The following is a 56080-nucleotide window of genomic DNA, read 5'->3' on the forward strand; positions in this document are numbered from 1 at the left end:
CCTCTCTGGTCGACGACGCGGCGCGGCACCAGGCGCTCACCGGCGCGACCCCGGTGCGCCGGGCGGTGGTCGGCGGCGTGCCCCTGACCACCCTGGTGGCCGCCATCCCCGACTATTCCGGCAAGCCCGCGGCGGTGGTCGAGATCCTCATGGACTCCAGCGAGTACGCGGCCCAGTACGCCGACGCCCGGACGCTGGCCCTGGGGATCGGCGGCGGCGTCCTGCTGGTCGGCCTGGCCCTGGCGTGGCTGATGGCCCGGACCATCAGCGGTCCGCTCCACCAGTTGGCGCTGGCCATGCAGGGCCTGGCGAACGGCGAGCTTGCGGTGGCGGTGCCGGCCACCGGCCGGGGCGACGAGGTGGGCGAGATGGCCCGCTCGGTCGCCGTGTTCAAGCGCCACGCCGAGGAGATCCGCGACCTCCAGACCGAACAGGAGGCCATGCGCCGGCGTGCCGAGAGCGAGCGGGCCGAGGTGGTGAAGCGCATCGCCGACGGGCTGGAGCGCAGCCTGGCGGCGGTCACCGAGCGCATCGGCACGGCCGCGACCGGAATGGTGGCGACCGCGGAAACCATGACCCGCACCGTCGACCAGGCCAACAGCGGCGCCACCGCGGTCGCCGCCGCGGCCGAGGAGGCGTCCGCCAACGTGGAGACGGTGTCGGCGGCGACCACCGAGCTCACCTCCTCCATCGGCGAGATCGGCGAGCAGGTGCAGCGCTCGTCCAGCATCGCCGGCGCGGCGGTCGACGTCGCCGGCCGCGCGACCAAGCGGATCGCCGAGCTGGAGCAGTCGGTGCACCGGATCGGCGAGGTCGTGAAGTTCATCACCGACATCGCCGCCCAGACCAACCTGCTGGCGCTCAACGCCACCATCGAGGCGGCGCGGGCCGGCGAGGCCGGCAAGGGCTTCGCCGTGGTCGCCGGGGAGGTCAAGAACCTGGCCAATCAGGCGGCCCAGGCCACCGAGGAGATCGCCACCCAGATCGCCGAGGTCCAGGGCACCACCGGCGCGGCGGTCAAGGCCATCGGCGACGTCGGCGCGACCATCGGCCGGATGAGCGAGGTGACCACCGCCATCGCCGCGGCGATCGAGGAGCAGGGCGCGGCCACCGCCGAGATCGCCCGCAACGTCGAGCAGGCCGCCGCCGGCACGCGGCAGGTGTCGACCAGCATCTCGACGGTCAGCGCCGCCGTGCGCGACACCGGGTCGGCCTCCGGCCGGGTGCTGGACGCCGGCCGCACCCTGTCGCGCGAGACCGAGTCCCTGCGCGGCGCCATCGCCCAGGCGCTGCACGACATCCGCGCCACCGCGGCGCCGGCGGCCTGACCGACGGCCGGTCTTCCCCAGAGGCCGGCCGACGGCCGGCCTAAAACCGAACGCCGAGTTGACAGGAAAGGCGTGCTTCTTACCTTTACGTAAACGTCAACCAAGCCGTCGCGGCGGGCCACCACCGGGGATGGGCGATCGATGCCGGACGCCGACCAGCACCGCAGCCAGCCCCGCCCGCGGCCCGGCGCCATGGGCGGCCCGGCAGCCGCCATCCTGTCATCGACCGACGCCGTGACCGCCCCGCCACCGCCCCCCGCCACTGCCGGGAAGCGGGCTGCGGCGCCCTGTCCGGCGCCCGCCCCACACAGACCGCCGCGCCAAGACCGCCGTACCGGCCCCAGGGAGGATACGAAGAGATGAAATCCGTGGTCATCGCGGGCTATGCCCGCTCTCCGTTCGCCTTCGCCAGCAAAGGTGAGCTGGCCAGGGTGCGGCCCGACGACCTGCTGGCGGCGGTCGTCAAATCCCTGGTCGAACGCAGCGGCGTCGATCCCGCGCGGATCGAGGATTTCGTCGTCGGCTGCGCCTTCCCGGAGGGTGAGCAGGGCCTCAACATCGCGCGCCTCGTGTCCTTCCTGGCCCGCCTGCCGGTGACCATGGGGGCGGTCACGGTCAACCGCTTCTGCGGCTCGTCCATGCAGGCGATCCACCAGGCCGCCGGGGCGATCGCGCTGGGCGCCGGGGACGTGTTCCTGTGCGGCGGCGTGGAGTCCATGAGCCGGGTTCCGATGATGGGCTTCAACCCGATGCTCCATCCCTCGCTCGCCCAGCACTATCCGCAGGCCTATTGCTCGATGGGCGTGACGGCGGAGAACGTGGCGCGGCGCTACGGCATCGGCCGCGAGGAGCAGCAGGCGCTGGCCGTCGCCTCCCACGCCAAGGCCGCCGCGGCCCAGGCCGAGGGCCGCCTGGACGAGGAGATCGTCGCCATCGGCGCGCCCGGCGGAACGGTCGCGCGCGACGGCTGCATCCGCCCCGGCACCACCCAGGAGGCGCTGTCCGGCCTCAAGCCGGCGTTCATGGAGGACGGGACGGTGACCGCCGGCACCGCGTCGCCGCTGACCGACGGCGCCGCCGCCGTGCTGGTCGCCGACGAGGAGTTCGCGCGGGCCAACGGCCTGCCGATCCTCGCCCGGGTGCGCTCCATCGCGGTGGCCGGCTGCGAGCCCGACGTGATGGGGCTGGGGCCGGTGCCGGCGAGCCGCAAGGCGTTGGCCCGCGCCGGCATCACCATGGCCGATGTCGGGGTGGTCGAGCTCAACGAGGCCTTCGCCGCCCAGGCGCTGGCCTGCATCCGCGAGCTGGAGATCGACGAGGCGACGCTGAACATCGACGGCGGGGCCATCGCGCTCGGCCACCCCCTCGGCGCCACGGGAGCGCGCATCACCGGCAAGGCGGCGGCCCTGCTGGCGCGCGAGGGCAAGCGGTTCGCGCTGGCCAGCCAGTGCATCGGCGGCGGCCAGGGCATCGCCACCGTCCTCGAAGCGGTGTGAGGCCGGCCATGGACATCCAACGCGCCGCCGTGATCGGAGCCGGGGTGATGGGCAGCGGGATCGCCGCCCATCTCGCCAACGCCGGCATTCCCGTCCTCCTCCTGGACATCGTGCCCGCCGGGGCCACGGACCGCAGCGCCGTCGCCCGGGGGGCGGTCGACCGCCTCCTCAAGGCCGATCCGGCGCCCTTCATGCACAAGCGCAACGCCCGGCTGGTGACCCCGGGCAACCTGGAGGACGACCTCCACCGCCTGGGCGCGTGCGACTGGATCGTCGAGGCGGTGGTCGAGGACCCGGCGGTCAAGGCCGACCTCTACCGGCGCATCGACCCGCTGCGCAAGGCGGGCTCCGTGGTCTCCTCCAACACCTCGACGATCCCCCTGGCGGCCCTGGTGGCGGACCAGTCCGAAGCGTTCCGCCGCGACTTCCTGATCACCCATTTTTTCAACCCGCCGCGCTACATGCGCCTGCTGGAACTGGTGACCGGCCCCGAGACGCGGGCCGAAGCGGCGGCGGCCATCGCCGACGTCTGCGACCGCCGCCTCGGCAAGGGGGTGGTGCGCTGCAAGGACCGGCCCGGCTTCATCGCCAACCGCATCGGTGCCTTCTGGATCCAGGCCGCCATCAACGCCGCCGTCGACCTCGGCCTGACGGTCGAGGAGGCCGACGCGGTCGCCGGCCGGCCCATGGGCGTTCCCAAGACCGGCGTGTTCGGGCTGATGGACCTGGTCGGCATCGACCTGATGCCGCACATCTCCCGCAGCCTGCTGGCCACCTTGCCGGAGGGCGACGCCTACCGCGCCGTCCACCGCGACCACCCGCTGATCGCGCGGATGATCGCCGAGGGCTACACCGGGCGGAAGGGCAAGGGCGGTTTCTACCGCATCAACCGCGCCGGCGGCGGCAAGGTGAAGGAGGCGATCGACCTCGCCACCGGCGACTACCGCGCGTCGGAGCGGGCCAGGCCCGACAGCGTGTCCGCCGCCGGGCGCGACCTGCGCGCGCTGGCCGAGCACCCCGACCGCACCGGCCGCTTCGCCCGCACCGTGCTGGCGCAGACCCTGGCCTACGCCGCGTCCCTGGTGCCGGAGATCGCCGACGACCCGGTCGCCGTCGACCAGGCGATGCGGCTCGGCTACAACTGGAAGCAGGGTCCGTTCGAGCTGATCGACCGCCTCGGCACGGCGTGGTTCGCCGACCTGTGCACCGCCGAGGGCATCCCCGTCCCGGCGCTCGTCGCGCGCGCCGCCGGCCGCCCCTTCTACCGCGTCGAAGGGGGACGGCTGGAGCAACTGACGGTCGACGGCCACTACGCGGCGGTGGTCCGTCCGGACGGCGTGCTGCTGCTGTCGGACGTGAAGCGGGCCACGGCCCCGGTCTGGAAGAACGGCTCGGCCAGCCTGTGGGACGTCGGCGACGGGGTGATGTGCCTGGAGTTCACCTCCAAGATGAACACCCTCGACGCCGACACCATGGCCGCCTACGCCAAGGCGATGGCGTTGATCGGCGACGGTGGCGGGGCGTGGAAGGCGCTGGTGGTCCACAACGAGGCCGACAACTTCTCGGTCGGCGCCAACCTGGGCCTGGCCCTCTTCGCCCTCAACATCGCGCTGTGGCCGCAGATCGAGGAGCTGGTGGCGGCGGGGCAGCGCACCTACCGGGCGCTCAAGCACGCGCCGTTCCCGGTGGTGGCGGCGCCCTCGGGCATGGCGCTGGGGGGCGGCTGCGAGATCCTGCTGCACGCCGACCACGTCCAGGCGCACGCCGAGACGTACATGGGGCTGGTGGAGGTCGGCGTCGGCGTCATCCCCGCCTGGGGCGGCTGCACCGAGATGATCGCCCGCCACACCGCCGACCCCAAGCGGCCCCAGGGCCCGATGCCGCCGCTGGCGGCCGCCTTCGAGACCATCAGCCTGGCCAAGGTGGCGAAGTCGGCGGACGAGGCCAGGGACCTGAAGTACCTCCGCCCGTCCGACGCCGTCACCATGAACCGCGACCGCCTGCTGGCCGACGCCAAGGCCAAGGCGCTCGAGCTGGCGCAGGCGTACACGCCGCCCGAGCCGGTCACCCTCACCCTGCCCGGGCCGGCCGGGCGGACCGCCCTGGAGCTGGCGGTGGAGGGCTTCCGCCTGCAGGGCAAGGCGACTCCGCACGATGTCGTGGTCTGCCGCGCCCTGGCCGAGGTGCTGACCGGCGGCGACGCCGACCTCACCCGGCCGGTCGGCGAGGACGCGGTCCTGGCGCTGGAGCGCACCGCCTTCATGGCGCTGATCCACGAGCCGGACACCGTCGACCGCATCGAGCACATGCTCACCACCGGCAAGCCGCTGCGCAACTGAGGGGGAGGAGAACACCATGCCGGTCTACAAGGCCCCGCTGCAGGATGTGCGCTTCGTGCTGGAGAGCGTCGTCGGCGTCGAGCGCCTGGCCGCACTGCCAGGCTACGAGGAGGCCACCCCCGACCTGATCTTCCAGGTCCTGGAGGAGGGGGCCCGGCTGTGCGAGGAGGTGCTGTTCCCCCTGAACCAGTCCGGCGACGCCGAAGGCTGCCGGTTCGAGAACGGCGTCGTGCGTACACCCGCCGGCTTCAAGGAGGCGTACGACACCTATGTCGGTGCCGGCTGGCAGGGGCTGTCGTGCGACCCCGCCTATGGCGGGCAGGGGCTGCCGAAGCTGGTCAACACCGTGCTGGAGGAGTTTGTCTGCTCCGCCAACCTCAGCTTCGGCATGTACCCCGGCCTGTCGCTCGGCGCCTACAACGCGCTGGAGCTGCACGGGTCGGACGCCCTGAAGGCGCGCTTCCTGCCCAGGCTGGTGGACGGCACCTGGTCGGGCACGATGTGCCTGACCGAACCCCACGCCGGCACCGACCTCGGCATCATCCGCACCCGGGCGGAGCCCCGGGGCGATGGCTCCTACGCGCTCACCGGCACCAAGATCTTCATCTCCGCCGGCGAGCACGACCTGACGGAGAACATCCTTCACCTGGTGCTGGCGCGCCTGCCCGACGCACCGGCGGGAACCCGCGGCATCAGCCTGTTCCTGGTGCCGAAGCTCATGCCGGACGGGGACGGCGCGCCGGGCCCGCGCAACGGCGTGTCCTGCGGCTCCATCGAGCACAAGATGGGGATCAAGGCCTCCTCGACCTGCGTGATGAACTTCGACGCCGCCACGGGCTGGCTGGTGGGGGAGCCCAACAAGGGCATGCGGGCCATGTTCGTGATGATGAACGCGGCGCGCCTGGCGGTCGGCGTCCAGGGGCTGGGGATCGCCGAGGTCGCCTACCAGAACGCCGCCGCCTACGCCAAGGAGCGGCTGCAGGGGCGCGCCCTGTCGGGGCCCCGCTATCCGGACCGGCCGGCCGACCCCATCGTCGTCCACCCCGACGTTCGGCGCAGCCTGCTGACGGCGCGTGCGTACACCGAGGGGGCGCGGGCCCTGGGCGCCCTGGTCGGCTACCATCTCGACGTGTCGGAACGCCATCCCGACCCGCGGGTGCGCCGGGAGTCCGACGAGTTCGTCCAGCTCCTGACACCGGTCGTCAAGGCGCTGTTCACCGACATCGGGGTCGAGGCCGCCAACATCGCCGTGCAGGTGCACGGCGGCCACGGATTCATCTGGGAGACCGGGGTGGAGCAGTACGTGCGCGACGCCCGCATCACCCAGATCTACGAGGGCACCAACGGCATCCAGGCCCTGGACCTGGTCGGGCGCAAGCTCGGCCAGGACATGGGACGTCTGCTGCGCCGCTTCTTCCACCCCGTGGCCGCCGATCTGCAGGCGGACATGGCCGACGAGAGCCTGGGCGAGTTCGTGCTGCCGTTGGCCAAGGCCTTCGCCAAGCTGCAGCAGGCGACCGGGCTGATCGCCCAGAAGGGCATGAAGGACCCGGACGAGGCGGGGGCGGCGGCCAGCGACTACCTCCGGCTGTTCGGCCTCGTCGCGCTCGGCTGGATGTGGCTGCGCATGGCGAAGGCGGCGCGGGCCGGCCTGGCCGCAGGGTCCGGCGACGCCGCGTTCCTCGAGAACAAGGTTAAGATTGGCCGGTTCTATATGGCGAAGGTGCTGCCGCAGGCCAACGCGCTGTTCATCGCGATCCTCGCCGGGGCAAAACCTGTGATGGATTTCCCGGACGAGGATTTCTAGCGCCGCGCATCCCGCCGCCACCCCGCCGCCACCCCGCCGGCGGGTGCCGGCCCGGCCCCCGCCAGCGGCCGAGACCCCTGGCGGGTGCCTTGTTTTCCAACGGCCCGGCCCCCTTTTCACCCCTTGTACCGAAGGCATAGCGTGTGTGACATTGGGGCAATTCCGGTTGTCCGGACGTCCTGGTCCGTGATACATCTCCTTGCCGGTTAGACTGGTTAAAAGTCTGAGCGGCCCTTCAGCCGCGATGCATATGCGGTTCGAAAGCGCCGGTTGTGCTATGGCACACGGATCGGCCCAAGGCCGTGGAGACGGGAGAGAGCAATGAGGATCCTGATCGGTGACGACCACGTGCTGTTCCGCGAGGGACTGCGCAGGCTCCTCGAGCAGCTCAAGGACGACAGCACCTTCGAGGAGGCCAGCGGCTTCGACGAGATGGTGGATCGCTGCGCCGGCGAGGTCCAGTACGACCTGATCCTGACCGACCTGCGCATGCCCGGGTGGCCCGGCTTTGCCGGTATCCAGTCGCTGCGCGACAGCCAGCCCCAGGCCAAGGTGGTGGTGATCTCCGCGTCGGAGGCGCACCACGATGTCCGCGAGGCGCTGGAGCACGGCGCCTCCGGCTACATCCCGAAATCGTCCAGCGTGAAGATCATGCTGAGCGCCCTGGACCTGATTTTCTCTGGCGGCGTGTACGTGCCGGCCACGGTGCTGCGCGACGGTGGCGACTCCGAGCCGTCGCGGGGGTCGGGCGGCATGGTGCCGCCGGCGGACCCGGCGCTGGAGCAGCTGCTGACGCAGCGCCAGCGCGAGGTGCTGGACCGCCTGCGCGAGGGCAAGTCCAACAAGCAGATCGCCCATGAGCTGGGCCTGTCCGAAGGCACCGTGAAGATCCACATGACGGCGATCTTCAAGTCGCTCGGCGTGCGCAACCGCACCCAGGCGGCGATGGCCTTCCCCCAGACCCAGTCCTGAGCCGCCCGGCGGACCCCCGGGCCGGCCGCGGGGCCGGTACGATGCGTTGTGGCGGTGGCGACCGGAAGCGAGCCCCTTTCCCAGGTCCGGGGGAGGGGCTTCATTGTGTCCGGTGCGGCGGTCCCGGGCCCGGCTCAGCCGATCCCGGCGACGTAGCCGCGCAGGCTTTCCACCTCCAGTTCGGCGCCGTCCAGACGGGCCTTCACAACGTCGCCGATGCTGATGAGGCCGAGCAGGCGGTCCCCCTCCATGACCGGCAGGTGGCGGATGCGCCGCTCCGACATCAGGGCCAGCGCCTCGGCGTCCGACTGGTTCGGGCCGATGGTCACCAGGTCGCGGGTCATGAGATCGCCGACCGGGCGGCCGAGGGCGGCGGCGCCGTCGCTGGCGAGGCGGCGGACGATGTCGCGCTCCGACAGGATTCCGGCCGGCCGGCCGGCGCCGTCGCTCACCAGGACGGCGCCAATGCGACGCTCCGCCAGCAGGGCCGCGGCCGCCGCGACGGTGTCGTCCGAGCGGATCGTGACGATCTCGGAACCCTTTCGCTTCAGCAGGGCGGACACGTGCATGGGTGGGCTTCCTTCTCGTGGGCGGGGCCCCGCCGCGGTCGGGCGGAACCACGAACATGCCTAGCCTCCCATCGCGCCGCCGCAAAGGGAACCCCGGCAAACGGTCCGGCGACTACCACCAAGGGAATAACCCCCGGGTGTCACCCCGGTGCCGGGGCCAGGCAACTCTGAACCACGTAGTAGCATTGGCCGATGCCGCCGGCGCCTTCGGGCGTGCCGTTGTAGACGACCCGGCGCACCACGCCGTCCTGGAGCGTGAAGGTGGCTTCGCAGGCGTAGCTGCGCAGCTCGTCGCCGTAGCCGGGCCAGCCCGCGCCCCACCAGCCGGGATGACCGTATGCCGGCCACCACGGCCCGCCATAGGCCGCCCAGCCCGGGGCGGGGCGGGCGACGATCCGGTCGCTGCGGTAGGTGAAGAACTCCTGGCCGCCCGCCTCGGCCTGCCGTTGCGGCACGCCGGCGCAGGACAGCAGCCGCTCCTTCGGCAAGCCGACCAGCGTGGTGCGGGCGGCGAGCGCCTGCTCGGCGAGCGGGTTGGCGCAGCCCGTCAGAAGGCCTGCGCCCGGCAGCGCCAGCGCCAGCGCCATCGCGATCGATCGTGTCGTGGTCATGGCCGTCCTTCCTCCTCCTCGGTGCCCGGGCGCGCCGCAGGCGCCGTGTGCAGGCGTGCGGCCGCCAGGTCGGCGGCGGCGACACCCAGCGCCGCCACGTCGTCGGGCACGCCCTCGCCGGCGGCGAGCGCCGCCGCGGTGCGGGCCAGGGCCGGGGCGGTCTGGATGCCGTAGCCGCCCTGGGCCGCCAGCCAGAAGAACCCGTCCGCGTCCGCCGCGAAGCCGGCCACCGGCACCTTGTCGGCGACGAAGCTGCGCAGCCCGGCCCAGCGGTGGCGGATGCGCCGGACAGCGAAGCGCGCCGCCCCTTCCACCCGGTCAACAGCCACCGCGACGTCCCATTCCTCCGGCTGCACGTCGCAGGGCTCGACCGGCGTCTCGTCGGCCGGCGAGGCCAGCAGGCGGCCGGCGTCGGGCTTGGCGTAGAAGCCCTCGTCGACATCGATCACCATGGGCCAGGCCGGCAGCCCGTCGGCCAGCGCCGTCTCGTCGGCCGCGAAGACGGGATCGAAGACCACCACCGTGCGCCGCTTCGCCACCAGGCCGATCGGCCGCACTCCGGCCAGCGCCGCCACCTGGTCGGCCCAGGCGCCGGCGGCGTTGATCATCACCGGCGCCGCGACGGCGCCCGCCGGGGTCTCGGCGCACCACAGGCCACCGGTGCGGCGCAGGGCGGTCACACCGGCGTCGGTCAGCAGCCGCCCGCCGCGCGCCAGCAGGCCGCGGAGGAAGCCGGCGTGCAGGGCGTGCACGTCGATGTCCATGGCCTCGGGCTCTTCCACCGCACCGGCGGCGTAGCCGTCGCGCAGCCAGGGGGCGCGGGCCTGCGTCGTGACACCGTCGAGGCGGGCGACGGAGGGCGTGAGGCGGCGCCCCTGGTCGTACGCGGCGTCGAGCGCGGCGCCCTGGTCGGCGCGTCCCACCAGAAGCACGCCGCGCGGCGTCAGCAGCGGGTGCTCGGCGAAGCCGGAGGGAGGGGCGTCGAAGAAGCCGCGACTGGCCACGGTCAAGGCGCGCACGGCCGGCGGCCCGTAGGTCTGGGTGTACAGCGCGGCGGACCGGCCGGTGGCGTGATAGCCGGCCTGGCCTTCGCGCTCCAGCACCACCACGCGGCCGCGTGACGCCAGTTCGTACCCCACCGAGGCGCCGGCGATGCCCGCGCCCACGATCAGGAAATCCGCGCGTTCCACGGCGACGCTCCCTGCGGTTCCAGGACAGAGCATGGGACCGCGGCCGCCTCCTGGGAAGGGGTGGATTGCACGGGCCCATCTCCTGATGCCATAACAGCCATGTCACTGCTGGAGGTGCCCCGTCATGCCGCTGTCGTCACTGGCGCCATCCGCGCTGGCCGGGGCCGGGGCCGGGGCCGGGGCCGGGTCGCCCCAGCCCCAGGCCCTGGTCTATCCGGGATCCGGCGTGCCCACGGTGGACGCCCTGGTCGAGGACCTGGACCTGCGCTGGAACGCCGGCGGGCCCCTGGGAATGCCGGTCACCGTGACCTACAGCTTCATGGACGCGGTGCCCTCCTACTATGCCTCGGGCGAGATCGCCGGGTTCCGCGTGTTCAACGACGCCATGGAGACCGCGGCGCGCAGCGCGCTCGCCCGATACGCGGCGGTGGCGGACATCACCTTCCTGGAGGTGGCGGATGCCGGCGCGGGCGGACAGATCCGCTTCGGATCCGCCCAGATCGACGGGACCACGGCGGCCTACGCCTATTATCCGGCCACGCACGAGGTGGGCGGCGATGTCTGGATCGACTGGGAGTCCGACAACAACACCAGCCCGGAGGAGGGCAGCTACGCCTATCTGACATTCCTGCACGAGGTCGGGCACGCCCTGGGCCTCAAGCACCCCGGCAACTATGGCGGCGAGTCCGACGGCGGACCGTACCTGTCGGCGGCCGACGACACCACCGACCAGACCGTGATGTCCTACGTCACGGGGTCCGTGCACTACCCCAGCGTCCTCGGCCCCCTGGACATCCAGGCGATCGAATACCTCTACGGCCCGAAGACCGCCAAGACCATCGGCAACCTCCAGGCCGGCAGCGACGCCGCGGAATCCCTGACCGGCACCGCGGGCACCGATTCCCTGCTGGGGCGGGGCGGCAACGACGTGCTGGTGGGCGGATCCGGCAACGACGGCATCATGGGCGGCACCGGCAACGACTGGATCCAGGGCGATGGCGGTTCGGACACCCTCTACGGCAACCAGGGGCCGGACACCCTTCTCGGCGGCGACGGTGCCGACACGGTGTTCGGCGGCCAGGGCGACGACTGGGTCGATGGCGGCGGCAGCGGCGACGTGCTCTACGCCAACATGGGCAGCGACCTCGTGGTCGCCGGGGACGGCGCCGACACGGTGTTCGGTGGCCAGGGCGACGACGTGATCTACGGCGGGGCCAGCGCTGATGCCCTGTTCGGCAACCGCGGCAACGACACCCTGGTGGGCGGCACCGGCAACGATTTCTTCTATGCCGGCCATGAGGGTGGCCAGGACGTCATCGCCGATTTCGACCGGCTGGGCGACTGGCTGGTGGTGCCGACGGGCGTCAACGGCACCGACATCGCCACGGTGGCGGACGTGATGGCCCGCGCCCGGGACGTCGACGGCGGCGTCCTCATCGACCTCGGCGCCGGCAACAGCATCACCCTGATCGGTCTCAGCAGCGCGACCTTGAGTCCCTACGACATCTGGATCCAGTGAGTTGCCTCCGCCGTGGCGCCAGCCCGCCGAGGGGGGCGCCGCGGTGCCGGACGTTCCGTGGCGGCCCGGCGCGCGCTACACTGCGCGCCCGTCCGCAGCCCCGGAGAGCCCCTTGGCGAAGCCCCGTCCCATCCCGACCGCCGCGCGGCGGCCCGGCGCGTCCGATCACTGGGACGGCACCCGCTTCTTCAACCCGCACGCCGACACCGACAAGCGCCTGGGGGACGTTCTGCGCTACCTCTGGCGCAGCCGGTGGGACACCTGGCCGGAACGCGTGGCGGCTTCGGTGCCGGCGGACCTGCCGGACCGCGACGCCGCCCTGACCTTCCTCGGCCATGTCACCTTTCGGCTGCGCCTGGGTGGCGCGGTGTACCTCACCGACCCCGTGTTCGCCCGGCGGGCCGGACCGGGCGGCGTGCTGGGTCCCCGCCGCGCCCGCCCCTCCGCCGTCGCTCTCGACGCGCTGACCCGGGTCGACGCGGTGCTGGTCAGCCACTCCCATTACGATCACATGGACCTGGCCTCCCTGCGCGCGCTCGCCCGGCGGCACGCGCCGCGGGTCTATGCCGGGCTGGGCAACGAGCGCATCCTCGCCCGTGCCGGGTTCCGCGACGTGGTGACCCTGGACTGGTGGGAGAGCGCCGCGGCCCCCGGCGGCGGCCGGGTCACCTTCGTGCCGGCCCAGCATTGGTCGGCCCGCACCCCGTTCGACCGGCGCCGCAGCCTGTGGGGCGGCTTCGTGGTGGAGGCCGCGGATGGCACCGTCCACTTCGCCGGCGACAGCGGCTACTGCCCCCATTTCCGCGAGATCGGCGCCCGGTTCCCCGGCATCGACGTGGCCCTGCTGCCGATCGGCGCCTACGAGCCGCGCTGGTTCATGGCCGCCCAGCACATGGACCCGGCCGAGGCGGTGCAGGCGTTCCTCGATCTGGGGGCCGCGCGCGCCGTCGCCATGCATTTCGGCACCTTCCGCCTGACCCCCGAAGCGATCGACGCGCCGGCGCGGGCACTGGCGGAGGCGCTCGACCGGCACGGCGTGGACGCCGCGCGTTTCCGCGTCCCGGACCATGGGGAAACCTTCCGCCTGGGCTGATCCCGGCCATGCGTCGGCTCAGCCGACGCCCCAGCCGCCGGTGTCGGGGAAGGGGACGGGCGGCGGAGGGGCCGCCGTGGCGGCGGCGGACGGCGCCGCGAGGCCGCGGGGCAGGGGCGGAGCCCCGGCCGGCTCGGGGAGCAGTGCGGCGGCCGCGACCCACCACGCGGGGTGGGCCGCGGTGACGGCGGCGGCCGCCACGCTGGCGGCCGCCGCGTCGGCGTAGAGTCCGAAGCACGTGGCGCCGCTGCCGGACATGCGGGCCAGCAGGCAGCCGGCGGTCGCGGCGAGCGCCGCCAGGGCCTCGCCGATCGCCGGGGCGATGGCCGTGGCCGGCGCCGCCAGGTCGTTGCCGCGCCCGCCCAGCACCGCGGCGAGCGCGGCGGCGTCGGCCGGCGCGCCGGTGAAGCGGGCGGGTGCCGAGAAGGCACCCCGGCGCGCCGTGAACACGGCCGGCGTGGCGACCGGCACGCCGGGGTTGACCAGCACCACGTGGCAGGGCGGCAGGGCCGGGGCGGCGTCCAGCCGCTCGCCGGCGCCGCCGACGAAGACCGGCCGTCCGGCCAGGCACACCGGCACGTCCGCGCCCAGGCCCGCGGCCACCTCGTAGAGCACGGGGTCGGCGGCGGGAACCTCCCAGAGGCGGGCCAGCGCCCGCAGCGTCGCCGCGGCGTCGGCCGAACCGCCGCCGATGCCGGCGGCGACCGGCAGGCGCTTGTCCAGGTGGATCATCGCCTCCGGCGCGCGGCCGAGGCGTGCGGCCAGGGCGTGGGCGGCGCGGATCACCAGGTTGCCGGACGGTGCCTCGGCCATCAGCACGGGGGCGAACGGCCCGGACACCGCCAGCCGCGGCCCGGCGGAGGGCAGGTCCGCGCCGCGCAGCGCCAGCCGCGCCGGGGCCGGCCGCACGGTGACGGTGTCGCCGACGTCGGCGAAGGCCACCAGGCTGTCCAGGGCGTGGTAGCCGTCCGGGCGGCGGCCGAGCACGTGGAGGTAGAGGTTGAGCTTGGCCGGCGCGGCTTCGACGATGGCGGTCATGGGCGCCTACCGGGTCTCCGCCTGCGCCGCCTGGCGGGCCGGCAGGCCCTTGTCGAGCTTCCCCTGGATCGCGGCGCGGGCGTCGTCCGTGTCGGCGGTGCGCAGGGCGCGCTGCCACTGGAACCGCGCCTCGGCGCGGCGCCCGACCTGCCAGTAGGCGTCGCCCAGGTGGTCGTTGATGGTGCTGTCGACGGGGCGCATCTCCACGGCGCGCTCCAGGGTCACCACCGCCTCCTCGAACTCGCCCATGCGGTACAGCGCCCAGCCCAGGCTGTCGACGATGTAGCCGTCCTTGGGCCGCAGCTCCACCGCCCGCTCGATCATCGTCCGGGCGCGTTCCAGGTGCTGGCCGCGGTCGACCCAGCTGTAGCCCAGGTAGTTCAGCAGGAACGGCTCGTCCGGGTTGAGGGACAGGGCGGCTTCCAGATCGGCCTCGGCCTCGGTCCAGCGGCCGGTCTGGTCGTAGGTCAGGGCGCGGGAGTAGAGGATCGCCCAATGCCGCGCCTGCAGCGCCCCGGCCCTCTCCAGGGCGCGGCTGTACGCGCCGATCGCCGGGTCGTACTCCTTGGCCGTGCGGTGGATGTCGCCGAGCCGGATCAGGGCGTCGGTGCGGGTCGGCCGCTCCTCGGCCAGGGCCGAGAAGCGCTCCACCGCCTCGTCGTGGCGATCCAGGCTGGCCAGCGACTCCGCCATGCGCAGGCGGACCGGCCAGCCCAGCACGGCGCTGCCCTCCAGCGTCTCGTACTCGGCGAGGGCGGCGGCGTGGTGGCCGCGCTCGTCCAGCACGTCGCCGATCATCAGCCGGGCCAGCGCCAGGTCCGGCCGCAGGTGAAGGGCGATGCGCCCGAACAGCAGCGCCGTCTCCGCCGCCCCCTCGTGCTGCAGCGCGCTGCCCAGGTCGAACAGCGCCTCGGCCAGGCCGTCGGGGGCGTTGCCGACCAACGGCTCGGCCGCACCGCCGGAGTCCAGCCGCCGCAGCGCCGGCTCGATCATCGCCGCGTCGGAGGCGCCGTCGGCGAAGCGGCGGTAGAGCGCCCCGGCCTCGGCGACGCGGCCGGTGCGCTCGTAGAAATTGCCGGCGAGCTGGACCACCCGCAGCGGAGGGGTGCTGGCGGCCACCTTGGCGTAGTGCTCCGCCGCGGCCTCGGCCTGGCCGCCGAGGTCGAGCAGCAGGGCCGCGTGCAGATCGTGGAGCGCGTCGAACCCGGTGGCGGTGCCGAGCGGCGCCAGCGCGGCCAGCGCCGCTTCGGTGTCGCCGGTGGCGGCGGTCAGCCAGGCGTCGATCAGCGGCCCGAGGAAGCGCGCCAGCCCGTCGCGGGGCAGCGCGGCGGCCAGCGTGCGGGCCTCCTCGAGGCGCCCGTGCTTCAGGTGGTCGGCGACCAGCAGGGTGACGCCGAGTTGGTCGATCCCGCCGCTGCCGGCCAACCGCCCGGCCAGCTCGACCGCGGTCTCGACGGCACCGTCACCGAGCTTTAGGCTGTAGGTGCGGCGCAGCAGCGCCGCGTCCTCCGGGTCGGCGGCCAGCGCCTGCGCCATGTACTGGGCCGCGGCGCCCCAGTCGTCGTGCTGCTGGGCGTGGCGGCCGGCGAGATAGCTGCCCGTCGGCGAGGTCGCCGCCGGTGGCCGCTCCGCGGCGGTCGCCAGGGGGGCGCCGGCCGCGTCGAGCGCGGCTGCGGTCAGGGCGGCGGCGAGGAGGCTGGCGGCGAAGGCGCAGCGGCGGGTCCGGGTGTTCGTCATACCGCGTCCAGATGAGGTGCGTGACCGAGGATGCAAGGCTACGGCGGATCACGGCGCGGCAGCAAGGAACACTTGTGCGCCCGAGTCGCTCAGCCCACCGGGGCGTCCGCGCCGGCCCACCGGCGGCGCACGGCGGCGATCCGTTCGGGGCGGAAAACGTCGGCGACCCGGGCATCCATGTGGTCGCGCAGGCGCGCCGGCATGCCCGGCGACAGGCGGGGACCCTCCGCCTTCCACCGCGCCATCCACGACAGGGTGCGCAGCCAGGTCAGCCGGCGCATCGGCCGCACCCACGGCGCGACCGCCGCCGCCAGGGCGGCGGGCACCGCCGCGGCCCAGGCGGCGTGGAAGGCGGCGACGCCGGCCTCGTCCAGCTCGGCGGCGACGTCGGGGTCCCACAGGGTGGAGGTGGGCAGGCTGGCGTGGGCGAGGTCGATGGCCGGGTTCCCGTACTGCGCCTTTTCCAGGTCGGTGAACCACGCCGTGCCGGCCGCGTCGATCAGGAAGTTGCCGGGGTGGACATCGGTGCCGACCAGAGCCACCGGCTGCGGCCCGGCCACGCGGCAGGCCGCGGCGGCCGCCAGTTCCGCCTCGATCTGGGCCATGGCCGCCGCGGCCAGCCCGGCCCGGGCGAAATGCTCGGACTGGCGGCGCACCAGGGCCAGGGTCGCGGCGGCCGGGTCGTCGGGGGCGGCCAGCGGCGGCCGCCCGGCCGGCGGCGGCAGCGCCAGCCGGTGCAGCGCCGCCAGCGCCCGGGCGATGGCCGGCATGTCCCGGGGCAGGCGGGGCGGGCGTCCCGCCACCTCGCCGACCACCAGCGCGCCCATGGGCAGGCCCGGCTGCGGCGCCAGCGCGGCGTGCAGGGCCGGCGTGTGGCCGCTGGGCGCCGCCCGGCGGAACGCCGCCGCCTGGTAGGCGAGGTTGGTGGCGGGGGCGAGCCCCTGCTGGCTCCACCGCGGAACGCGCACGACGAGGCCGCGGCCGGCCAGGCGCAGGTGGTCGTGGGCGACGCCCCGCAGCGGCATGGCCTCCAGGTCGTCCGGCGTCAGGCCGGGGACGACGGCGCCGAGCGCGCGGAGCAGGTCCGCCCGGCCGGCGCCGTGCGGCGCGCCGTCGCTCACCCCGCCTGATGCTCCTTGAGGCGCGGCATCAGCTCGACCAGGTTGCAGGGGCGGTGGCGGTTGTCGAGCTGGGCCTGGAGGATGCCGTCCCACGCGTCGCGGCAGGCGCTGGGGGAGCCGGGCAGGGCGAAGATGTAGGTGCCGTTGGCGACGCCCCCGGTGGCCCGGCTCTGGATCGTCGAGGTCCCGACCTTCTCGTAGGAAAGCCAGCGGAACAGCTCACCGAAGCCCGGAATGGCCTTCTCGAAGAGTCCCTCCACCGCCTCCGGCGTGACGTCGCGGCCGGTCACCCCGGTGCCGCCGGTGGTCAGCACCACGTCGACCGCGGGATCGGCGATCCACGCCTGCACCTGGGCGCGGATGGCGGCGACGTCGTCCCTGACGATCGCCCGCGCCGCCAGGGCGTGGCCGGCCGCGGTCAGGCGTTCGATCAGGGCCGCGCCGGAGCGGTCGTCCGCCTCGGCCCGGGTGTCGGACACCGTCATCACGGCGATGTTGACGGGAAGGAAGGGGCGGCTCTCGTCGATCCGTGGCATGGGTCAATCCGGGGCGTTCTGGGCGACCTGCGTCGGCCGGCTGTCCTCCGGCATATAGACCGGCCAGCCGCCGGCGGCAACGGCGCTCAGCGACCCCGTCTCCTGGCCCAGGCGCAGCCGGTAGGTCCAGAAATTGGCCAGCACCTTCTTCACGTAGTCGCGCGTCTCGCCGAACGGGATGCTCTCGACGAACAGCAGCGGGTCCTCGATCGCGGCGAGCTCCTTGCGCCAGCGCAGCAGGTGCCCGGGGCCGGCGTTGTAGGCCGCCGTCAGCAGCACCAGGTTGGTGCCGATCTCCGGCATCCCCTGAAGCTCCGACAGGTAGCGCTGGCCCAGCTCCATGTTGGTGGCCGGGTCGAGAAGGGCGGCCCGCCCGGCGTCGTCGATGTCGGCGTTGCGGTCGCGCACGTGCACCGCCGTGGCCGGCATGATCTGCATCAGGCCGGTGGCACCGGCCGGGCTGACGGTCGCCGGGTTGAAACGCGATTCCTGGCGCATCACGGCGAAGATCAGGGCGCGGTCGACGGCGAAGCCGTCGCGCGGCTCCCAATGGGGCACCGGGAACAGGGCGGCGTCGTAGGGGGCGCCGTCGGGTCCCGCCACCGCATTGCCGACCTGCAGCGCCAGGGCCGGCAGGCCGGCGCTGGCGGCCACCACCACCAGCGCCTCGGCCATCAGCTCGTTGCCGCGGGGGTGCAGGTTGCGGAGCTCCTCCTCGGCCTCGTCGCCGCGCCCGGCCTGCAGCAGGGCGATCGCCCGGCGCCCGGTGGCCTGGGTCGCCAGCTCGGCCAAGTGCCGACCGGTGAGCGCCGGCAGGTGGAAGCGCGGGGTCTCGTCGAGGCTGAGGACGCGGCGCGCCAGCAGGCCGTAGAAGGTGTGGGGGAAGCGGGCGGCGACGGCGAGCTGGCGCCGGGCCGCGTCGCCGCGGCCCTTGCGGTCGTGGGCGCGCGCCGCCCAGTAGGCGGCGGCGGCGAGCCGCCACGGCGAGCGCGGCTGGGCCGCCACCACCGCGTCGAACTGGCGCGCCGCCCGGTCGTGCTGGCCGAGCCGCCAGGCGGCCAGGCCGGCGATCCAGTGGGCGTCGCTCACCACCGTGCCGGAGCGCGCGGCGCTGGCCGAGGCCAGGGACAGCGCCTCCTTGACCGAGCCGGCGAAATAGAGGGCGGAGGCGATGCGGGCCCGGGCCGCGTCGTATTCGACGGTGTCGAGGCGGCCGGCGAAGGAATCGTCGCTCAGCAGCTTCAGCGCCGCACCGGGCTTGCCGGCCCGCAGCAGGTCCTCGATGCGTGCCGAGACGGTGACGCGCGGGCGCTGCGCGGTGCGGCTGCGCGGCGCCACCGACACCGGCGCGGCCTCGGCCGCCGCCCCGTCGCCCTCGACGGATTCCGCGTCGTCGGTGGCCGGCTCCGGCCGGAACCCGGCCAGCCGCTCCAGCGACCCGGTCAGCCGCGCGTCGACCGCCGCCGGCGCCTTGGGCGGCCGCGTCCCGTCCGGCACCCGGCGCACCGCCAGGGCGTGCAGGCGGTCGGCGCCGGGCAGGTCGCCGTAGCGCCGCAGCCACGCCGCCAACTCCTCGTAACTGGCCTTGCGGTCGGGGTGCAGATAGCGCTGGCGCAGCACATGGCCCATCAGCCGGGTGTCGCCCAGGCGGTCGATCTCCCACGCCGCGGCGTCCCATTCGCCGATGGCCTGCAGGGTGAAGATCCGGCGGTAGCGGTAGGCGTCCTCCTCGGAAAGCTGGACGGCGCGCGCCTCGGCGTCCTCCGGCAGCAGCACCAGTGGTCGGTCGCCGGCGCCGTAGCCATGCGGGACCACCGGACGACCGTCCGGTCCGTGAATCACGAGGGCGGCCCGAGCGGACCCGAAGGTGCCGCTCGGATCGGGCGCGATCGCCAGGGCGATGGCCGCGCACAGTGCCCCGAGGAGAGTGGGACGCAGCCGCACGACGTCTCTCGCGACGCCGCATGCTGCACTGCAACACATCCTGAGCATTTTGCTTCAATACCGGTGCAATTCGCCCGGCGCAAGGGATGCTTCGGCATGCCAGCAGTGCGGGATGGTTAATCCGAAGAGAGTCAAGCGGTTGAAAAGGTGAAAAAAATGGCTCTAGGCGATTCGTCTGGCCATGCACTTTGCTGGCTTAGCCTCCCGCAGTGTGGAAAGGTCGGGCCACAGCGCTTTGCAATCCTTCGGGAATCCATCAAGAGCTGTGCAAGAGGACTCGGGCGCGATTTGGGAGGGACTCGGGACATGGACCAGGTGATGTTCGTCGAAATGGGCATGGGCGTGGATCTGCACGGGCAGGACGTGACCAAGGCGGCGGTGCGGGCGGTGCGCGACGCCATGCAGCACAACTCCCTGCCGGGCATGCGGGCGCTGGTGAAGGGCGACACCAGCCGCATGATGGTCCACGTGCGCCTGGCCGTGCCGCTGGACGCCGACCGGCTGGACGTGGAGGCGGTGCGCCGCGAGTTCCCCTACGGCCGGGTCTCCGTGGAGGTCGGGCCGGGCGGCATGCTCGCCCCCAGCGGCATCGTCCTGGCCGACAAGGGCGACACCAGCGAGATGATGGTCATCGTCAACGCCGCCATCGCGGTCGGACTCTGACGGCCGTCCTCATCCGCGCAGCCGCTGCTGCAGGGTCAGCAGGTCGCGCCAGGCCTCGCGCTTGGCGGCGGGGTTGCGCAGGAGGTAGGCGGGGTGGAGCATGGGCAGCACCGCCACCGCCGGGCCGCCGGCGTCCGGGGCGTGGTCGAACCACTGCCCGCGCAGCCGGGTGATTCCGGCCGTCTGGTTGAGCAGCGTCTTGGCCGAGGTGCCGCCCAGCGGCACCAGCACCTTGGGCCCGACCAGGGCGACGTGGCGCTCCAGGAAGGGCAGGCAGGCGGCGATCTCGGCCGCCGTCGGGCTGCGGTTGCCGGGCGGCCGCCAGGGCAGGATGTTGGTGATGTAGACGCCGCGGCGGTCGAGGCCGATGGCCGCGAGCATGCGGTCGAGAAGGCGCCCGCTGGCGCCCACGAAGGGCTTGCCCTGGCGGTCCTCGTCCTCGCCCGGCGCCTCGCCCACCAGCATCACCGCCGCCGCCGGGTCGCCGTCGCCGAACACCGTGTTCATGGCGGTCGCCTTCAGGGGGCAGCCGTCGAAGGCGCGCACCGCCGCCTCCAGCTCCTCCAGGCTGCGCGCCGCACCGGCCCGGGCGCGCGCCGACGCGCCGGCCTCGCTGGCGCCCAGCGGCGCCCCCGGCTCCGGCGGCGCGGCGGCCGGCCGGGGCGGGCCGGCCGGTGCCGCCTGGGGCGGCCGGTTCAGCGGCGCCCGCACCGGTTCGCCCGGCGTCGCGCGGCGCGCCGGGACGGCGCGTGCGGCGAGCTGGGTCCAATCCGTCGGGGTGTCGGCGATGGCCTCGTCGCAGCCGACGTCGAGGTGCCAGCGCAGGGACTCCAGGATGTCGCAAACGTCACTCATGGTTTGACCTTAGCACGGGACCTGTGGTCATACATGGGTTCGCTGGACCCATCGTACGCACCGGCGCATCAGCCGGGAAAGCGAACAAACAGACAAAACAGGCGGGAGGACACCGGGCCATGGAGCGCGAACCACGCGAAGTGATGGAGTACGACGTGGTCGTCGTCGGCGCCGGTCCCTCCGGCCTGTCCGCGGCCATCCGTCTGAAACAGCGCGCCGCCGAGGCCGGCGAGGACCTGTCGGTGTGCGTCATCGAGAAGGGGTCCGAGGTCGGGGCCCATCTGCTGTCCGGCGCGGTGTTCGAAACCCGGGCGCTGGACGAGTTGATCCCGGACTGGAAGGACAAGGGCGCACCGCTGCACACACCGGCGCGTGAGGACCGCTTCCTGTTCCTGACCGAGACCGGCGCGCGCACCCTGCCGACTCCGCCGCAGATGCACAACCACGGCAACTACATCATCTCCCTGGGCAACCTCGGCAAATGGCTGGGCGAGCAGGCGGAGGCGCTGGGCGTGGAGATCTACGCCGGCTTCGCCGGGGCGGAGGTGCTGTACGACGACGTCGGCGCGGTCAAGGGCGTGGCCACCGGCGACATGGGCATCGGCAAGGACGGCCGGCCCACGCCCAACCACACCCCGGGCGTCGAGCTGCACGCCCGCCAGACCATCGTCGCCGAGGGCTGCCGCGGGTCCCTGTCCAAGGAGCTGATGCAGAAGTACAACCTGCGCGACGGCGCCGACCCGCAGACCTACGGCATCGGCATCAAGGAGGTCTGGGAGATCGACCCGGCGCAGTCACGGCCCGGTCTGGTCGTGCACACCATCGGCTGGCCGATGGACACCCGGACCTACGGCGGCTCGTTCCTCTACCACCTCGCCGACAACCTGGTGTCGGTCGGCTTCGTCATCGGCCTGGACTACGCCAACCCGAACCTCAGCCCGTTCGAGGAGTTCCAGCGCTACAAGACCCATCCGGCGATCCGCCCCACCCTGGAGGGCGGGCGGCGCATCGCCTACGGGGCGCGGGCGCTGTCGGAGGGCGGCCTGCAGTCGATCCCCAAGCTGGTGTTCCCCGGTGGCGTCCTGGTGGGCGACGCCGCCGGCTTCCTCAACGTGCCGAAGATCAAGGGCAACCACACCGCCATGAAGTCGGGCATGGTCGCGGCGGAGGCGGTGTTCGAGCACCTGCGCGCCGGCGGCGAGGACCGCGAGGCGGCGTCCTATCCCGAGCGCCTGAGGGAGTCCTGGGTGTGGAGCGAGCTGCACGCGGTGCGCAACATCCGCCCCGGCTTCCAGAAGGGGCTGTGGGCCGGCCTGGCCAACGCCGCGTGGGAAACCGCCACCCGGGGCCGGTCGCCCTGGACGCTGCACCACCGCCACGCCGACCACGCCACCTTGATGAAGGCGAGCGAGGCGCCGCGGATCGACTACCCCAAGCCCGATGGGACCGTCAGCTTCGACCGCCTGTCCTCGGTGTACCTGTCCAACACCAACCATGAAGAGGACCAGCCGTCCCATCTGCGGCTGAAGGACGCCGAGACGCCGATCCGCGTCAACCTCGCGCTCTACGACGCGCCGGAGACCCGTTACTGCCCGGCCGGCGTGTACGAGATCGTCCGCAACGAGGACGGCACCAACCCGCGGCTGCAGATCAACGCCCAGAACTGCGTCCACTGCAAGACCTGCGACATCAAGGACCCCACCCAGAACATCCAGTGGGTGGTGCCCGAGGGCGGCGGTGGGCCGAACTACCCGGGCATGTAGACGCACACGACGGGGGCCGGCGTGCGGCGGCTATTCCGCCGCCGCCTCTTCCGGCGGGCAGGTGCACGCCTCGGTGTCCGGGTCGGGGCCGGGGTCGGCGATCCGGTAGTCCTTGGACAGCGGTTTGCCGGTCTTGCGCCGGCGCTCGATGTCGGCGCGCGTGAACAGGGTGTTCTTGTTGGCGTGGATCTCCGCCAGGTGCCGGCGGTCGTCCTCGAGGTTGGCGAAGCGTTCCACGATGGCGCCGCAATGGAGGTCGGAGCCGACCCAGCGCCGCCCCGTCAGCTCGGCCGCGACGAAGGTGGTCCCGGAGCCGCCGAAGGGGTCGAGCACCAGCGAGCCGGGGTCGCTGGCCATGGCCAGCACACGGTCCAGCAACTTCAGGGCCAGCCCGTTGGCCGCCCATTTCTTGTACTTGGTGTGGCGCACCGGCGGGATGTCGGTCCACACGTCGGTCAGGCTCACCCCCCTGGGGTTCATCTTGTCCTTGTAGCCGCCATAGTCCCGCAGCTCGCCGCCGCAATGGCGGCAGCAGGCGACGGGCAGGCGGTCGGGATGGAAGATCGCCGGCTTGTCCCCCTTCACGAAGTACAGGAGCGAATAGTGGGCCGGATAGAGTCGCTTCGGGATCGGCAGGGAATATTTGATGTCGACCGTGATCCAGTGACGGAAGGTCAGGCTGGCGCCGAGATGGGCGCCAAGGTGCAGGTTCCATTTCGGCAGGTTCCACAGGAACAGGGAACCGCCGGGCTTGAGCACACGCACCATTTCATCCAGCCAGGCGTGGCACCAGGCGATGTATTCGTGATCGGCGCGCCGGTCGTCGATCCGGGAGCTGTACTGCTTGCCCAGGTTGAAGGGCGGATCGGCGAAGGCCAGGTCCACCGTCCCGGCGTCGAGGCTGCGCATCGTGGCGATGCAGTCGCCTTCGTGGAGGTGCCCGAGGGGCGTCGTCAGCACAGGTGTCATGGTCCGCACGATGCCACGAAGAGCCGGGGAAGGTAAGGAGCGCTTGAGCTACCGCAGCCCGGCGCCGATCGCAACCGTTCCGGCGGTGACCATCGCGCCGCGGACCCTAACCCTTGGGGCGGAAGGCGACGCACACCGCCGGGTCGGTGTCGATCCAGGCGCCGCCGATCAGGTCGAGGCAGTAGGGGATGGCGGGAAACACCGCCATCAGGCAGTCGTGGATCGCCGAGGGCTTGCCCGGCAGGTTGAGGATCAGCGCGGTGCCGCGGATGCCGGCGGTCTGGCGCGACAGGATGGCGGTCGGCACGACGCGCAGGCTGACGGTGCGCATGAGCTCCCCGAAGCCCGGCATCATCGTCGTGCACACCCGCTCGGTCGCTTCGGGCGTGACGTCGCGCGGCGCCGGCCCGGTGCCGCCGGTGGTGACGACGAGGTCGCAGCCCTCCGCGTCGGTCAGCGCCTCCAGGGTCGCGGCGATGGTCTCCAACTCGTCCGGGATGACCCGGGCCACCGGCAGCCAGGGGCCGGCGATCAGCCGCTGCAGCTCGGCGCGGACCGCCGGTCCGCCCTTGTCCTCGTAGATGCCGCGGCTGGCGCGGTCGGACACCGTGACGATGCCGATGCGCAAGGGGCGGTGGCGTCCCGGCGTGGTCATCCGGTCACTCCTGGTTGGCTGTGGGTGGTTGGCTGTGGGTGGTTGGCTCACTCACGGGGCGGGACCGAGGAACACCGATTCGTGGATGTTCCGGTCGCCGTTGCCGGCTTCGGTGAGGGTGAAGGTGAGCGGCGTCGAGGCCGTGGCCACCGCCCCCTTGGGCGCGGTGACGTAGATGCGGTGGGTGGCGACGCTGTCGGGGTCCGCCTCGATGGTGACGATCCCCGCGTCGCCGGCGCCCCCCGCCGCCGACAGCGCCGCGCCGGGGACGCCGCGGACCTCCAGGCGGTAGGCCCGGTGCGTGCGGGTCTTGTTGGCCACCTTGAAGGTGTAGGCGTTGCGCAGCGAGCCGTCCTGCAGGGTGACGAACAGGGGGGCGCGGTCGCGCAGCACCGACACCTCGAAGCGGGCGCGGTTGGTGAAGGTGACGGCCATCAGCGCGCCCACCAGCACCATGACGACGAGGTAGACCACGACCCGGGCGCGGATCAGCGGCAGGCGGTAGGCGTCGGCGGCCGAGGGGCAGCCGGTGGCGGTGGCGCAGCCGCCGGACCCGCCGCACCCGTGGCTGGCCGTGGCGGTGGCCGTGGCGGTGGCGGTGGCGGAAGGCGGCGGCGGCGCGCCGACCATGGCCTGGCGGGCCAGGGTGTCGAAGGCGATCAGGCCGCGCGGCCGGCCGACGGAGTCCATGATCCGGTCGCAGGCGTCGATGCACAGGCCGCAGTTGATGCAGTCGGCCTGGGCGCCGGTCCGCACGTCGATCCCCATGGGGCAGACCTGGACGCACTGGTCGCAGGCGATGCAGTCGCCGACCCCACGGGCCAGGCGCTGGTCCCAGCCTTCCGACTTGCGCTTGGGCGCGCGGGCGTCACCGCGGTGCGCCTGGTAGGTGACGACCAGGCTGTGCTCGTCCAGCATCGCCGTCTGGATGCGCGGCCACGGGCACATGTACTGGCACATCTGCTCGCGCGCGTAGCCCGCCATGGCGTAGGTGCCGGCGGTGAACAGCGCCAGGAACGTCAGCACGTTGCCCGACACGTCGAGGGTTGCGATGTCGACCGCGAGGGTCGGCGCGTCGGTGAAATAGGCGACGAAGCCGAAGCCCGAGACGGCGGCCACCAGCGTCCAGAACAGGTGCTTGGCGCCCTTGCGCAGCAGCTTGCGGACCGACCAGCGGGCCCGGTCCAGGCGGATGCGCTCGGCGCGGTCGCCTTCGAACAGCCGCTCGATGCGGATGAACAGGTCGGTCCACGCGGTGTGGGGGCAGCCGAAGCCGCACCAGATCCGCCCGGCCAGCGCCGTCGCCAGGAACAGGCCGATGGATGCGACGATCAGCAGCCCGGTGAGGTAGTAGATCTCCTGCGGCCAGATCTCGACGCCGAAAATGAAGAATCGCGCCTGTTCCAGGTCGAACAGAACGGCCTGACCCGGGGCGCCCGGTCCGCGGTCCCAGCGCAGCCACGGCACCACGAAGAAGATCCCCAGCAGGACCGCCAGGGCCAGCCACTTCAGGCGGCGGAAGCGGCCGGAGACGGCGCGGGGATGGATCTTCTTGTGGGACTCGTAAAGGCTGTCCCCTTGGGGGGCCGGGGTCGACGTGCTGCCATCGGGCATGGTGCGGTCCTGGTGGGGATTGACGCTTCGCAATCTGGCGGAGCGGACCCTAGCGGACGAGGGGGGTGCGGCGAATTGACCGGGATCAAGGGGGATGGCCGCCGCGGGCGCGCCGTGGCGGTGGCTTGACCCGGGTCAAGACCGCGCCGCGCCGCCGGTCCTACCGTCGCGGTGAGCGCGCCGTGCCGCCCGGCCGGCGCCCGCCATCGGGAGGAACCCATGTCCGCTTGTGCCGACTCCGTGCGCGACGCCCTGCGCGCCGTCATCGACCCCGAGATGGGGATCGACGTGGTCGAACTGGGGCTGGTCGACGGCATCGACGTGGCCGCCGACGGCGCGGTCGCCGTGCGCCTGATCATGACCTCGCCGGCCTGCCCGCTGGGCGAATACCTGCGCGAGACGGCGGAGGCGGCGATCCGCGCCGCGGTGCCGGCGGCGCCGGCGGTCGGGGTGGCATTGCTGCGCGACCCGCCGTGGACGCCGGCCCGGCTGTCGGCCGAGGCCCGCCGCCACCTCGGCTGGCCGGAGGCCTAGCCATGGCCGCGGCGTCGCCCGCGGCCGGCGTGGCCGTTCCCGCGATGGGGGCCGCCGTGCGGGCCCACCGTCTGCCGCTGCTCGCGCTGGGCGCGGTGTCCCTGGTGGTCGGGGTGCTGGCCGGGCTGGCCCGCCTCGGTCTGGCGGCCCCGCTGCCGCACGACGGCGCGACGCTGCTGCACGGGCCGCTGATGGTGTCGGGGTTCTTCGGCACGGTGATCGGGCTGGAGCGTGCGGCGGCGCTGGGGCGTCCCTGGGTGTTCGCGGGCCCCCTGGCGACCGGCGGCGGCGGCCTGCTGCTCGCCTTCGGCGGGCCGGAGGCGCTGGGGGCGGCCCTGATGACGCTGGGCGCGGCGGTGCTGACGATCGCGTCGGTGGGGGTGTGGGCGGGCCAGCGGGCCGGGTTCACCGCCACCCTGGCGGGGGCGGCGGCGTGCTGGCTGGTGGCCAACGCGACGTGGCTGGCCGGCATCCCGGTGTGGACGGCGATCGGCTGGTGGATGCTGTTCCTGGTGCTGACCATCGCCGGCGAGCGGCTGGAGCTGAGCCGGTTCCGGCCCCCCGGCCGCTGGTCGGCGCCCGGGTTCGCGCTGGTCGTCGGGGTGCTGGTCGCGGGCGCCACCCTGGGCACCGTGGCGCCCGACGCCGGGCTGCGCCTCACCGGGGTGGGGCTCGCCGGGCTGGCGCTGTGGCTGGTCCGCCACGACGTGGTGCGCCGGACCGTGCGGGTCGCCGGCTTGCCCCGCTTCGTCGCGCTGTGCCTCTTGTCGGGCTACGGGTGGCTGCTGGTCGCCGGCGTCCTGGCCGCCGCCTCGCCGGCCCCGGCCAGCGGGGTGCTCTACGACGCCGTGCTGCACGCCGTCTTCCTCGGCTTCGTCTTCGCCATGGTGTTCGGGCACGCGCCGATCGTCCTGCCCGCGGTTCTGCGGCTGGCGTTGCCCTTCGGCCGCCGCCTCTACCTGCCGCTGGCGGCGCTGCACCTGGGGGTGGCGGCGCGCACCGCTGGGGTGCTGCTGGACGACCTGGCGGTGCGCCAATGGGGCGGCGCCGCCGCCGCCGCGGCGATCGGCCTGTTCATCGCCGTCACCCTGTGGAGCGTGATCCGGCGGCGGTGATTTTCGGCGTTTTTTCGAAAAAGTGGTAGGCGGCGAAAAACTCGCCGCCGTTTACGCCACTTTAAGAAGTTCGGCCCTATAAACGACCTGCAACTTGGTTGCGTTCCTCCCTAAAACTCGCAAGGCGCCGGAGAAATCCGGCGCCTTTTTTCTGTTCGTCAATGGGTCTTCATCGTTCCGATGTTCGGACACATTTGAGTCGCTGTTGAGATGGGATGTTGTGTTCGGCGGGAACGGGATGACCCGCCGGCCGTCAGCCGCCTCCCGGCGGGGGAACGGGCGGGGGAACGGGCGGGGGCGTCGTCCGCCGGCGCCACAGCAGGAAGACCGAGGGCGCCAGGGTGACGATGATGACGATCCGCACGATGTGGTGGGTCGACACGAACGCCACGTCGCTGCCGAGCGCCAGCGCGACCAGGCTCATTTCCGCCAGGCCGCCGGGCGCGTAGGCGAGGATGACGCCGGCCAGCCCCAGCCCGGTGGCCCAGGCCAGCAGCCCGGCGGCGGCGACGGTGATCCCCAGCATGACCGCGGTCAGCCCGACCGCGAGCACGGCGCAGCGGCCGACGCGGGCCGGCGAGAGGCCGGTGAAGCGGGACCCGAGGGCCGCCCCCACCTCCACCTGGGCCGCGGCCACCAGCGGCCCCGGGGGATGGCCGGTGGTCAGCCCGCCGAGATGGATGCCCGCCGACAACAGCATCGGCCCGACGATCTGCGCGGCGGGGATGCCGAGCCGGCGGGCAATGGGGTAGCCGACGGCGCAGGCCGCCAGCAGGGCGAGGTCGCGCGGCGCCAGCCCGGTGAGCGGCGGGCCCAGCGGTCCGCGCTGCGCCGGGTCGTACAGGCCCAGCCACTGGAAGGTGAAGGGCACCAGCAGCACCACCAGCATGACCCGCAGCGCGTGGACCAGGGAGATGGTGCGGTCGTCGCCGCCCATCTGACCGCCGATCAGCACCATCTCGTTGAGGCCGCCGGGGGTGGCGGTGAAGAAGGCGGTGACCGGGTCGAGGCGGGCGACGCGGCGCAGGAACACGACGCCGGCCAGCGTCGCCACCGCGATGTAGACCGCCAGCCCGGCCAGCGTCACCGCCCAGTCGCCGAGACGGCCGAGGATCGCCGGGGTGAAGGCGCTGCCCAGCATGATGCCCAGCACCATGATCATGGCCGTGCGCAGCCCCGCCGGCACGGCCACCGGCAGCCCCGCCATGGCCGCCGCGGTGGTCGCCAGCATCGCGCCGATCATCCAGGCCAGCGGCAGGTGGAACCACGCGAACAGCGCGCCGCCGGCGCTGCCGACGGCCAGGGCGAGCGCCAGCCGGCCCAGCGCCACGGCGCCGCCCGGCCGGCCGGTGGTGGGCGGCACCGCCTCAGCCCTCCAGGCGGCCGAGGCGCACGGCGGTCTGGCCGGCGCGCACCCGCCGCGCCGGCATGACGAGGACGCAGCCGTCGTAGGGCGCGCGGATGGTCCGGTCCCCGTCGTGGGCGATCGGCGCCCCGGCCGGCAGCGTCTCCAGGCCGCGGAACGGGGCGACGAAGGCGAAGGCGTCGGTGGCGGCGGTCACCGTGTCGGTCACCTCCACGGTGCGGTGTGGCTCGACGTGGCGGCGCAGCCGGGGCCGGGCCAGCTCGGTGTCGACCATGCCGAGGGCCAGCAGGAAGCGCAGGGCGCTCTCGACCGCCACCGCGGCGGTCTCGGCGCGCCAGTGCTGGCCGCATTCCACCAGCAGGGCGGTGCGGTGGCCGTGCGCGGCGGCGAAGCCGTCGTAATCGATCAACCGCCGTCCCCCGGCGTGCCCGGCGTCGGCGACGATCCAGGCGGGATGGCCGAGGTCGCGCGACAGGGCACGGCCGCGGGACGTCCGGCCGCACAGTATGAGCGGCGCCGTGTCGTTGGTCATGGAGTGGAGGTCGAGCACGACGTCGGCGCGGTCGTAGACGGGGCGGAGCTGCCGCGCCCGGCGCAGTTCGACGCTGGACCGCCGCCCGTCGAGCACGTCGGCCGACCACAGGCGGTTGAAATCCTCGTCGACGAAGCGCGAGTTGAACGGTGCGGCGGGGTCGAAGGCCTGGTAGGCGGCGACGTTGGCCAGACACAGGCTCAGCCGGCCGCGGCGTGGCCGTACGCCGATGCGGAACAGCGCGTCGATGGCGACGGCGCCGCAGACCTCGTTGCCGTGGGCCAGCGCGTTGATGACCGCGTGGGGGCCGGGCTCGCCGCTGTCCAGGGTGGTGACGTAGTCGATTCCGGTGTTGCCATGCCGGTACGCGCTGATGTCCGGCGGAGTGATCTCGATCGCGAAATGGTCGGTCACGACGTGTCCGAGGGCCCGGGGTGCGAGGATGCGGCGAGCACGCCACAAATTGCGAGTATGGCGAACCGCCCGGTCGCGCGCTACCCCCGCCATGGCCCGGCGGGGTTGCGCCCGCGGACAATCCTGGGGCGGCTGTTGTGACAGTTTTCCGTCGACGCCCGCCGGCAACTCGTTTATATGCACCGCCATGCGCGGCGGCCCGGCGCGCCCCCCGAACCTGGGGCTGGGCGGACCGCCGCGCCGCTCCAGGGAAAGACGGGAAGCCGGGCAGGGTCATGAGCTTTGTGATCGAGGACGTCCTCGTCCGGCACGACCCGATCGGACGGCGGGTGCCGGTTCTGTTCGACTCGCCCCACAGCGGCGCGGCCTATCCCCGCGACTTCGATTTCGCCTGCCCCCTGCCGGCCTTGCGCCAGGCCGAGGACTCCTACGTCGACGAGCTGTACGCGTCTGTGCCGGAGCGGGGGGCCACCCTGCTGCTGGCGCTGTTCCCGCGCACGTACATCGACGTCAACCGGGCGGTCGACGACGTCGCCCCGGACATCCTCGACGGGCCGTGGCCGGAGCCGTTGCGCCCGACCGAGAAGAGCGCCGCCGGGATGGGCCTGATCCGCACCCTGTGCCGGCCGGGCATGCCGCTCTACGACGGCCGCCTGCCGGTCGCCGCCGTGGCCGAGCGCATCGACCGCTACTACCGGCCCTATCATTTCCAGCTCGCCGGCATCCTCGACGGGCTGGCCGCACGGTTCGGGGCGGTGTGGCACGTCAACTGCCATTCCATGCCGTCGACCGGGCCGGGCGGGCGGGGCATGCCCGACTTCGTGATCGGCGACCGCGACGGGACCACCAGCGACCCGGCGTTCGTCGCCTTCGTCGTCGGCGTGCTGCGCCGCCTGGGCCACAGCGTCACCGTCAACGATCCCTACAAGGGGGTCGAGCTGGTCGGTCGCTACGCCAACCCGGCGCGCGGCCGCCACGCCATCCAGGTCGAGATCAACCGCGCCCTCTACATGGACGAGGAGACCCTGGAGAAGAGCGCGGGATGGCCGGCCCTGCAGGGCACCATCGACACCCTGACCGCCGAGATCTGCCGTTTCGCCCGTGAGCGCACGGCCGGGCGCACGGCGGTCGAGGAGACGGAGAAGGCGGCGGAATAGCCCCCGGCGCCGGGGGCGGCCCGGTCCCTCAGGGCTCGAACTGTTCCTTGAGGATGCGCTCCTCGAAGTTGAACTCGGGATCGAACAGCAGGGTCAGCGAGATGTCGCGCGCCTCGGCGACGGTCACGCTCTCGACCTCGCGCACCTCGGTGGAATCGGCCACCGCGCTGACCGGGCGCTTGGGCGCCTCCAGCACCTCGAACCGGATCTGGGCGGTGTGCGGCAGCAGCGCGCCGCGCCAGCGCCGCGGCCGGAAGGCGGAGATCGGCGTCAGCGCCAGCACCCCGGCGCCCAGCGGGATGATCGGCCCGTGGGCGGAGAAGTTGTAGGCGGTGCTGCCGGCGGGGGTCGCCACCAGGGTGCCGTCGCAGATCAGCTGGGCCAGCCGTTCCCTGCCGTCGACGCTGATGCGCAGCTTGGCCGCCTGGCGGGTTTCGCGCAGCAACGAGACCTCGTTGATGCCAACGGCGTCGACCACGTCGCCGTCGACCCGCTGGGCGCGCATGCGCAGGGGGTGCAGGGTCACCCGCTGGGCCCGCTCGACCCGCGCGTGCAGGTCCTCCTCGCGGTAGGCGTTGAGCAGGAAGCCGACCGAGCCGCGGTTCATGCCGTAGACCGGGGTCGGCGCCTTGGGGTTGCGGCGCAGGCCGGCGTGCAGGGTCTCCAGCAGGAAGCCGTCGCCGCCCAGCGCGACCACCACGTCGGCGTCCTCGGGCGGGATGTGGCCATAGCGGTGGACCAGACGCGTGCGGGCGCCGCGCGCCTCCTCGGTGTTGGCGCACACGAAGGACAGGTGCAGCGGTTCCTGGGGCAGGCGGACGGAGGCGAGGGCGTCGGTCATGGCGCGCCGACCATAGCGCAGGTCGCGCTGGGGCGACAGTGCCGCGAACGCCCGTCAGCCCCCGGTGACGCTCATGTGGCGCGGCGACGCGGCGGCGGCGTGGCGGCGGTCGATGACGAAGTCGTGGCCCTTGGGCTTGCGGGCGATCGCCTCGCGGACCGCCCCCTCCAGCACCGCCTCGTCGTCGCTGGTGCGCAGCACGGTGCGCAGGTCCGCCGCGTCCTCCTGCCCCAGGCACATGAAGAGGGTGCCGGTGCAGGTCAGGCGAACGCGGTTGCAGCTTTCGCAGAAATTGTGGGTCATCGGCGTGATGAAGCCGATGCGGCAGCCGGTCTCGCGCACCCGCACATAGCGCGCCGGGCCGCCGGTGCGGTGGTCGGTCTCGTCCAGCGTCCAGCGCTTGGCCAGGTCGGCCCGCACCATGGAGAGCGGCAGATACTGGTCGAGCCGCGAGACGTCGCCGAGTTCCCCCATGGGCATGACCTCGATGAAGGTGAGGTCGAAGCCGCGCTCGCCGCACCACGCGACCATCCGGTCGTGCTCGTCGTCGTTGACGCCTTTCAGGGCCACGCAGTTGATCTTGATCGCCAACCCCGCCGCGGCCGCCGCATCCAGTCCGCCCATCACCTTGTCGAACCGGCCCCACCGGGTGATCGCCTGGAACTTGTGCGGGTCGAGCGTGTCGAGGGAGACGTTGATGCGCCGCACCCCGGCGTCGACCAGCGGCACGGCGTATTTGAACAGCATCGAGCCGTTGGTGGTCAGGGTCAGTTCGTCGAGGGCGCCGGAGGCGACGTGGCGGCCCAGCGCCTGGATCAGATCCATGATGTTGCGCCGCACCAGGGGCTCGCCTCCGGTCAGCCGGATCTTGCGGGTCCCCAGGCGCACGAACGCCGTGGCCAGCCGGTCCAGTTCCTCCAGGGTCAGCACCTCGGCCTTGGGCAGGAAGCTCATGTCCTCGGCCATGCAGTACACGCAGCGGAAGTCGCAGCGGTCGGTGACCGAGATGCGCAGGTAGTCGACGGTGCGGCCGAACGGATCGACCAGCGGGGCCGGGGCGAGCGGAGCCTGGGCGGCGGTCGCGCTCTGCGTCGTGGTCGCGGTCATCGGGCCTGTCTCCTCGTCGTTCGGCCGGCGGTTGGGGCGGCGGGCGGTCCACGCCACCACGGCCGGATCTGATCATATAGGACATCCGCCGGGGATTTCGCCCCTCGGAACCGTCCGCTCACCCCACCATGGCATCGGGCGGTCGTCCTTGACCAGACGCAAGCGCGCAACGCGCCACCGCGGCGGCCCCGCCCCCGGAAACGGACGGACGGCGTCCCCTCTTGACAGGGTGGGCAGGCCACCGCCATGCTCAAAACGTTATGTTATAACATTACATTTCTCCCGCCATGGACCCGCCGATGCCCGCCACCCGACCCGCCACCCAACCCGCCACCCTTCGCGCCCGCGCCGCCGCGCTGTTGTTCGCCGCCGCGGCCGGGGCCGCCGCGCTTGGTCCCGCCGCCGCCGCCGCCCCCGGTGCCGGCGGTGGCACGGCCTATCCGCTGGTTCTGGAGAACTGCGGCAGGGCGGTGACCGTCGCCCGCGCGCCGCAACGGGTGGTCTCCATCGGGCAGAGCAGCACGGAGATCCTCCTGTCCCTCGGGCTGGCCGACCGGATGGTCGGCACCGCCGTGTGGTTCGGCCCGGTGTTGCCCGCCTTCGCGGACGCGAACGCGGGCATCGCGCGGCTGGCCGACAACGATCCCAGCTTCGAGGCGGTGGTCGCCCGCGCGCCCGACCTGGTGACCGCGCAGTTCGCGTGGCACGTCGGTCCGCACGGTTCCGTCGCGACGCGGGAGCGCTTCGCCGACCTGGGCATCCCCAGCTACGTCTCGCCGGCCGATTGCGCCAAGGACAATTCCACCGGCGGCGACGGGACCCGCAAGGCGCCGTTCTCGATGGATCTCGTGCACCGGGAGATTCGCGACCTCGCCGCGATCTTCGACGTGCAGGACCGTGGCGAGGCCCTGATCGCCGACCTCCGCCGGCGGGAAGCCGCCGCCGTCGCGTCGGTGGCGGGCCTCGACGCCGGGGCCGCGTCGGCCGTGGTCTGGTTCTCCAGCAAGGAGGTCGAGGGCGACGCCTTCGTCGCCGGCGCCAACGGCGTGCCCGCCTATCTGCTGAAGGCGATCGGCGTCCGCAACGTCATCACCGTCGAGGACGAGTGGCCGTTGACCAGTTGGGAGAGCATCGCCGCGGCCGATCCGATGGTGATCGTCATGGCCGGGATGGCGCGGCGGCGGTATGCCGCCGACGACACCGCCACCAAGCTCCGCTTTCTCCGGACCGACCCCGTGGTCGGCACGCTGGACGCGGTCCGACACCGCCGCTTCGTGGTGATGGATGTGGAGGCCATGCATCCCTCCATCCGCACCGTCGACGGCATCGAGGCGCTGGCCGCGGCCGTCACCCGCTTTGGCCTGCTGAAGTGATGGACACGCGCGCGTCCGGGCGGCCGTGGCGGCGGTGCGGCGTCCTGCTCTTCCTGTCGCTCGCCGCCCTGGCGCTGGCGATCACGTTGGCCGTGGCGGTCGGCGAGATGCCGATCGACGTGGCCACGGCCGCGATGGCGCTCAGCAACGGCCTGCTCGGCACCGGCTTCCCGGTCACCCCGATCCAGGAAGGGGTGGTCTGGGATTACCGGCTGAGCCGGGCGCTCGTCGCGGCGAGCTGCGGCGGCGCGCTGGCCGTCTCCGGAGCGGTCCTGCAGGCCGTGCTGCGCAACCCGCTGGCGGAGCCGTACCTGCTGGGTCTCTCCGCGGGCGCCTCCACCGGCGCCGTCGCGGTGATGATCGCCGGGCTGGGCGGCGGGGCGCTGTCGCTCTCGGGCGGGGCCTTCCTCGGCGCGGTGACCGCCTGCGCCCTGGTCGCCGCGCTGGCGGCCGGGGCCGGCAGCGGCCTGGACCGCATCATCCTGGCCGGCGTCGCCGGATCGCAGCTGTTCAACGCGATCACCTCCTACCTCGTCACCACCGCCGCCAACGCCGAGCAGGCGCGCGGCGTCCTGTTCTGGCTGCTGGGAAACCTCGGCGGCGTGCGCTGGCCGGACGTTCACCTCGCCGCCCTGGCGGCCCTGACCGGCTCGGCCCTGTGCATGGTCCACGCCCGCGCCCTCGACGCCTTCACCTTCGGGAGCGACGCCGCGGCGGCCCTGGGAATCCCCGTCGCCCGGGTGCGCCTCGCCCTGTTCGCGGCGACCGCGGCGATGACGGCGACGATGGTCGGCATCGTCGGGTGCATCGGCTTTGTCGGCCTGGTGGTCCCCCACGCGGCGCGGTTCCTGGCGGGCGGCGGCCACGCGCGGCTCCTGCCGGCGGCGTTCCTCATGGGAGCGGTCTTCATGGTGTTCGCCGACCTGCTGTCCCGCGTCATCGTCCCCCAGCGGGTGCTGCCGATCGGGGTGGTCACGGCCCTGGTCGGGGCGCCGGCGTTCGCCGTCATCCTCCTGCGCTCGCGGCGGTCGCGATGACCGTCGCCGCACGCGACGTGCGCTGGCGGTGTGGCGGGCGGATGATCCTCGACGGCGTGTCGATGGACGTGGTGCCGCGCGCCGTCACCGGCCTGATCGGGCCCAACGGTTCCGGGAAATCGAGCCTGCTGCGGCTGCTCGCCCGGCTCCGGCGCGTGACCTCCGGCGTGGTGACGCTTGGCGGCACGGACATCGCCACCCTGCCGCACCGCGCCGTCGCCCGGCGGGTGGCGTTCGTCGAGCAGCAGACCGCGACCGACGCCGAGATCACGGTGGCCGACGTCGTGCGGCTCGGACGCACACCGCACCGCGGGCCCTTCACGCCGTGGACGCCGGAGGACGCGGCGGCGGTGGAGCGCGCGCTGGCCCGGGTGGCGATGGCCGACAAGGGCGGCCGGCTGTGGCACACCCTGTCCGGCGGGGAGCGCCAGCGCACCCAGATCGCCCGCGCCCTGGCCCAGTCGCCGAGCGAACTCCTGCTCGACGAACCCACCAACCATCTCGACATCGGGCACCAGCTCGAGGTGCTGGCGCTGGTCGGAGAGCTTCGGGCGACGGTGATCGTGGCGCTGCACGACCTCAATCTGGCGGCGATGTTCTGCGATTCCCTGATCGTCCTCCAGGGCGGCCGGATCGTCGCCTCGGGCAGCCCCGCGGCGGTCCTCACCGGGCCACGGATCCGGGAGGTGTTCGGCGTCGACGCCGGGGTGGAGCGCTGCCCCGAGACGGGGGCCGTGCGCGTCCACTACCGTCCGGGGCCGCGCCATGCGGAGCGGCCCCCGGCCCGGTCACCTCCCGGGCCGGTGTGATCGCACCGGGGCCGGCGGCTCAGGCGGCGCGTTCGGCGGTGGAGCGCAGCTCGCGCAGGAACGTCTCGATCTCGCCCTTGAGCGACGTCGATTCGCCCTCCAGCATCACGCTGGCCCGGGAGAGGTCGTCCGCCGTGCGCTGGGTGCCCTGGGCGCTGGCGCTCACCGCACCGATCTCGGCGGCGATGCGGCGGGTGCCGGTGGCGGCCTCCTGGACGCTGCCGGCGATGTTGCCGGTCGCGGCGTTCTGCTCCTCGACCGCTGCGGCGATGGCCGTGGTCGCGTCGTTGATGCCGCGGATGGTGTCCTCGATGCGCTCGATGGCGCCGACCGTGGCCTGGGTGCCGCTGGCCACCGACTGGATGATGCGGGTGATCTCCTCGGTCGCCCCCGCGGTCTGGTTGGCCAGGCTCTTGACCTCCTGGGCGACCACCGCGAAGCCCTTGCCGGCCTCCCCGGCGCGCGCCGCCTCGATCGTGGCGTTGAGCGCCAGCAGGTTGGTCTGGCTGGCGATCCCGGTGATGAGGTCGGCCACCTCGCCGATCCGCTTGGTCGCCTCGGCGAGGTCGCGCACGGCGGCGACCGTGTCGGAGGCCTCCTCCATGGCGCGGCGCGCGGTCGCGGCGGACTGCTCGACCTGCTGGCCGATTTCGCGGCTGGAGCCGGAGAGCTGCTCGGTCGCGGCGGCCACGGTCTCCACGTTGGCGGTGGTCTGCTCCGTCGCCGCGGCGACGCTGGCGCTGCGCTGACGGGTTTCCTCGGCGCTCACCGACAGCCCCTTGGCGGCGCCGGTGAGGCGCTGGGTCTCGTCGGCGATGCGGGCGATCACGGTCAGCACCCGCGACTGGACGTCGTCGGCCATCCCCAGCAGGGCGCGGCTCTCCTTCTCGCGGGCCTCCGTCTTGAGGCGCTCCTGCTCGGCCAGCAGCGTCCGGTTCTCCACCGTCGCCGACTTGAAGACCCGCAGCGCCGCGGCCATGGTGCCGAACTCGTCGCGGCGACCCTGGTCGGGGATCTCCACGTCGAGATCGCCCTCGGAGAGACGCCGCATCACCGTCGCGAAGCGGTCGACCGTGCGCGACACCTGGCGCCCGATGAGCAGGGCGCCGCCCGCCACCAGGGCGACCAGCACCACCAGCACCCCGGCCAGGTTCCGCACGCCCGTCCAGAAGGCGGCGTCCACGTCGTCGACGTAGACGCCGGTGCCGACCAGCCACTGCCAGGGATCGAACGGCGCGGCGTAGCTGAGCTTGGGCGAGGGCTCCGTCTCACCCAGGCGCGGGTAATGGTATTCGAGGAATCCGCCACCGGCACGGGCCGCCTTCACCATGCCGAAGGTGATGTCGACGCCGTTCGGGTCGCGGGCGGGCGGAATGCTGGTGTCGTATTCGGACTTGGGATTCTGCGGCTGGACGACCCGCGTGCCCTCGTAGTCGAGCACGAACACGTACTCCTTGCCGGCGTAGCGCAAGCCGCGCAGCGCGTCGCGCGCCCGTGTCTTGGCCTCGTCCTCGGTGAGGCGGCCGGCTTTCCACTCCCCGTGGAAGTAGGCGAGCGTGTTGTGGGCGGTGTCGACGACGTTGCGCAGCATGGTCCGGTAGCCGGCAAGCTGCGTGTCGCGCATGTGCATCAGGTCGACGGTGCCAAGAACCAGCAACCCGCCGGCGGCCAGCAGGGCGAGGAAAAGGAGGCGTGCGCGCAGAGAGATCGCAAGAAGCATGGGGTATTCCTGAACCAAAAGAGCGAGGCGTCCCTCATTTCGGCGTCAGGACATTAACAAAATACTCCGCATGCCAACGCTGGAGGAAATAACAATCGACAAGAAAGCCAATTGGCTTTTTGTTTCGGGGCTGGCGATACAAGGGAAGGTGACGGCGATCAAAACGTTCGCCGGAGGCGGGGCGGCCGGGCCGCCCCCTCCGGCCGTGCCGCGGCCGCGGCGGCTCAGGAGTTGCCGCGGCCGTTGCCGCCGCCGGTGTCCTCCGCGGCCCCCTCGGCGGCTCCCTCGGCCCGCTCGCGCAGGTAGTCGTCGGTGGTCCGCGGCACCCGCGGACCGCCCATCCGGAAGGGGTCGTCGCCGCGCTCGACCTGGTCGATCACCCGGCAGTCCTCGCACATGCGGATGCGGTTGGCCGCCTCCGGCGTCGCGAACATCCAGTGCTTGCCGGACAGGGCGGTGACGATCTTCTCGATCGACGACGCCGTGGCGAAGGGTTTGCCGCAGCGCACGCAGCAGAACGGCTCCTCCTCCTTCAACGTCACCGCGCCCCGGGCGACGTCGCGGAAGTCGAGCTCGGGGATCAGCGAGACGACCGACTCCGGGCAGGTGGTGCGGCACAGGCCGCACTGCACGCAGGCGTCCTGGGCGAAGCTCAGGGCCGGCTTGTCCGGGTTGTCGCGCAACGCGCCGGTCGGGCAGGCGCCGACACAGGCTAGGCACAGGGTGCAGCCGGCGGCGTCGACGGCCACCCGGCCGAACGGGGCTCCGGCGGGCAGCGGCAGGACCGCGGGGGCCGCGGGCGCCGCCTTGTGCAGGTGGCGCAGCGCCAGCATCGCCACGCTGCGCTTGCCGCCCATGGGCAGGAACGACGCGGCGGCGGGCGCGGTCACGGCGGGCAGGTCCCACAGGGCGGCCTCCACCGCGTCGGGGTCGCGGCCGTCGATCACCGACACACGGCCGGAGCCGTAGCCGAGCCCGCTCATCACCGTCTCGATCAGGCCGATCTGGCTGGCCAGCCCGGCGGTTTCGCCGGTGTTGGCCGGACCGGTCAGCACGACGACCCGGGCCGCGCCGTAGGCGAAGGCGGTGGCGAACAGGTCGAGGCCGAGCTGGGTCACCTCGTGCACCGCGAAGGGCAGGACGCGGGCCGGCAGGCCGCGGCCGAGGCGGGCCATCAGCGCGATCAGGTCGGCGCCGTGACGGGGATCGTGGACCAGCAGCACCGGCGCCGCGCCGCCGGCCCGGGCGTAGGCGCCGAGCAGGGTGCGCAGGCGCTCGAACAGGGTCTGCTGGGGCGGCAGGGCGTAGGTCGCCGCACCCGTGGGGCAGACCGCGGCGCAGGATCCGCACCCGGCGCAGATATGAGGGTCGATGGCAACGTGGTCGCCGGCGGGCGCGACGGCGCCGGTGGGGCAGACGTCGAGGCAGCGGGTGCAGCCGGTCTGGCGGCTGCGGGAGTGGGCGCAGAGATCGGCCTTGAAGTCGACGTAGCGCGGCTTCTCGAACTCGCCGACCAGGTCGGCCGCCTCGAACACCGCGCGGGCGACGGCGGCGGGGTCGCCGGGGTCGGGCCGCAGGTAGCCGTCGCGCCGGCCGTGGGCGGGAAACAGCGGGGCGCCGCCGGTGAGGTCGAGGATGATGTCGCAGCGCGACACGGCACCGTGGCGGGGCGCGTCGAAGCGCAGCGCGCCGCGCGACGAGGGAACCGCGGCGGCGTAGTCGTCCACCACGATCTCGAACCGGCCGAGCCAGCCGCGCGCGGTGCGGACCGTGCCCTTGAACACCGGCACGTCCATGACGCGCGGCGGCAGCACGTCGTCGGGCCGGTCGAGCAGGACCGTGACGTCGAGTCGGCCGGCGAGGCGGCGGGCCGCCTCGATCGCGCTCTCGTCCCGGCCGTAGACCAGGCACACCCCCTCCGAGGTCAGGGTGATGCTGGACGTCGGCGGCACGTCCAGCGTCGCCTCGGCGATCAGCGCCGCCATCTTGGGCAGCGCCGCCGCGGCGTCGTCCGACCAGCCGGCGCGGTCGCGCAGGTCGACGAAGCCGAGCGCCACGCCGGGACCGGAGTCGGACCCGGCCGCCCCGGCGATCTCGGCGAACAGGGGCGCCTCCTGGCCGCAGGCGATCAGCAGCGGCCCCCCGCCGGCCTTGACCTGGGCCTCGAACCGGCCGAGCTCGGCGCGGCAGAGCTGGGTGTGGACGGTGGCGGCGCCCCCGGCGCCGCAGGCCGCGGCCAGCTCCGTCCCGTCGAGCGGCATGGAGCGGCCGCAATCGCACACCATCACGGTGCGGCCGGCGATCTTCATGGTCGGACTCCTCGAAACCCCGGGCCCGCGAATCCGCGTCGCCCCTGATGCCTTCCGTCCGCTATATCTGGGGCGCGCCGTTCTTGGCGACCGGAATCTTTTCACCGGACCCTTTTCAAAGGCCGCGCCGACCATGCCGGAGATGATGAACACCCGTGAGGTGGCGGAGTACCTCCGCATCAAGGAGCGCAAGGTCTACGACCTCGTCGCCGCCCGCCGCATCCCGTGCTCGCGCGTCACCGGAAAATGGTTGTTTCCCAAGGCCCTGATCGACCGCTGGGTGGCCGACGGGGCGGAGATGGCGCCGGCCGGCGTGCGCCGCGACCGGCCGGTCCCGCCGCCGGTGGTCGCCGGCTCCGCCGACCCCCTGCTGGACTGGGCGGTGCGGGAATCGGGCAGCGGCCTGGCGGTGCGGGCCGACGGCAGCCTGGACGGGCTGCGCCGGCTGGCCGCCGGCGAGGCGGCGGTGTGCGGCCTGCACGTGGTCGATCCGGCGAGTGGCGCCTACAACGTGCCGATGATCGAGCAGGGGCTGCCCGGCCTCGACGTGGTGGCCCTCGCCTGGGCGACCCGCACCCAGGCGCTGCTGCTGGCCCCGGGCAACCCGCTGGGGATCACCGGGCTGGCCGACCTGGCGGCGCGGCGGGCGCGGGTGGTGCGCCGCCAGGCCGACGCCGGGGCGCAGGTCCTGCTGGAGCATCTGCTGGCCACGGCCGGGCTGGCGATGGGCGATCTGGCGACGGTGGCGCCGGTGGCGCGGACCGAGATGGACCTTGGGCTGGCGGTGCTGGAAGGGCGGGCCGACGCCGGTCTGGGCGCCCTGGCGGTGGGCCGGCAACTGCGCCTGGACGCCATCCCGCTGGCCGAGGAGCGGTTCGATCTGGTGATGCGGCGGCGCGAGTGCTTCGAGCCACCGATGCAGGCCCTGCTGGCCTTCGCCCGCGGCGACGCCTTCCGGCGACGGGCCGGGGAGCTCGGCGGCTACGACCTGTCGCAGACCGGGGCGGTGCGGTTCAACGGGCCGTGATGCGCCGCCCGTCCCCATGCCCGTCCCCGGCGCGGCGGCGGGGACGGGCGGCGGGGACGGGGATGGGGATCACGCGCCGGGGATCACGCGCCGGCGTCTTCGGCGTTGGGGAAGAACAGCTGCTCGCCACCGACCTGGTAGTCGGCGATCGCCTTCTGGCCGTCCGCCGAGGTCACCCAGTCGACGAAGGTCTGGCCGGCCTCCGTCTTGACGTGGCTGAACTTCTCCGGGTTCACCAGGATGACGCCGTACTGGTTGAACAGGCGCTTGTCGCCCTCGACCAGGACCTGGAGGTCGCCGCGGTTCTTGAAGCTGAGCCAGGTGGCGCGGTCGCTCATGGTGTAGGCGCTGCTGGCGGCGGCGGTGTTGAGGGCGGCGCCCATGCCCTGGCCGATCGCCTTGTACCAGTCGCCGGCCCCCTTGGGGTCGACGCCGGCGGCCTTCCACAGGGCCAGCTCCGCCTTGTTGGTGCCGCTGTCGTCGCCGCGCGAGACGAACGCCGCCTTCGTGTCGGCGATCATGCCGAGCGCCTTGGAGACGTCCTTCATGCCCTTGACGCCGGCCGGGTCGGAGGCCGGGCCGACGATCACGAAGTCGTTGTACATCACCGGGTTGCGCTTCACCCCGAAGCCTTCGGCGACGAATTTGTCCTCCGACGGCTTGTGGTGCACGAACAGCACGTCGGCGTCGCCGCGGCGCGCCATGTCGATGGCCTGGCCGGTGCCCTTGGCGACGACCCGCACCTCGATCCCGGTCTTCTCGGTGAACTTCGGCAGGATCGAATCGAACAGGCCGCTGTCCTGGGTCGACGTGGTGGAGGCCACGGTGATGAAGCTGTCCGCCGCGGCCGCCGGGCCGTGGACGGCCAGCGGGGCGAGGGCGGCGGCGGCGGCCAGGGCGGCGGCCAGGAAACTGCGTCGGAACATGGCTGGAGATCCCTCCTTGGTTTTTCTTGGTGTCGTGTCGGGTGACGGGAACGGGGCGGTCAGACGACGCGGGCGCGGGCCCGCTCGCGGACCGCGGCGACGCCGGCGTTGACCACCAGCGACAGGGCGATGAGGATGACCCCGAGGCCGAGCGCCAGGGGCAGGTCGCCCTTGCTGGTCTCCAGGGCGATCGCGGTGGTCATGACGCGGGTGACGTGGTCGATGTTGCCGCCGACGATCATCACCGCGCCGACCTCGGCGGAGGCGCGGCCGAACCCCGCCAGCACGGTCGTGGCGAGGCTTGCCCGCCCTTCCGACAGCAGGGTGGCGACGGTGCGCAGGCGGCCGGCGCCGACCACGCGCAGCAGCTCGCCGTATTCCACCAGCAGGTCCTCCACCGTCTGGCGCGCCAGCGCCGCCACGATCGGGGTGATGAGGGTGGCCTGGGCCAGGATCATCGCCTCGGGCGTGAACAGCAGCCCGAACACGCCGAGCGGTCCCGAGCGCGACAGCATCAGGTAGATCACCAGCCCGACCACCACCGGCGGCAGGCCCATCATGGCGTTCAGCAGCACGGTGACGGCGCGCCGGCCGGGAAACGCGAAGGCCGCCACGGCGGCGCCCAGCGGCAGGCCGATCAGCGAGGCCAGCAGGACCGCCGACAGGCTCACCCGCAACGACAGCCCGACGATCTCCATGAGGTCGGGATCGAGGGTGCCGATGAGGTGGAACGCCGTGGCGAAGGCGTGCCCGAATTCGTGCATGGTGCGTCTCCGGTGCCCCTGCGTCTTTATGCCGTTTTCCTGCATGGGTTACAAGGCCACCCGGCCGGCGCCGGCGCCCTTGCCGTCTGGCGGGATTGCCACCATGCTTTGCGCCATGGACATTCAGGAATTCGCCATCCGGCCCGATCCGGCCGACCCGCGCCTGACCCGCCGGGTGACCGGCGTCGACCAGGACAACCGCCCCGTCGAGACCGCGGTGACGGTGGAGCGGCCGCTGACCCTGTTCCTCAACGGGCAGGAGATCGTCACGATGATGACGATCGGCGACTATCCCGAGTACCTCGCCGTCGGCTATCTGCTGAACCAGAACATGCTGCGGCGCGACGACCGGATCGCCGCCGTCGACGTCGACGAGGAGACCGACACGGTGGTGGTGCGCACCGAGCGCGCCACCGACTTCCAGGAGAAGCTGAAGAAGAAGACCCTGACCTCGGGCTGCGCCCAGGGCACGGCGTTCGGCGACGTGATGGAGGTCTTCGAGACCATCTGCCTCAACCCGGACGCCCGGCTCAAGACGTCGTGGATCTACGCGCTGTCCAAGACGATCAACCTGACCCCCAGCCTCTACCTGGAGGCCGGGGCGATCCACGGTTGCGTGCTGTGCCGGGAGGACCGGCCGCTCCTCTACATGGAGGACGTCGGCCGCCACAACGCCGTCGACAAGGTGCGCGGCTACATGCACCGGCACGGCGTGGCGGCGGAGGACAAGATCTTCTACACCACCGGCCGGCTGACCAGCGAGATGGTGATCAAGACCGTTCAGATGGGCATCCCGATCCTGGTGTCGCGCTCCGGCTTCACCGCATGGGGGGTGGAGCTCGCCCGCCAGGCCGGCCTCACCCTGGTCGGCCGGGCCAAGGGGCGGCGCTTCATCGCCCTGGCCGGCGAGGAGCGGCTGGACTTCGACGCCGACCCGGCCACGGCCGGCGACGAGCCCAGCCGCCACCAGCGCAAGGGGAGCCGCGACGATGAGTGACGCGCCGGCCTCCGGTCCCGTTGGTGCCGGTCCCGTTGCCGGGGTGCTGCTGGCCGGCGGGCTGTCGCGCCGCATGGGCGGTGGTGACAAGAGCCTGCGCACCCTGGGCGGGCGCAGCATCCTGGAGCGCATCGTCGCCGCGGCGCGCCCGCAGGTCGACGCGCTGGTGCTCAACGCCAACGGCGATCCCGCCCGCTTCGCCGCCTTCGGCCTGCCCGTTGTGTCCGACGTGGTGGAAGGCTACGCCGGGCCGCTGGCCGGGGTGCTGACCGGGCTGGAGTGGGCCCGCGCCCATTGTCCGGAGGCGCGCTGGGTGGCGAGCTTCGCCACCGACGCGCCGTTCCTGCCGGGCGACCTGGTGGCCCGCCTGCGCCGTGCGGTGGCGGAGGAGGGGGCGGACCTCGCCTGCGCGCGCTCCGCCGGGCGCGACCATCCCGTGTTCGGGCTGTGGCCGGTGCGCCTCGCCGACGACCTGCGCCGGGCCATGGTGGAGGAGGAGATGCGCAAGGTCGACGTGTGGACCGCCCGCCACCGCCTGGCGGTGGCCGAATTCGTCTGCGATCCCGTCGACCCCTTCTTCAACACCAACCGGCCCGAGGATCTGGAGGAGGCGGAGCGCCTGCTGGCCCGGGGGCGGGGCGGGGGGCCGCGGCCGTGACGGCGGTCGGCGGCAGCGGGCTCGACCGGGTCGAGACCATGGCCCTGGGCGTGGTGCTGGAGCGCCGCGCCGGGGTGACGCCGTGGCAGGCCACGGTGTGGCGCCCGGTGGGGGTGATCCCCGGCGCGGCGCCGGTGGACGGCGCGTGGCCGGTGATCGGCGCCGGCGACGGCTGGACCCGCTTCCACGCCGGCACGCTGACCCTGGAGCTGTTCCGGTCGGACACCGAGGGCTACAAGGTCAACCTGTCCCAGGAGCCGCCGCGCCTGTGGGTGGTGCTCCGGCCGGACGCGGCGGGCGGCGGCGCAGCGGGCGACGGCGCAGCGGGCGACGGCGCAGCGGGCGACGGCATGGTGCCGTTCTTCGTCACCGCCTCCGCCCACGAGGCCGAGGCCTATCAGGTCAGCGGCACCGAGATCGTCGAGCCGGTGGCGATGCCGCCGGAGGTGCTGGCCCTGGTCGCCGACTTCGTGGCCCAGCACCACGTCGACGTGCCGTTCGAGAAGCGCCAACGCAAGCGCCACACCCCTGAGGAGCCGGGCCGGCCGCTGCCGGGCGGCCGAGGGATTCCCCGATGAGCGACGAAACCTTCCTCTCCCGCTGGTCCCGCCTGAAGCGCACGGAGACCCGGCCGGGCCGCGGCGGCGCCACGCCCCGGCCGGCGCCGGAGCGGCCCGACGGGCCGCCCGACGCCCACCTCGCCAATCCGGCGGCCAATCCGGCAGACAATCCGGCGGCCATTCCGGTCGCCGGTCCGGCCGGCACGCCGCCGGGCGCGGGTCCGGAGGAGGGGGCGCCGGACGTCACCGCCGATCTGCCGCCGGTCGACGGTCTTCACGCCGGCTCCGACTTCACCGGGTTCCTGCGGGACGGCGTGCCGGCGGCCCTGCAACGCCAGGCCCTGCGCAAGCTGTGGACCTCCGACCCGGTGCTCGCCAATCTCGACGGGCTTGTCGACTACGCCGACGACTACCACGCCGTGTTCGCCAGGACCGACGTGGTCAACACGCTGTTCCGCGTCGGCAAGGGCATGGTGGACCGTGACGAGGACGCCGCAGAGGCCGCGGAGGCCGCCGCGCTCGACGGTGGCGCGGACACGATGCCCGGCGCCGGCCCCTCTCCGGCACCGGAGGCCGGCGATCCCGGTGCGACCGGGGGCGCGAATGAGAATAACTCTCATGAAAACGAACAGTCCCTGGCCGGCACCGCCGAGAACAAGGTCGGGACGTCCACTGAAAGCTGACCCGTCAAGCCAAGACCGCGGCATCAGTCCAAGGGCGTTATGTTTGCAAAAACATAACGCCTTTCTTGTGACTGGACTTGGCACTCGAAGTGGTCCGACCACTGGATGTTGACATCGCGGCAAATTGCCCCTTAAATGAAGGGGCGCTGCGATTAAAGACCTGTTCCCACTCGGGTTTTTCGCGGTTGCACCATGGCGCAGAGAGGCGCGGGCAGGGCCGGTCCACCCGGCGACGCCCGCGGCTGACGGGAAGGTGGCCGGAAGAGCCGCCGATGACGGCTCCGTGAGCGTGGGAGCGGAACGGAGCAGCCGTATTGGGGAGGACAACCATGTCGCCGCACGGTGACGGTGGCCGCATCGTGTCTTCGGACGCCGCCGCCGCCATGGATCTGCCGGACGAAGAGATGCTGCGGGCGCAGACCTACGCCCTGCTGGCGCGCCTGATGGCGCAGCCGCCGGGTGCGGATCTGCTGTCCGCCGTCGCCGCCATCGATGGCGACGCCAGCCCGCTCGGCACGGCCTTCGCGGCCCTCGCCGCCGCCGCCCGGAGCGCATCGCCCACGACGGTGGCGGAGGAGCACATGGTGCTGTTCATCGGCGTCGGCGGCAGCGAGATGACCCCCTACGGCTCCTACTACATGACGGGATTCCTCAACGAGAAGCCGCTGGCCGCGCTGCGCGACGACATGGCGCGCCTGGGCATCGCCCGGGCCGAGGAGGTCAAGGACCCCGAGGACCACATCGCCGCCCTGTGCGAGATGATGGCCGGGCTGATCGCCGGCGCCTTCGCGGCCCCCGCCGCGCTGGAGGAGCAGCGCGCGTTCTTCGACCGGCACATCGCGCCCTGGGCGGCGCGCTTCTTCGCCGATCTGGAGACCACGCCGTCGGCCGGCTTCTACCGCGCGGTCGGCACGGTCGGCCGCCGCTTCCTGGAGGTCGAGGGCCAGGCGTTCGCCATGGCCGCGTAGTGGGCGCCCGCGCCGCACCGCGGCGCGGGGATAGGGTTTCGCTGGAACACGGGTTTCGCTGGAAAGGGTGACGACGATGACGGACCAGAAGGACAACAGCACACTTCGACGGCGCGACCTGTTCCGTGCCGCCGGCGCCGGTGCCGGGGCGCTGGGCGCCGCCGCGGTCGGTCTCTCCGCCGCCGCGCCCGAGGCCGAGGCGGCGGCGCCCGTCGCGTCCGGCTACCGCGACACCGAGCACGTCCGCAAGGCGTACGAGACCAGCCGGTTCTAAGGAGGGCACCCCATGTTGACCAAGAAGAAGGCCACGTCCGCCGCCGGGCCCCGGCTCGCCAAGGCGCTCTCCGGCCTGACCGGGAACACCGTGGACCGGCGGACGTTCCTGCGCACCTCGGGCATCGCCGCCAGCGGCGCCGCCGTTGCCGCCACCCTGCCGCTGGGCCGGGTCCGCAAGGCCGAGGCGGCGACGCCCGCTGCGGGGGGCGGCGTCATCAAGACGGTGAAGAGTGTGTGCACCCACTGCTCGGTGGGCTGCACCGTCGTCGCCGAGGTCCAGAACGGCGTGTGGATCGGTCAGGAGCCGGGCTTCGACAGCCCCTTCAACCTGGGCTCCCACTGCGCCAAGGGGGCCTCGGTGCGCGAGCACGCCCATGGCGAGCGCCGCCTGCGCTACCCGGTCAAGCTGGTGGACGGCAAGTGGCAGCGCATCCCCTGGGACCAGGCGATCGAGGAGGTCGGCAGCAAGCTTCTCGACATCAAGCAGAAATCCGGCCCGGATTCTGTCTACTGGCTCGGTTCGGCCAAGCACTCCAACGAACAGGCCTATCTGGTCCGCAAGTTCGCCGCCTTCTGGGGCACCAACAACGTCGATCACCAGGCGCGCATCTGTCACTCCACCACGGTCGCCGGCGTGGCGAACACGTGGGGCTACGGCGCCATGACGAACAGCTACAACGACATCCACAAGTCGCGCAGCATGTTCTTCATCGGCTCCAACGCCGCCGAGGCGCACCCGGTGTCGCTGCTCCACATCCTCAAGGCGAAGGAGGAGAACAACGCGCCGCTGATCGTCGCCGACCCGCGGTTCTCGCGCACCGCCGCCAAGGCCGACGAGTACATCCGCTTCCGTCCGGGCACCGACGTCGCCCTGATCTGGGGCATCCTCTGGCACGTCTTCGAGAACGGCTGGGAGGACAAGGACTACATCGCCCAGCGCGTCTACGGCATGGACGACATCCGCGCCGAGGTGGCGAAGTGGACGCCGGAGGAGGTGGAGCGCGTGTCGGGCGTGCCCGGCAGCCAGCTCAAGCGGGTCGCCCGCACCCTCGCCTCGAACAAGCCGGGCACCCTGGTCTGGTGCATGGGCGGCACCCAGCACCACAACGGCAACAACAACACCCGCGCCTACTGCGTGCTGCAGCTGGCGCTCGGCAATGTCGGCGTGTCGGGCGGCGGCACCAACATCTTCCGCGGCCATGACAACGTGCAGGGCGCCACCGACCTGGGCGTGCTGGCCGACACGCTGCCCGGCTATTACGGCCTGGCCGAGGGCTCCTGGCGCCACTGGGCGCGGGTCTGGGAGGTCGGCTACGACGACCTGGCGGTGAACTTCGCCTCCAAGGAGATGATGGAGAAGACGGGCATCCCGGTGTCGCGCTGGTTCGACGGCGTGCTGGAGCCCAAGGAGAACCTCGACCAGCCCGAGAGCATCAAGGGCATGGTGTTCTGGGGCCACGCGCCGAACAGCCAGACCCGCCTTCCCGACATGAAGAAGGCGATGGAGAAGCTGGAGCTGCTGGTCGTCATAGACCCCTACCCGACGATGACGGCGGTGATGCAGGACCGCAAGGACGGCATGTACCTGCTGCCGGCGGCGACCCAGTTCGAGACCTACGGCTCGGTGACCGCGTCCAACCGCTCGATCCAGTGGCGCGAGAAGGTCGTCGAACCGCTGTTCGAATCGAAGACCGACCACGAGATCGTCTACCTGTTCGCCAAGAAGTTCGGCTTCGCCGAGGCGATGTTCAAGAACATCAAGGTCGAGGGGACGGAGCCCCTGGTCGAGGACGTGACGCGGGAGTGGAACCGCGGCATGTGGACCATCGGCATGACCGGCCAGTCGCCGGAGCGCCTGCGCGCCCACATGGACAACCAGCACACCTTCGACCGCACCACCTTGCGGGCCAACGGCGGGCCGTGCGATGGCGACTTCTACGGCATGCCCTGGCCGTGCTGGGGCACGCCGGAGATGAAGCACCCCGGTTCCGCCAACCTCTACGACATCTCCATCCCGGTGGCCGAGGGCGGCATGGGCTTCCGCGCCCGCTTCGGCGTGGAGCGCAACGGCACCAACCTGCTGGCCGAGAACTCCTACCCCGTCGGCTCCGACATCAAGGACGGGTATCCGGAGTTCACCATGGCCATGCTGCAGAAGCTGGGCTGGGACCAGGACCTGAACGAGGCCGAGATGGCGGCCATCAAGGCGGTCGGCGGCGCCAAGCCGGAGACCGTGAACTGGAAGACCGACCTGTCCGGCGGCATCCAGCGCGTCGCCATCAAGCACGGCTGCGCCCCCTACGGCAACGCCAAGGCGCGCGCCGTGGTGTGGACCTTCCCCGACCCGGTGCCGCTGCACCGCGAGCCGCTGTACTCGCCGCGCCGCGACCTCGTGGCCGCCTACCCGACCTACGCCGACGTCAAGGACTTCTGGCGGGTGCCGACCCTCTACAAGTCGGTCCAGGATCGGGACGTGTCCAAGGACTTCCCGCTGATCCTGACCTCGGGCCGGCTGGTGGAGTACGAGGGCGGCGGCGACGAGACCCGCTCCAACCCCTGGCTGGCCGAACTGCAGCAGGACATGTTCGTGGAGATCAACCCGTTCGACGCCAACGGGATGGGCGTCAAGGACGGCCAGATGGTGTGGGTGCACGGCCCCGAGGGCGGCAAGGTCAAGGTCAAGGCCATGCTGACCGAGCGGGTGGGCAAGGGCGTCACCTTCATGCCCTTCCACTTCGGCGGCTGGTTCCAGGGCGAGGACCGGCGGGGCAAGTACCCGTCGGGCGCCGACCCCATCGTGCTGGGCGAGGCCTGCAACACCGCCCAGACCTACGGCTACGACTCGGTCACCCAGATGCAGGAGACCAAAGCCACCCTCTGCCGTATCGCGGCGGCCTGAGCTTAGGAGCGAATGAACCATGGCCCGCATGAAGTTCCTGTGTGACGCGGACCGTTGCATCGAGTGCAACGCCTGCGTCACCGCCTGCAAGAACGAGAACGAGGTGCCCTGGGGCATCAACCGGCGCCGCGTCGTCACCCTGAACGACGGCCAGCCCGGCGAGCGCTCCATCTCGGTCGCCTGCATGCACTGCTCCGACGCGCCGTGCATGGCCGTCTGTCCGGTCGACTGCTTCTACCAGAGCGCCGAGGGCGTGGTCCTGCACAACAAGGACCTGTGCATCGGCTGCGGCTACTGCTTCTACGCCTGCCCCTTCGGGGCGCCGCAGTACCCGCAGGCCGGCAATTTCGGCTCCCGTGGCAAGATGGACAAGTGCACCTTCTGCTCGGGCGGCCCGGAGGCCGACGGCACCGACGCCGAGTTCAAGAAGTATGGCCGCAACCGCCTGGCCGAGGGCAAGCTGCCGCTGTGCGCGGAAATGTGCTCGACCAAGGCGCTGCTGGCCGGTGACGGCGACATGGTGTCCGACATCTACCGCGAGCGCGTGGTCGCCCGCGGCTTCGGCGCCGGCGCCTGGGGCTGGGGCACCGCCTACCAGATGAAGGCGGGGTCCTGACGCCCGATGGGGTGCGGGGGGCTTCCGTCCCGGTCCGCCGGGCCGGGAGCCCCCCACCTTCGTGATTTCCGATGATGAGGCAGTGCCCCGCGCATGACCGACAGACCTGTCCGCCGCCTGTCCCTGTCCCTTGCCCTGCTTCTCGGGGGCACCCTTCTGGCGGGATGCGACGAGAACGAGCAGGACCGGGCGCTCCAGTTCGAGAAGGGGTCCTACTCCGGCCGGCCCGACACGCCGCTCAGCGAGGAGCAGCGCGACGAGCTGCGCGCGCGCACCCACATCCAGAGTTTCTGAGAGGCCGTCCAGACGATGCGCATCCAGGGAGGTAGCGAGACATGACGTCCTGGTTCAAGACGGCGCTGGCCGTGCTGCTGGTGGCGGGCTCGGTCGCCGCGCTGCCGGCGTCGCCGGCGTCGGCGCAGTCCTCGTCGATCCGCCTCGAGGGCGGGCCGCCCCCGCCCCCGCCGGCCACCCAGGCCCCCGGCCAGGACGTCACCGACATGTGGCGGGCGATCCGCCAGGGCGAGGACGGCGTCACCACGGCGCGCGGTCCCAACGCCGGCATGCTGGTCCAGTCCGAGGGCGAGCTGTGGCGCAGCGTGCGCAACGGTCCCGTCGCCACCTACGGGGCGTGGGCGATCGGCGGGGTGGTCGCCATTCTGGCGCTGTTCTTCCTGCTGCGCGGGCGCATCCGCATCGACGGGCCGAAGACCGGCCGCACCATCGAGCGATTCAACACGCTGGAGCGGGCCGGCCACTGGCTGACCGCCGGCAGCTTCATCGTCCTGGCGGTGACCGGCCTCAACGTGTTGTACGGGCGCTACACCCTGCTGCCGCTGATCGGGCCGGAGCCGTTCTCCCTGCTCACCGCCTGGGGCAAGAGCGCGCACAACTTCCTGGGCTTCGCCTTCATGCTGGGGGTCGTCATGATCTTCCTGGCGTGGGTGCGCCACAATCTGCCGGACCGCACGGACATCAAGTGGATGCTGTGCGCCGGCGGCCTGTTCTCCCGCGGAGTCCACCCCCCGGCCAAGAAGTTCAACGCGGGTCAGAAGCTGGTGTTCTGGTCGACGGTGGGCGGCGGCGTGGTGCTCGGCTTCACCGGCGTGCAGCTCCTGTTCCCGCTCTATTTCGGCAGCCTGGCCGACATGCAGCTCTACCAGGTCATCCACGCCGCCACGGCGCTGCTGCTCGCCGCCGTCATCATCGGCCACATCTACATCGGCTCGATCGGCATGGAGGGCGCCTTCGCCGCCATGGGCAGCGGCCAGGTGGAGGAGCAGTGGGCGCGCGAACACCACGCCCTGTGGGTGGCCGAGGTGAAGGGCGAGCCGCCGCCCGCCGACCACGCCCACCATCCCCGCCCGGGCGCCGCCCCGGCGGAGTAGGGGGGCGCCCCCGGCGGGGGGTGTCCTACGCCTCGACCCAGGCGATGCGCAGGATGTTGGTGTTGCCCGGCGTGCCGAAGGGGACGCCGGCGGTGATCACCAGCCGCTGCCCCTCCAGGGCCAGACCGTCGTCGTAGGCGGTCTTGACCGCCTTCAGCACCATTTCCGAAAAGTTCTGGATGTCCTCGGTGTGGACGGGATGGACGGCGAAGGCCAGCACCAGCCGGCGCGCCGTTTCGCGGCTCGACGTCAGGCACAGGATCGGCACCTCCGGCCGCTCGCGGGCGGCGCGCAGGGTGGTCGATCCCGAGGTGGTGTAGGTGACGATGGCCGCGGCCTGGATGGTGTGCGCGACCTGGGTGGCGGCGGCGGTGATGGCGTCGGCCGCGGTGTGCTCCGGCTCCGGGCGCTGGGCGCTGACGATGGTGCGGTAGAGCGGGTCGTTTTCCACCCGGCGTGCGATGCGGTCCATCATCGACACCGCCTCGGCAGGGTAGGCGCCGGCCGCCGTCTCGGCCGACAGCATCACCGCGTCGGCGCCGTCGTAGACGGCGGTCGCCACGTCCGACGCCTCGGCCCGGGTCGGCGCGGGGGCCGAGATCATCGATTCCAGCATCTGCGTGGCGACGATCACCGGCTTCCCCGCGGCACGGGATTCGCGGATGATGCGCTTCTGGATGGTCGGCACGTCCTCGGCCGGCATCTCCACCCCGAGGTCGCCGCGCGCCACCATGATGCCGTCGGACATCTCGACGATGGCGTCGAGGTGATCGATGGCCGACGGCTTCTCCAGCTTGCACAGCAGGGCGGCACGCCCGGCCACCAGGCGCCGGCCCTCGGCCACGTCCTCGGGGCGCTGCACGAAGGACAGGGCGACCCAGTCGACCCCCTGCTCCAGCGCGAAGGCGAGGTCGACGCGGTCCTTCTCCGTCAGCGGCGACAGCGGCAGCACGACACCAGGCACGTTCACCCCCTTGCGGTCGGACAGGCGGCTGCCGCTGATCACCAGGGTGTCGGCGTGATCGCTGCCACAGCTCTCGACCTTCAGGCGGACCTTGCCGTCGTCCAGCAGGAGTTCGGCGCCCGGCTCCAGGGCGGCGAAGATCTCCGGGTGGGGCAGGCCGACGCGGGTGTGGTCGCCCGGCTCCAGCGACAGGTCGAGCCGGAAGCGCTGCCCGGCCTCCAGGCTGATCGGCCCCTCGGCGAAGCGGGCGATGCGCAGCTTGGGTCCCTGCAGGTCGGCCATCACGGCGATGGGCCGGCCGGTCTCCTCCTCCAGGGCACGGATGGTGGCCAGCCGCTCGCCGTGGTCCTGGTGGGAGCCGTGGGAGAAGTTGAGGCGGAAGACGTCGACCCCGGCCTCGAAGAGGGCGCGGATCATCTCCGGCGAGGAGGAGGCGGGGCCCAGCGTGGCGACGATCTTCGTCCGGCGGAAGCGGCGGAACGGGCTGCCTGTGGGTGTCATCGGGAATCCTGAGCGCAGTTCCGGAAGGGGCGGGTCAGCGCCAGCGCGCCGGCCGAGGAAGAATGCGGGCCATGATCGTGTGTGCGGTCACGGAAGAACGGCGCGCGCCGACGCCCGGCCGCGCAAAACACGTGAAGCGCCGACCGGCGAAAGTCAACCGCGCGGCGGCGGGGCGGCGGTTCGCGGCCGGCGACCTGTGTTCCGCCGACCACTCCGGCCACGCTCAAGCGGCCGGAGGGGCCTCGTCGGCCAAGGCTTTTGGCAGTTTGAAGACAATGTCCTCGTGCGCCGTGCGCACCTCGTCGATGGTGACGGCGAATCGCTCGCGGGCGGCGGCGATCACCTCTTCGACCAGCACCTCCGGCGCGGAGGCCCCGGCGGTGATGCCGAGGCGGCGGACGTCGGCCAGCGCCGTCCAGTCGACGTCGGCGGCGCGCTGGACGAGCTGGGCGCGGGAGCAGCCGGCGCCTTTGGCGACCTCCACCAGGCGCTTGGAATTGGACGAGTTGGGGGCGCCCAGCACCAGCACCGCGTCGACCCCCGGGGCGATCGCCCGCACCGCCTGCTGGCGGTTGGTGGTGGCGTAGCAGATGTCCTCGCGCCGCGGCCCGGCGATCGCCGGGAAGCGGGCCTGAAGCGCCGCCAGGATGCCGGCGGTCTCCTCCACCGACAAGGTGGTCTGGGTGGCGTAGGCGAGGCGCTGCGGATCGTCGACGGCGAGGGTGGCGACGTCCTCCACCGTCTCCACCAGCACCACGCTGCCGTCGGGCAGCTGGCCCATGGTGCCGACCACCTCGGGGTGGCCGGCGTGGCCGATCAGCACCACCTGACGGCCCTCCAGGTGGTGGCGCTCCGCCTCGCGGTGCACCTTGCTGACCAGCGGGCAGGTGGCGTCGAGATAGAACAGGCCGCGGCGCGTCGCCTCGGCCGGCACCGCCTTGGGCACGCCGTGGGCCGAGAACACCACGGGCACGCCGTCGGGCACCTGGTCGAGCTCGTCGACGAAGACCGCGCCCTTGGCCTCCAGGCTCTCCACCACGAAGCGGTTGTGGACGATCTCGTGGCGGACGTAGACGGGGGCGCCGAAGCGCTCCAGCGCCGTCTCGACGATCTGGATGGCGCGGTCGACGCCGGCGCAGAAGCCGCGCGGCGCGGCGAGGAGGATGGTCAGGGGCGCCTTGGTCATGCCGGGTTCCGTCGCTTGGGCCGACGGCGCGCGTGCCGGCGGCGGGTGTGCGGATGGCGGAGGTGCGCGCACGGCGGTCGCCCGCCGCTTGTGCGCCTGCGGCCGCTTCTCTACAGTCCGCGGCTGCGGCCGCTTCTCTAGAGTCGCGGCCCACAGCACGCAACCACGAATTCGGGCACCCGCATGACTCCGCGCCGCGACCGTAATATAGGAACCCCCGCCGGGAAAAGCTTCGCCATCGCCGCGCTGGCGGCCGGGGTCCTGGCGTTGGCCGGCTGCTCAGGGCTCGGTGAGTCCGACACGCCGGCCGACCTGGCGCTGGCCTGCCCGACCGTGTCGATCATCGGCAGCCTGCACGAGGTCACCCAGTTCCGCGCCGGTGGGCGCGACCTGACCGACGTCGCCGCCCGCGCCGCCCTGGTCGATTTCTCCGGCAACTGCGAGTACGACAGCAAGGGCGTGACGGTGAACGTCACCGTCGCCTTCCTGGCCGAGCGTGGGCCGGCCCTCGACGGCGACACCGCCACGTTTCCCTACTTCATCGCCGTGATGCGCCCCGGCGAAGCGGAGCCGGCGACGAAGGCGATCTACGAGACCACGCTCGCCTTCGAGTCGGGTGCGGCGCGGGTGTCCGCGTCCGAGGAGGTCGCCGTCGCCATCCCCGTGGGGGCGGACGCCAACGCCAAGGACTGGCAGGTGGTGCTGGGCTTCCAGATGACGCCGGACCAGCTCCAGTACAACCGCGCCGTCTTCGGCCGCTGACCGGGCTGCGGGCCGTCTACAGCACGGCCCGCAGCATCAGCGGCAGGGCGGCGAGGCTGATCAGGGTCGACAGCACGATCATCGCCGCCACCTCGTTCGCCGGGCCGCCGTAGCGCACGGCGAACAGGTGGCTGAAGACCGCGACCGGCATGGCGCATTGCAGGACCAGGGCGCCGGCCGCCGCATGGTCCAGCCCGGCCAGCCGCGCCGCGGCGAGGCCGACGCCGAACCCCATGCCGACCCGCAGCGCCGACAGCAGCAGCGGCCGCCACAGGGTCTGCACGGACAGGGTGGCGAGCGATGCCCCCAGCATCATCAGCATGACCGGCACCGCCATGCCGCCGAGGATGCGCGCCACCTCGGCGATCCAGCCGGGCAGCGGCGTGCCGGTGCCGAGCAGCCCGAGCGCCACGGCGAAGGCCCAGATCGCCGGGGTGGTCAGCAGGGTGCGCAGCGCCATGGTGCCGGAGGCCAGCCCCATGCCCACGGTGAGGTGGGCGATCTGCACCAGGGTCGAGAAGGCGACGGCGTAGGGCATCGCTGGCTCGCCCAGGGCGAAGAAGACGATGGGCAGACCGAGGTTCCCGGTGTTGGGCAGCATCAGCGCCGGCAGGTAGCGCCGCACCGTCACGCCCATCGCCAGCAGCGCCGCCGTGCCGATGGCCGCGAAGGCGGTGAGCGCCAGGGCACCGGCCGCCAGCATCTCCAGGAGCGACGCCAGGGTCACCGGGGAGCGCGTCAGCGACGAGAGCAGCAGCGCCGGCACGCCGAC

50 protein-coding genes (1 of these 50 cut by a window edge) are annotated in these 56080 nt (G+C 72.7%); 27 read left to right on the forward strand and 23 right to left on the reverse strand.

All coding sequences use genetic code 11. The features are described from left to right. The 5 genes from AC6H2I_RS09230 to AC6H2I_RS09250 form a co-directional block, all read left to right on the forward strand. The coding region (locus tag AC6H2I_RS09230; RefSeq protein WP_497500316.1) for a methyl-accepting chemotaxis protein at window positions 1-1328 on the forward strand (1328 nt) is incomplete at its 5' end. A gap of 359 nt (window positions 1329-1687) precedes the next feature. Next, window positions 1688-2824 (forward strand): thiolase family protein, encoded by a 1137-nt coding sequence (locus AC6H2I_RS09235; RefSeq protein ID WP_497500317.1) that lies wholly within the window; start codon window positions 1688-1690, stop codon window positions 2822-2824. Between the two features lie 8 nt (window positions 2825-2832). Next, a complete protein-coding gene (locus tag AC6H2I_RS09240; protein WP_497500318.1) occupies window positions 2833-5163 on the forward strand; it encodes a 3-hydroxyacyl-CoA dehydrogenase/enoyl-CoA hydratase family protein in 2331 nt (776 codons plus the stop codon). A 16-nt stretch (window positions 5164-5179) separates the two neighbouring features. After that, on the forward strand, window positions 5180-6970 hold the full coding sequence (locus AC6H2I_RS09245) for an acyl-CoA dehydrogenase C-terminal domain-containing protein (protein ID WP_497500319.1): 1791 nt from the start codon (window positions 5180-5182) through the stop codon (window positions 6968-6970). A 321-nt stretch (window positions 6971-7291) separates the two neighbouring features. Further along, the gene (locus tag AC6H2I_RS09250; RefSeq protein WP_497500320.1) at window positions 7292-7942 is read left to right on the forward strand and encodes a response regulator; all 651 of its coding nucleotides are present in this window, start codon (window positions 7292-7294) and stop codon (window positions 7940-7942) included. Window positions 7943-8076: 134 nt separating this feature from the next. Here the strand turns inward: AC6H2I_RS09250 and AC6H2I_RS09255 are convergent, their stop codons facing one another. From AC6H2I_RS09255 to AC6H2I_RS09265, 3 genes are all read right to left on the reverse strand, one after another. Next, the gene (locus AC6H2I_RS09255) at window positions 8077-8511 is read right to left on the reverse strand and encodes a CBS domain-containing protein (RefSeq protein ID WP_497500321.1); all 435 of its coding nucleotides are present in this window, start codon (window positions 8509-8511) and stop codon (window positions 8077-8079) included. 140 nt (window positions 8512-8651) lie between these two features. Then, a complete protein-coding gene (locus AC6H2I_RS09260; protein ID WP_497500322.1) occupies window positions 8652-9122 on the reverse strand; it encodes a hypothetical protein in 471 nt (156 codons plus the stop codon). After that, the gene (locus AC6H2I_RS09265; protein ID WP_497500323.1) at window positions 9119-10312 is read right to left on the reverse strand and encodes an NAD(P)/FAD-dependent oxidoreductase; all 1194 of its coding nucleotides are present in this window, start codon (window positions 10310-10312) and stop codon (window positions 9119-9121) included. The genes AC6H2I_RS09260 and AC6H2I_RS09265 overlap by 4 nt, the downstream gene beginning before the upstream one ends. Before the next feature lie 124 nt (window positions 10313-10436). Between AC6H2I_RS09265 and AC6H2I_RS09270 the strand changes: the two genes are divergently transcribed. Both AC6H2I_RS09270 and AC6H2I_RS09275 read left to right on the forward strand, forming a co-directional pair. Next, window positions 10437-11831 carry a matrixin family metalloprotease gene (locus AC6H2I_RS09270; protein WP_497500324.1) on the forward strand — a complete coding sequence of 465 codons (1395 nt, stop codon included), beginning with the start codon at window positions 10437-10439 and terminating at the stop codon, window positions 11829-11831. A gap of 112 nt (window positions 11832-11943) precedes the next feature. After that, complete coding sequence (locus AC6H2I_RS09275; RefSeq protein WP_497500325.1) at window positions 11944-12924, forward strand: MBL fold metallo-hydrolase; 981 nt, start codon at window positions 11944-11946, stop codon at window positions 12922-12924. A gap of 18 nt (window positions 12925-12942) precedes the next feature. Here AC6H2I_RS09275 and AC6H2I_RS09280 read toward each other — a convergent pair whose 3' ends face one another. The 5 genes from AC6H2I_RS09280 to AC6H2I_RS09300 form a co-directional block, all read right to left on the reverse strand. Further along, window positions 12943-13962 (reverse strand): 4-(cytidine 5'-diphospho)-2-C-methyl-D-erythritol kinase, encoded by a 1020-nt coding sequence (locus tag AC6H2I_RS09280; RefSeq protein WP_497500326.1) that lies wholly within the window; start codon window positions 13960-13962, stop codon window positions 12943-12945. 6 nt (window positions 13963-13968) lie between these two features. Next, window positions 13969-15699 (reverse strand): tetratricopeptide repeat protein, encoded by a 1731-nt coding sequence (locus tag AC6H2I_RS09285; protein ID WP_497500327.1) that lies wholly within the window; start codon window positions 15697-15699, stop codon window positions 13969-13971. Window positions 15700-15788: 89 nt separating this feature from the next. Beyond that, window positions 15789-16820 (reverse strand): aminoglycoside phosphotransferase, encoded by a 1032-nt coding sequence (locus AC6H2I_RS09290; protein ID WP_497500328.1) that lies wholly within the window; start codon window positions 16818-16820, stop codon window positions 15789-15791. Continuing rightward, window positions 16817-17356, reverse strand: a complete 540-nt coding sequence (gene moaB, locus AC6H2I_RS09295) for a molybdenum cofactor biosynthesis protein B (RefSeq protein WP_497500329.1) — start codon at window positions 17354-17356, stop codon at window positions 16817-16819. Before moaB ends, AC6H2I_RS09290 begins: the two co-directional genes overlap by 4 nt. Before the next feature lie 3 nt (window positions 17357-17359). Next, a complete protein-coding gene (locus AC6H2I_RS09300; RefSeq protein WP_497500330.1) occupies window positions 17360-19171 on the reverse strand; it encodes a lytic transglycosylase domain-containing protein in 1812 nt (603 codons plus the stop codon). Between the two features lie 435 nt (window positions 19172-19606). On the opposite strand from AC6H2I_RS09300, the gene AC6H2I_RS09305 reads away from it, so the two are divergent. Next, window positions 19607-19963, forward strand: coding sequence for a Lin0512 family protein (locus tag AC6H2I_RS09305; protein ID WP_497500331.1), 357 nt, complete (start codon window positions 19607-19609; stop codon window positions 19961-19963). A gap of 9 nt (window positions 19964-19972) precedes the next feature. On the opposite strand, the gene AC6H2I_RS09310 is transcribed toward AC6H2I_RS09305, so the two are convergent. Beyond that, entirely contained in the window at window positions 19973-20818 is an 846-nt protein-coding gene (locus AC6H2I_RS09310; protein WP_497500332.1) for a uracil-DNA glycosylase, read from the reverse strand. A 119-nt stretch (window positions 20819-20937) separates the two neighbouring features. On the opposite strand from AC6H2I_RS09310, the gene AC6H2I_RS09315 reads away from it, so the two are divergent. Further along, entirely contained in the window at window positions 20938-22581 is a 1644-nt protein-coding gene (locus AC6H2I_RS09315; protein WP_497500333.1) for an electron transfer flavoprotein-ubiquinone oxidoreductase, read from the forward strand. Between the two features lie 30 nt (window positions 22582-22611). On the opposite strand, the gene AC6H2I_RS09320 is transcribed toward AC6H2I_RS09315, so the two are convergent. The 3 genes from AC6H2I_RS09320 to ccoG form a co-directional block, all read right to left on the reverse strand. Continuing rightward, window positions 22612-23550, reverse strand: coding sequence for a DNA-methyltransferase (locus AC6H2I_RS09320; protein ID WP_497500334.1), 939 nt, complete (start codon window positions 23548-23550; stop codon window positions 22612-22614). 106 nt (window positions 23551-23656) lie between these two features. Further along, window positions 23657-24205 carry a molybdopterin adenylyltransferase gene (gene mog, locus AC6H2I_RS09325; RefSeq protein ID WP_497500335.1) on the reverse strand — a complete coding sequence of 183 codons (549 nt, stop codon included), beginning with the start codon at window positions 24203-24205 and terminating at the stop codon, window positions 23657-23659. A gap of 51 nt (window positions 24206-24256) precedes the next feature. After that, window positions 24257-25819: a cytochrome c oxidase accessory protein CcoG gene (gene ccoG, locus AC6H2I_RS09330; RefSeq protein WP_497500336.1), complete on the reverse strand. Its 1563-nt coding sequence runs from the start codon at window positions 25817-25819 to the stop codon at window positions 24257-24259. A gap of 219 nt (window positions 25820-26038) precedes the next feature. Here ccoG and AC6H2I_RS09335 point away from each other — a divergent pair, with 219 nt between their 5' ends. Both AC6H2I_RS09335 and AC6H2I_RS09340 read left to right on the forward strand, forming a co-directional pair. After that, complete coding sequence (locus AC6H2I_RS09335; protein ID WP_497500337.1) at window positions 26039-26353, forward strand: metal-sulfur cluster assembly factor; 315 nt, start codon at window positions 26039-26041, stop codon at window positions 26351-26353. Window positions 26354-26355: 2 nt separating this feature from the next. Next, window positions 26356-27468 (forward strand): DUF8744 domain-containing protein, encoded by a 1113-nt coding sequence (locus AC6H2I_RS09340; protein ID WP_497500338.1) that lies wholly within the window; start codon window positions 26356-26358, stop codon window positions 27466-27468. Between the two features lie 253 nt (window positions 27469-27721). Here the strand turns inward: AC6H2I_RS09340 and AC6H2I_RS09345 are convergent, their stop codons facing one another. Both AC6H2I_RS09345 and AC6H2I_RS09350 read right to left on the reverse strand, forming a co-directional pair. Next, window positions 27722-28831 carry an AbrB family transcriptional regulator gene (locus AC6H2I_RS09345; RefSeq protein ID WP_497500339.1) on the reverse strand — a complete coding sequence of 370 codons (1110 nt, stop codon included), beginning with the start codon at window positions 28829-28831 and terminating at the stop codon, window positions 27722-27724. 4 nt (window positions 28832-28835) lie between these two features. Next, window positions 28836-29780, reverse strand: coding sequence for a M14 family metallopeptidase (locus AC6H2I_RS09350; protein ID WP_497500340.1), 945 nt, complete (start codon window positions 29778-29780; stop codon window positions 28836-28838). 275 nt (window positions 29781-30055) lie between these two features. On the opposite strand from AC6H2I_RS09350, the gene AC6H2I_RS09355 reads away from it, so the two are divergent. Then, window positions 30056-30937: an N-formylglutamate amidohydrolase gene (locus tag AC6H2I_RS09355; protein ID WP_497500341.1), complete on the forward strand. Its 882-nt coding sequence runs from the start codon at window positions 30056-30058 to the stop codon at window positions 30935-30937. 28 nt (window positions 30938-30965) lie between these two features. Here AC6H2I_RS09355 and AC6H2I_RS09360 read toward each other — a convergent pair whose 3' ends face one another. Next, window positions 30966-31778 (reverse strand): NAD kinase, encoded by an 813-nt coding sequence (locus tag AC6H2I_RS09360; RefSeq protein WP_497500342.1) that lies wholly within the window; start codon window positions 31776-31778, stop codon window positions 30966-30968. A 54-nt stretch (window positions 31779-31832) separates the two neighbouring features. Continuing rightward, window positions 31833-32885 (reverse strand): GTP 3',8-cyclase MoaA, encoded by a 1053-nt coding sequence (gene moaA, locus AC6H2I_RS09365; RefSeq protein ID WP_497500343.1) that lies wholly within the window; start codon window positions 32883-32885, stop codon window positions 31833-31835. Between the two features lie 299 nt (window positions 32886-33184). Here moaA and AC6H2I_RS09370 point away from each other — a divergent pair, with 299 nt between their 5' ends. From AC6H2I_RS09370 to AC6H2I_RS09380, 3 genes are read left to right on the forward strand one after another with little or no spacing between them, the layout of a single operon-like run. After that, a complete protein-coding gene (locus tag AC6H2I_RS09370) occupies window positions 33185-34258 on the forward strand; it encodes an ABC transporter substrate-binding protein (RefSeq protein WP_497500344.1) in 1074 nt (357 codons plus the stop codon). Next, entirely contained in the window at window positions 34258-35295 is a 1038-nt protein-coding gene (locus tag AC6H2I_RS09375; RefSeq protein ID WP_497500345.1) for a FecCD family ABC transporter permease, read from the forward strand. The genes AC6H2I_RS09370 and AC6H2I_RS09375 overlap by 1 nt, the downstream gene beginning before the upstream one ends. Next, on the forward strand, window positions 35292-36104 hold the full coding sequence (locus AC6H2I_RS09380; RefSeq protein ID WP_497500346.1) for an ABC transporter ATP-binding protein: 813 nt from the start codon (window positions 35292-35294) through the stop codon (window positions 36102-36104). The genes AC6H2I_RS09375 and AC6H2I_RS09380 overlap by 4 nt, the downstream gene beginning before the upstream one ends. Before the next feature lie 19 nt (window positions 36105-36123). Here the strand turns inward: AC6H2I_RS09380 and AC6H2I_RS09385 are convergent, their stop codons facing one another. Together AC6H2I_RS09385 and AC6H2I_RS09390 are read right to left on the reverse strand one after the other, a co-directional pair. Further along, on the reverse strand, window positions 36124-37824 hold the full coding sequence (locus AC6H2I_RS09385) for a methyl-accepting chemotaxis protein (protein ID WP_497500347.1): 1701 nt from the start codon (window positions 37822-37824) through the stop codon (window positions 36124-36126). Window positions 37825-38048: 224 nt separating this feature from the next. After that, window positions 38049-40133, reverse strand: coding sequence for a 4Fe-4S binding protein (locus tag AC6H2I_RS09390; protein WP_497500348.1), 2085 nt, complete (start codon window positions 40131-40133; stop codon window positions 38049-38051). A gap of 145 nt (window positions 40134-40278) precedes the next feature. Between AC6H2I_RS09390 and AC6H2I_RS09395 the strand changes: the two genes are divergently transcribed. Next, on the forward strand, window positions 40279-41160 hold the full coding sequence (locus AC6H2I_RS09395; RefSeq protein ID WP_497500349.1) for a substrate-binding domain-containing protein: 882 nt from the start codon (window positions 40279-40281) through the stop codon (window positions 41158-41160). 83 nt (window positions 41161-41243) lie between these two features. Here the strand turns inward: AC6H2I_RS09395 and AC6H2I_RS09400 are convergent, their stop codons facing one another. Together AC6H2I_RS09400 and AC6H2I_RS09405 are read right to left on the reverse strand one after the other, a co-directional pair. Then, on the reverse strand, window positions 41244-42086 hold the full coding sequence (locus AC6H2I_RS09400) for an ABC transporter substrate-binding protein (RefSeq protein ID WP_497500350.1): 843 nt from the start codon (window positions 42084-42086) through the stop codon (window positions 41244-41246). 59 nt (window positions 42087-42145) lie between these two features. Then, complete coding sequence (locus tag AC6H2I_RS09405; protein ID WP_497500351.1) at window positions 42146-42850, reverse strand: ABC transporter permease; 705 nt, start codon at window positions 42848-42850, stop codon at window positions 42146-42148. A gap of 115 nt (window positions 42851-42965) precedes the next feature. Between AC6H2I_RS09405 and fdhD the strand changes: the two genes are divergently transcribed. The 10 genes from fdhD to AC6H2I_RS09455 all read left to right on the forward strand — a co-directional run bounded on the left by fdhD (window position 42966) and on the right by AC6H2I_RS09455 (window position 51895). Beyond that, the gene (gene fdhD, locus AC6H2I_RS09410) at window positions 42966-43847 is read left to right on the forward strand and encodes a formate dehydrogenase accessory sulfurtransferase FdhD (protein ID WP_497500352.1); all 882 of its coding nucleotides are present in this window, start codon (window positions 42966-42968) and stop codon (window positions 43845-43847) included. Next, on the forward strand, window positions 43840-44505 hold the full coding sequence (gene mobA / locus AC6H2I_RS09415; RefSeq protein ID WP_497500353.1) for a molybdenum cofactor guanylyltransferase MobA: 666 nt from the start codon (window positions 43840-43842) through the stop codon (window positions 44503-44505). Before fdhD ends, mobA begins: the two co-directional genes overlap by 8 nt. Further along, window positions 44502-45083, forward strand: a complete 582-nt coding sequence (locus tag AC6H2I_RS09420; RefSeq protein WP_497500354.1) for a DUF3305 domain-containing protein — start codon at window positions 44502-44504, stop codon at window positions 45081-45083. The genes mobA and AC6H2I_RS09420 overlap by 4 nt, the downstream gene beginning before the upstream one ends. Further along, window positions 45080-45748 (forward strand): DUF3306 domain-containing protein, encoded by a 669-nt coding sequence (locus AC6H2I_RS09425; RefSeq protein WP_497500355.1) that lies wholly within the window; start codon window positions 45080-45082, stop codon window positions 45746-45748. The genes AC6H2I_RS09420 and AC6H2I_RS09425 overlap by 4 nt, the downstream gene beginning before the upstream one ends. Window positions 45749-46077: 329 nt before the next feature. Continuing rightward, entirely contained in the window at window positions 46078-46716 is a 639-nt protein-coding gene (locus AC6H2I_RS09430) for a TorD/DmsD family molecular chaperone (RefSeq protein ID WP_497500356.1), read from the forward strand. Window positions 46717-46792: 76 nt separating this feature from the next. After that, entirely contained in the window at window positions 46793-46990 is a 198-nt protein-coding gene (locus AC6H2I_RS09435) for a hypothetical protein (protein ID WP_497500357.1), read from the forward strand. A gap of 12 nt (window positions 46991-47002) precedes the next feature. After that, on the forward strand, window positions 47003-49891 hold the full coding sequence (locus tag AC6H2I_RS09440) for a formate dehydrogenase subunit alpha (protein WP_497500358.1): 2889 nt from the start codon (window positions 47003-47005) through the stop codon (window positions 49889-49891). A gap of 19 nt (window positions 49892-49910) precedes the next feature. Beyond that, complete coding sequence (fdh3B, locus tag AC6H2I_RS09445; protein WP_497500359.1) at window positions 49911-50507, forward strand: formate dehydrogenase FDH3 subunit beta; 597 nt, start codon at window positions 49911-49913, stop codon at window positions 50505-50507. A gap of 93 nt (window positions 50508-50600) precedes the next feature. After that, window positions 50601-50801, forward strand: a complete 201-nt coding sequence (locus tag AC6H2I_RS09450; protein ID WP_497500360.1) for a hypothetical protein — start codon at window positions 50601-50603, stop codon at window positions 50799-50801. Window positions 50802-50842: 41 nt separating this feature from the next. Then, entirely contained in the window at window positions 50843-51895 is a 1053-nt protein-coding gene (locus tag AC6H2I_RS09455; protein ID WP_497500361.1) for a formate dehydrogenase subunit gamma, read from the forward strand. Window positions 51896-51920: 25 nt separating this feature from the next. Here AC6H2I_RS09455 and pyk read toward each other — a convergent pair whose 3' ends face one another. Together pyk and ispH are read right to left on the reverse strand one after the other, a co-directional pair. Beyond that, a complete protein-coding gene (gene pyk / locus AC6H2I_RS09460; RefSeq protein WP_497500362.1) occupies window positions 51921-53360 on the reverse strand; it encodes a pyruvate kinase in 1440 nt (479 codons plus the stop codon). A 223-nt stretch (window positions 53361-53583) separates the two neighbouring features. Continuing rightward, window positions 53584-54546: a 4-hydroxy-3-methylbut-2-enyl diphosphate reductase gene (ispH, locus tag AC6H2I_RS09465; RefSeq protein ID WP_497500363.1), complete on the reverse strand. Its 963-nt coding sequence runs from the start codon at window positions 54544-54546 to the stop codon at window positions 53584-53586. Between the two features lie 183 nt (window positions 54547-54729). Here ispH and AC6H2I_RS09470 point away from each other — a divergent pair, with 183 nt between their 5' ends. After that, on the forward strand, window positions 54730-55308 hold the full coding sequence (locus tag AC6H2I_RS09470; RefSeq protein ID WP_497500364.1) for a hypothetical protein: 579 nt from the start codon (window positions 54730-54732) through the stop codon (window positions 55306-55308). Between the two features lie 16 nt (window positions 55309-55324). On the opposite strand, the gene AC6H2I_RS09475 is transcribed toward AC6H2I_RS09470, so the two are convergent. Then, a protein-coding gene (locus AC6H2I_RS09475) for an AEC family transporter (RefSeq protein WP_497500365.1) crosses the window boundary here: on the reverse strand, window positions 55325-56080 show its 3' portion. Its footprint extends 120 nt past the window's final position; only the last 756 of its 876 coding nucleotides appear in the window; its start codon lies off the right edge, out of view — the gene reads right to left on this strand; its stop codon occupies window positions 55325-55327.

It is taken from the genome of Azospirillum sp. NS33, assembly GCF_059703765.1.

Bases quoted from the DNA above. Each gene is read 5' to 3' on its own strand.
- pyk (WP_497500362.1), bottom strand. From the start codon at position 53,360: ATGACACCCACAGGCAGCCCGTTCCGCCGCTTCCGCCGGACGAAGATC.
- AC6H2I_RS09425 (WP_497500355.1), top strand. From the start codon at position 45,080: ATGAGCGACGAAACCTTCCTCTCCCGCTGGTCCCGCCTGAAGCGCACG.
- AC6H2I_RS09270 (WP_497500324.1), top strand. From the start codon at position 10,437: ATGCCGCTGTCGTCACTGGCGCCATCCGCGCTGGCCGGGGCCGGGGCC.
- mobA (WP_497500353.1), top strand. From the start codon at position 43,840: ATGAGTGACGCGCCGGCCTCCGGTCCCGTTGGTGCCGGTCCCGTTGCC.
- AC6H2I_RS09280 (WP_497500326.1), bottom strand. From the start codon at position 13,962: ATGACCGCCATCGTCGAAGCCGCGCCGGCCAAGCTCAACCTCTACCTC.
- AC6H2I_RS09430 (WP_497500356.1), top strand. From the start codon at position 46,078: ATGTCGCCGCACGGTGACGGTGGCCGCATCGTGTCTTCGGACGCCGCC.
- AC6H2I_RS09390 (WP_497500348.1), bottom strand. From the start codon at position 40,133: ATGAAGATCGCCGGCCGCACCGTGATGGTGTGCGATTGCGGCCGCTCC.
- AC6H2I_RS09245 (WP_497500319.1), top strand. From the start codon at position 5,180: ATGCCGGTCTACAAGGCCCCGCTGCAGGATGTGCGCTTCGTGCTGGAG.
- AC6H2I_RS09260 (WP_497500322.1), bottom strand. From the start codon at position 9,122: ATGACCACGACACGATCGATCGCGATGGCGCTGGCGCTGGCGCTGCCG.
- AC6H2I_RS09440 (WP_497500358.1), top strand. From the start codon at position 47,003: ATGTTGACCAAGAAGAAGGCCACGTCCGCCGCCGGGCCCCGGCTCGCC.
- AC6H2I_RS09255 (WP_497500321.1), bottom strand. From the start codon at position 8,511: ATGCACGTGTCCGCCCTGCTGAAGCGAAAGGGTTCCGAGATCGTCACG.
- ispH (WP_497500363.1), bottom strand. From the start codon at position 54,546: ATGACCAAGGCGCCCCTGACCATCCTCCTCGCCGCGCCGCGCGGCTTC.
- AC6H2I_RS09370 (WP_497500344.1), top strand. From the start codon at position 33,185: ATGCCCGCCACCCGACCCGCCACCCAACCCGCCACCCTTCGCGCCCGC.
- AC6H2I_RS09305 (WP_497500331.1), top strand. From the start codon at position 19,607: ATGGACCAGGTGATGTTCGTCGAAATGGGCATGGGCGTGGATCTGCAC.
- AC6H2I_RS09355 (WP_497500341.1), top strand. From the start codon at position 30,056: ATGAGCTTTGTGATCGAGGACGTCCTCGTCCGGCACGACCCGATCGGA.
- AC6H2I_RS09335 (WP_497500337.1), top strand. From the start codon at position 26,039: ATGTCCGCTTGTGCCGACTCCGTGCGCGACGCCCTGCGCGCCGTCATC.
- AC6H2I_RS09340 (WP_497500338.1), top strand. From the start codon at position 26,356: ATGGCCGCGGCGTCGCCCGCGGCCGGCGTGGCCGTTCCCGCGATGGGG.
- AC6H2I_RS09450 (WP_497500360.1), top strand. From the start codon at position 50,601: ATGACCGACAGACCTGTCCGCCGCCTGTCCCTGTCCCTTGCCCTGCTT.
- fdh3B (WP_497500359.1), top strand. From the start codon at position 49,911: ATGGCCCGCATGAAGTTCCTGTGTGACGCGGACCGTTGCATCGAGTGC.
- AC6H2I_RS09405 (WP_497500351.1), bottom strand. From the start codon at position 42,850: ATGCACGAATTCGGGCACGCCTTCGCCACGGCGTTCCACCTCATCGGC.
- fdhD (WP_497500352.1), top strand. From the start codon at position 42,966: ATGGACATTCAGGAATTCGCCATCCGGCCCGATCCGGCCGACCCGCGC.
- AC6H2I_RS09250 (WP_497500320.1), top strand. From the start codon at position 7,292: ATGAGGATCCTGATCGGTGACGACCACGTGCTGTTCCGCGAGGGACTG.
- ccoG (WP_497500336.1), bottom strand. From the start codon at position 25,819: ATGCCCGATGGCAGCACGTCGACCCCGGCCCCCCAAGGGGACAGCCTT.
- AC6H2I_RS09395 (WP_497500349.1), top strand. From the start codon at position 40,279: ATGAACACCCGTGAGGTGGCGGAGTACCTCCGCATCAAGGAGCGCAAG.
- AC6H2I_RS09310 (WP_497500332.1), bottom strand. From the start codon at position 20,818: ATGAGTGACGTTTGCGACATCCTGGAGTCCCTGCGCTGGCACCTCGAC.
- mog (WP_497500335.1), bottom strand. From the start codon at position 24,205: ATGACCACGCCGGGACGCCACCGCCCCTTGCGCATCGGCATCGTCACG.
- AC6H2I_RS09385 (WP_497500347.1), bottom strand. From the start codon at position 37,824: ATGCTTCTTGCGATCTCTCTGCGCGCACGCCTCCTTTTCCTCGCCCTG.
- moaB (WP_497500329.1), bottom strand. From the start codon at position 17,356: ATGCCACGGATCGACGAGAGCCGCCCCTTCCTTCCCGTCAACATCGCC.
- AC6H2I_RS09285 (WP_497500327.1), bottom strand. From the start codon at position 15,699: ATGACGAACACCCGGACCCGCCGCTGCGCCTTCGCCGCCAGCCTCCTC.
- AC6H2I_RS09320 (WP_497500334.1), bottom strand. From the start codon at position 23,550: ATGACACCTGTGCTGACGACGCCCCTCGGGCACCTCCACGAAGGCGAC.
- AC6H2I_RS09435 (WP_497500357.1), top strand. From the start codon at position 46,793: ATGACGGACCAGAAGGACAACAGCACACTTCGACGGCGCGACCTGTTC.
- AC6H2I_RS09455 (WP_497500361.1), top strand. From the start codon at position 50,843: ATGACGTCCTGGTTCAAGACGGCGCTGGCCGTGCTGCTGGTGGCGGGC.
- moaA (WP_497500343.1), bottom strand. From the start codon at position 32,885: ATGACCGCGACCACGACGCAGAGCGCGACCGCCGCCCAGGCTCCGCTC.
- AC6H2I_RS09360 (WP_497500342.1), bottom strand. From the start codon at position 31,778: ATGACCGACGCCCTCGCCTCCGTCCGCCTGCCCCAGGAACCGCTGCAC.
- AC6H2I_RS09470 (WP_497500364.1), top strand. From the start codon at position 54,730: ATGACTCCGCGCCGCGACCGTAATATAGGAACCCCCGCCGGGAAAAGC.
- AC6H2I_RS09235 (WP_497500317.1), top strand. From the start codon at position 1,688: ATGAAATCCGTGGTCATCGCGGGCTATGCCCGCTCTCCGTTCGCCTTC.
- AC6H2I_RS09375 (WP_497500345.1), top strand. From the start codon at position 34,258: ATGGACACGCGCGCGTCCGGGCGGCCGTGGCGGCGGTGCGGCGTCCTG.
- AC6H2I_RS09315 (WP_497500333.1), top strand. From the start codon at position 20,938: ATGGAGCGCGAACCACGCGAAGTGATGGAGTACGACGTGGTCGTCGTC.
- AC6H2I_RS09240 (WP_497500318.1), top strand. From the start codon at position 2,833: ATGGACATCCAACGCGCCGCCGTGATCGGAGCCGGGGTGATGGGCAGC.
- AC6H2I_RS09400 (WP_497500350.1), bottom strand. From the start codon at position 42,086: ATGTTCCGACGCAGTTTCCTGGCCGCCGCCCTGGCCGCCGCCGCCGCC.
- AC6H2I_RS09380 (WP_497500346.1), top strand. From the start codon at position 35,292: ATGACCGTCGCCGCACGCGACGTGCGCTGGCGGTGTGGCGGGCGGATG.